This window comes from Sphingomonas antarctica, assembly GCF_965137005.1.
In the GTDB taxonomy this organism is placed as follows: Bacteria; Pseudomonadota; Alphaproteobacteria; order Sphingomonadales; family Sphingomonadaceae; genus Sphingomonas_O; species Sphingomonas_O antarctica.
Genome location: NZ_CBCRXM010000005.1, coordinates 1 through 53,997, shown reverse-complemented (window position 1 = coordinate 53,997; position 53,997 = coordinate 1). Strand labels below are relative to the sequence as shown.

General features: G+C 64.1%; 61 protein-coding genes (1 of these 61 only partly in view). 36 read left to right on the top strand and 25 right to left on the bottom strand.

Annotated elements, in window-relative coordinates:
- On the bottom strand, positions 1–588 hold the 5' portion of the coding sequence (locus ACM9ME_RS07165) for a sigma-70 family RNA polymerase sigma factor (RefSeq protein WP_415642767.1). 60 nt of this gene lie to the left of the window's left edge; only the first 588 of its 648 coding nucleotides appear in the window; the start codon lies at positions 586–588; its stop codon lies off the left edge, out of view.
- 24 nt (positions 589–612) lie between these two features.
- A complete protein-coding gene (locus ACM9ME_RS07160) occupies positions 613–1,404 on the bottom strand; it encodes a response regulator (RefSeq protein WP_415642766.1) in 792 nt (263 codons plus the stop codon).
- Positions 1,405–1,585: 181 nt separating this feature from the next.
- Here ACM9ME_RS07160 and ACM9ME_RS07155 point away from each other — a divergent pair, with 181 nt between their 5' ends.
- The 3 genes from ACM9ME_RS07155 to ACM9ME_RS07145 all read left to right on the top strand — a co-directional run bounded on the left by ACM9ME_RS07155 (position 1,586) and on the right by ACM9ME_RS07145 (position 3,657).
- Positions 1,586–1,762, top strand: coding sequence for a NepR family anti-sigma factor (locus ACM9ME_RS07155; protein WP_415642765.1), 177 nt, complete (start codon positions 1,586–1,588; stop codon positions 1,760–1,762).
- Between the two features lie 2 nt (positions 1,763–1,764).
- Positions 1,765–3,306 carry a sensor histidine kinase gene (locus tag ACM9ME_RS07150; protein ID WP_415642764.1) on the top strand — a complete coding sequence of 514 codons (1,542 nt, stop codon included), beginning with the start codon at positions 1,765–1,767 and terminating at the stop codon, positions 3,304–3,306.
- Positions 3,307–3,528: 222 nt separating this feature from the next.
- Positions 3,529–3,657: an entericidin A/B family lipoprotein gene (locus ACM9ME_RS07145; RefSeq protein ID WP_415642763.1), complete on the top strand. Its 129-nt coding sequence runs from the start codon at positions 3,529–3,531 to the stop codon at positions 3,655–3,657.
- Here the strand turns inward: ACM9ME_RS07145 and tatC are convergent.
- The 9 genes from tatC to argS are packed head-to-tail and all read right to left on the bottom strand — an operon-like array spanning position 3,654 to position 10,392.
- Positions 3,654–4,457, bottom strand: a complete 804-nt coding sequence (gene tatC, locus ACM9ME_RS07140) for a twin-arginine translocase subunit TatC (RefSeq protein ID WP_415642762.1) — start codon at positions 4,455–4,457, stop codon at positions 3,654–3,656. The genes ACM9ME_RS07145 and tatC overlap by 4 nt on opposite strands.
- Positions 4,454–4,831 (bottom strand): Sec-independent protein translocase protein TatB, encoded by a 378-nt coding sequence (gene tatB / locus ACM9ME_RS07135; protein ID WP_415642761.1) that lies wholly within the window; start codon positions 4,829–4,831, stop codon positions 4,454–4,456. The genes tatC and tatB overlap by 4 nt, the downstream gene beginning before the upstream one ends.
- 15 nt (positions 4,832–4,846) lie before the next feature.
- Positions 4,847–5,122 (bottom strand): Sec-independent protein translocase family protein, encoded by a 276-nt coding sequence (locus tag ACM9ME_RS07130; RefSeq protein ID WP_415642760.1) that lies wholly within the window; start codon positions 5,120–5,122, stop codon positions 4,847–4,849.
- Between the two features lie 30 nt (positions 5,123–5,152).
- On the bottom strand, positions 5,153–5,725 hold the full coding sequence (gene scpB, locus ACM9ME_RS07125; RefSeq protein ID WP_415642759.1) for an SMC-Scp complex subunit ScpB: 573 nt from the start codon (positions 5,723–5,725) through the stop codon (positions 5,153–5,155).
- On the bottom strand, positions 5,725–6,450 hold the full coding sequence (locus ACM9ME_RS07120) for a segregation and condensation protein A (RefSeq protein ID WP_415642758.1): 726 nt from the start codon (positions 6,448–6,450) through the stop codon (positions 5,725–5,727). The genes scpB and ACM9ME_RS07120 overlap by 1 nt, the downstream gene beginning before the upstream one ends.
- Complete coding sequence (locus tag ACM9ME_RS07115; protein WP_415642757.1) at positions 6,447–7,019, bottom strand: hypothetical protein; 573 nt, start codon at positions 7,017–7,019, stop codon at positions 6,447–6,449. Before ACM9ME_RS07115 ends, ACM9ME_RS07120 begins: the two co-directional genes overlap by 4 nt.
- 20 nt (positions 7,020–7,039) lie before the next feature.
- Entirely contained in the window at positions 7,040–8,044 is a 1,005-nt protein-coding gene (nagZ, locus tag ACM9ME_RS07110) for a beta-N-acetylhexosaminidase (RefSeq protein ID WP_415642756.1), read from the bottom strand.
- Positions 8,041–8,685, bottom strand: a complete 645-nt coding sequence (locus tag ACM9ME_RS07105) for an SPOR domain-containing protein (protein ID WP_415642755.1) — start codon at positions 8,683–8,685, stop codon at positions 8,041–8,043. Before ACM9ME_RS07105 ends, nagZ begins: the two co-directional genes overlap by 4 nt.
- On the bottom strand, positions 8,686–10,392 hold the full coding sequence (gene argS, locus ACM9ME_RS07100) for an arginine--tRNA ligase (protein WP_415642754.1): 1,707 nt from the start codon (positions 10,390–10,392) through the stop codon (positions 8,686–8,688).
- A 76-nt stretch (positions 10,393–10,468) separates the two neighbouring features.
- Here argS and ACM9ME_RS07095 point away from each other — a divergent pair, with 76 nt between their 5' ends.
- The 7 genes from ACM9ME_RS07095 (at position 10,469) to ACM9ME_RS07065 (ending at position 14,627) form a co-directional block, all read left to right on the top strand.
- Entirely contained in the window at positions 10,469–11,161 is a 693-nt protein-coding gene (locus ACM9ME_RS07095; protein WP_415642753.1) for an endonuclease/exonuclease/phosphatase family protein, read from the top strand.
- 7 nt (positions 11,162–11,168) lie between these two features.
- Positions 11,169–12,059 (top strand): heme o synthase, encoded by an 891-nt coding sequence (gene cyoE, locus ACM9ME_RS07090; RefSeq protein ID WP_415642752.1) that lies wholly within the window; start codon positions 11,169–11,171, stop codon positions 12,057–12,059.
- Positions 12,056–12,178, top strand: a complete 123-nt coding sequence (locus ACM9ME_RS07085) for a hypothetical protein (RefSeq protein WP_415642751.1) — start codon at positions 12,056–12,058, stop codon at positions 12,176–12,178. Before cyoE ends, ACM9ME_RS07085 begins: the two co-directional genes overlap by 4 nt.
- Positions 12,175–12,726, top strand: a complete 552-nt coding sequence (locus ACM9ME_RS07080; RefSeq protein ID WP_415642750.1) for a cytochrome c oxidase assembly protein — start codon at positions 12,175–12,177, stop codon at positions 12,724–12,726. The genes ACM9ME_RS07085 and ACM9ME_RS07080 overlap by 4 nt, the downstream gene beginning before the upstream one ends.
- A 35-nt stretch (positions 12,727–12,761) precedes the next feature.
- On the top strand, positions 12,762–13,598 hold the full coding sequence (locus tag ACM9ME_RS07075) for a cytochrome c oxidase subunit 3 (RefSeq protein ID WP_415642749.1): 837 nt from the start codon (positions 12,762–12,764) through the stop codon (positions 13,596–13,598).
- Between the two features lie 130 nt (positions 13,599–13,728).
- Entirely contained in the window at positions 13,729–14,055 is a 327-nt protein-coding gene (locus tag ACM9ME_RS07070) for a DUF983 domain-containing protein (RefSeq protein WP_415642748.1), read from the top strand.
- A complete protein-coding gene (locus ACM9ME_RS07065) occupies positions 14,052–14,627 on the top strand; it encodes an SURF1 family protein (RefSeq protein ID WP_415642747.1) in 576 nt (191 codons plus the stop codon). Before ACM9ME_RS07070 ends, ACM9ME_RS07065 begins: the two co-directional genes overlap by 4 nt.
- Here ACM9ME_RS07065 and ACM9ME_RS07060 read toward each other — a convergent pair.
- Together ACM9ME_RS07060 and ACM9ME_RS07055 are read right to left on the bottom strand one after the other, a co-directional pair.
- Positions 14,624–14,881 carry a hypothetical protein gene (locus ACM9ME_RS07060; RefSeq protein WP_415642746.1) on the bottom strand — a complete coding sequence of 86 codons (258 nt, stop codon included), beginning with the start codon at positions 14,879–14,881 and terminating at the stop codon, positions 14,624–14,626. The genes ACM9ME_RS07065 and ACM9ME_RS07060 overlap by 4 nt on opposite strands.
- Positions 14,882–14,901: 20 nt before the next feature.
- On the bottom strand, positions 14,902–15,249 hold the full coding sequence (locus ACM9ME_RS07055) for a DUF6481 family protein (protein ID WP_415642745.1): 348 nt from the start codon (positions 15,247–15,249) through the stop codon (positions 14,902–14,904).
- A gap of 104 nt (positions 15,250–15,353) precedes the next feature.
- Here ACM9ME_RS07055 and ACM9ME_RS07050 point away from each other — a divergent pair, with 104 nt between their 5' ends.
- From ACM9ME_RS07050 to ACM9ME_RS07040, 3 genes are all read left to right on the top strand, one after another.
- A complete protein-coding gene (locus ACM9ME_RS07050; protein WP_415642744.1) occupies positions 15,354–15,503 on the top strand; it encodes a DUF2256 domain-containing protein in 150 nt (49 codons plus the stop codon).
- Positions 15,504–15,748: 245 nt separating this feature from the next.
- Positions 15,749–15,982 carry a hypothetical protein gene (locus tag ACM9ME_RS07045; protein WP_415642743.1) on the top strand — a complete coding sequence of 78 codons (234 nt, stop codon included), beginning with the start codon at positions 15,749–15,751 and terminating at the stop codon, positions 15,980–15,982.
- A gap of 117 nt (positions 15,983–16,099) precedes the next feature.
- Positions 16,100–17,368 (top strand): HWE histidine kinase domain-containing protein, encoded by a 1,269-nt coding sequence (locus tag ACM9ME_RS07040; protein ID WP_415642742.1) that lies wholly within the window; start codon positions 16,100–16,102, stop codon positions 17,366–17,368.
- 118 nt (positions 17,369–17,486) lie between these two features.
- Here the strand turns inward: ACM9ME_RS07040 and ACM9ME_RS07035 are convergent, their stop codons facing one another.
- A complete protein-coding gene (locus ACM9ME_RS07035) occupies positions 17,487–18,128 on the bottom strand; it encodes a PEPxxWA-CTERM sorting domain-containing protein (RefSeq protein ID WP_415642741.1) in 642 nt (213 codons plus the stop codon).
- Positions 18,129–18,332: 204 nt separating this feature from the next.
- Here ACM9ME_RS07035 and ACM9ME_RS07030 point away from each other — a divergent pair, with 204 nt between their 5' ends.
- Entirely contained in the window at positions 18,333–18,401 is a 69-nt protein-coding gene (locus tag ACM9ME_RS07030) for a DUF2256 domain-containing protein (RefSeq protein ID WP_415642925.1), read from the top strand.
- Between the two features lie 105 nt (positions 18,402–18,506).
- Here the strand turns inward: ACM9ME_RS07030 and ACM9ME_RS07025 are convergent, their stop codons facing one another.
- Complete coding sequence (locus ACM9ME_RS07025; RefSeq protein ID WP_415642740.1) at positions 18,507–19,076, bottom strand: GNAT family N-acetyltransferase; 570 nt, start codon at positions 19,074–19,076, stop codon at positions 18,507–18,509.
- Between the two features lie 218 nt (positions 19,077–19,294).
- On the opposite strand from ACM9ME_RS07025, the gene ACM9ME_RS07020 reads away from it, so the two are divergent.
- The 3 genes from ACM9ME_RS07020 to ACM9ME_RS07010 all read left to right on the top strand — a co-directional run bounded on the left by ACM9ME_RS07020 (position 19,295) and on the right by ACM9ME_RS07010 (position 24,373).
- Positions 19,295–20,269 carry a L,D-transpeptidase gene (locus ACM9ME_RS07020; protein ID WP_415642739.1) on the top strand — a complete coding sequence of 325 codons (975 nt, stop codon included), beginning with the start codon at positions 19,295–19,297 and terminating at the stop codon, positions 20,267–20,269.
- Positions 20,270–20,377: 108 nt separating this feature from the next.
- Positions 20,378–23,050 carry an aconitate hydratase AcnA gene (gene acnA, locus ACM9ME_RS07015; protein ID WP_415642738.1) on the top strand — a complete coding sequence of 891 codons (2,673 nt, stop codon included), beginning with the start codon at positions 20,378–20,380 and terminating at the stop codon, positions 23,048–23,050.
- Positions 23,051–23,179: 129 nt separating this feature from the next.
- Entirely contained in the window at positions 23,180–24,373 is a 1,194-nt protein-coding gene (locus ACM9ME_RS07010; protein WP_415642737.1) for a trypsin-like serine protease, read from the top strand.
- Positions 24,374–24,428: 55 nt separating this feature from the next.
- On the opposite strand, the gene ACM9ME_RS07005 is transcribed toward ACM9ME_RS07010, so the two are convergent.
- Complete coding sequence (locus ACM9ME_RS07005) at positions 24,429–25,430, bottom strand: ligase-associated DNA damage response exonuclease (protein WP_415642736.1); 1,002 nt, start codon at positions 25,428–25,430, stop codon at positions 24,429–24,431.
- Positions 25,431–25,448: 18 nt separating this feature from the next.
- On the opposite strand from ACM9ME_RS07005, the gene ACM9ME_RS07000 reads away from it, so the two are divergent.
- The 4 genes from ACM9ME_RS07000 (at position 25,449) to ACM9ME_RS06985 (ending at position 31,699) form a co-directional block, all read left to right on the top strand.
- Positions 25,449–27,878, top strand: a complete 2,430-nt coding sequence (locus ACM9ME_RS07000) for a ligase-associated DNA damage response DEXH box helicase (RefSeq protein ID WP_415642735.1) — start codon at positions 25,449–25,451, stop codon at positions 27,876–27,878.
- A 34-nt stretch (positions 27,879–27,912) separates the two neighbouring features.
- Positions 27,913–28,845: an aspartyl protease family protein gene (locus tag ACM9ME_RS06995; RefSeq protein WP_415642734.1), complete on the top strand. Its 933-nt coding sequence runs from the start codon at positions 27,913–27,915 to the stop codon at positions 28,843–28,845.
- Positions 28,846–28,853: 8 nt separating this feature from the next.
- Positions 28,854–29,516 (top strand): ligase-associated DNA damage response endonuclease PdeM, encoded by a 663-nt coding sequence (gene pdeM / locus ACM9ME_RS06990; RefSeq protein WP_415642733.1) that lies wholly within the window; start codon positions 28,854–28,856, stop codon positions 29,514–29,516.
- A gap of 104 nt (positions 29,517–29,620) precedes the next feature.
- Positions 29,621–31,699: a YadA family autotransporter adhesin gene (locus ACM9ME_RS06985; RefSeq protein WP_415642732.1), complete on the top strand. Its 2,079-nt coding sequence runs from the start codon at positions 29,621–29,623 to the stop codon at positions 31,697–31,699.
- On the opposite strand, the gene msrA is transcribed toward ACM9ME_RS06985, so the two are convergent.
- The 3 genes from msrA to pabB form a co-directional block, all read right to left on the bottom strand.
- A complete protein-coding gene (gene msrA / locus ACM9ME_RS06980; RefSeq protein WP_415642731.1) occupies positions 31,696–32,382 on the bottom strand; it encodes a peptide-methionine (S)-S-oxide reductase MsrA in 687 nt (228 codons plus the stop codon). The two genes, ACM9ME_RS06985 and msrA, sit on opposite strands and share 4 nt — an antisense overlap.
- 182 nt (positions 32,383–32,564) lie before the next feature.
- Complete coding sequence (locus tag ACM9ME_RS06975) at positions 32,565–33,767, bottom strand: pyridoxal phosphate-dependent aminotransferase (RefSeq protein ID WP_415642730.1); 1,203 nt, start codon at positions 33,765–33,767, stop codon at positions 32,565–32,567.
- Positions 33,768–33,793: 26 nt separating this feature from the next.
- Positions 33,794–35,527 (bottom strand): aminodeoxychorismate synthase component I, encoded by a 1,734-nt coding sequence (pabB, locus tag ACM9ME_RS06970; protein WP_415642729.1) that lies wholly within the window; start codon positions 35,525–35,527, stop codon positions 33,794–33,796.
- A gap of 140 nt (positions 35,528–35,667) precedes the next feature.
- On the opposite strand from pabB, the gene ACM9ME_RS06965 reads away from it, so the two are divergent.
- Genes ACM9ME_RS06965 through ACM9ME_RS06950 form a run of 4 tightly spaced genes read left to right on the top strand, consistent with a single transcriptional unit; the run spans position 35,668 to position 39,545 of the window.
- Positions 35,668–37,038: an L-serine ammonia-lyase gene (locus tag ACM9ME_RS06965; RefSeq protein WP_415642728.1), complete on the top strand. Its 1,371-nt coding sequence runs from the start codon at positions 35,668–35,670 to the stop codon at positions 37,036–37,038.
- Positions 37,039–37,063: 25 nt separating this feature from the next.
- The gene (locus ACM9ME_RS06960) at positions 37,064–37,933 is read left to right on the top strand and encodes a right-handed parallel beta-helix repeat-containing protein (protein ID WP_415642727.1); all 870 of its coding nucleotides are present in this window, start codon (positions 37,064–37,066) and stop codon (positions 37,931–37,933) included.
- Between the two features lie 22 nt (positions 37,934–37,955).
- Entirely contained in the window at positions 37,956–39,203 is a 1,248-nt protein-coding gene (locus ACM9ME_RS06955; protein WP_415642726.1) for a dipeptidase, read from the top strand.
- A gap of 48 nt (positions 39,204–39,251) precedes the next feature.
- On the top strand, positions 39,252–39,545 hold the full coding sequence (locus ACM9ME_RS06950) for a GIY-YIG nuclease family protein (RefSeq protein ID WP_415642725.1): 294 nt from the start codon (positions 39,252–39,254) through the stop codon (positions 39,543–39,545).
- A 33-nt stretch (positions 39,546–39,578) separates the two neighbouring features.
- Here the strand turns inward: ACM9ME_RS06950 and ACM9ME_RS06945 are convergent, their stop codons facing one another.
- Entirely contained in the window at positions 39,579–40,547 is a 969-nt protein-coding gene (locus tag ACM9ME_RS06945; protein WP_415642724.1) for a glycerophosphodiester phosphodiesterase, read from the bottom strand.
- 45 nt (positions 40,548–40,592) lie between these two features.
- Between ACM9ME_RS06945 and ACM9ME_RS06940 the strand changes: the two genes are divergently transcribed.
- Positions 40,593–41,255 carry an MBL fold metallo-hydrolase gene (locus ACM9ME_RS06940; protein ID WP_415642723.1) on the top strand — a complete coding sequence of 221 codons (663 nt, stop codon included), beginning with the start codon at positions 40,593–40,595 and terminating at the stop codon, positions 41,253–41,255.
- Between the two features lie 60 nt (positions 41,256–41,315).
- Positions 41,316–41,732 carry a low affinity iron permease family protein gene (locus ACM9ME_RS06935; RefSeq protein WP_415642722.1) on the top strand — a complete coding sequence of 139 codons (417 nt, stop codon included), beginning with the start codon at positions 41,316–41,318 and terminating at the stop codon, positions 41,730–41,732.
- Here ACM9ME_RS06935 and ACM9ME_RS06930 read toward each other — a convergent pair.
- Positions 41,729–42,151 carry an MAPEG family protein gene (locus ACM9ME_RS06930; protein WP_415642721.1) on the bottom strand — a complete coding sequence of 141 codons (423 nt, stop codon included), beginning with the start codon at positions 42,149–42,151 and terminating at the stop codon, positions 41,729–41,731. The two genes, ACM9ME_RS06935 and ACM9ME_RS06930, sit on opposite strands and share 4 nt — an antisense overlap.
- 188 nt (positions 42,152–42,339) lie before the next feature.
- Between ACM9ME_RS06930 and rpmF the strand changes: the two genes are divergently transcribed.
- From rpmF to ACM9ME_RS06905, 5 genes are all read left to right on the top strand, one after another.
- The gene (gene rpmF, locus ACM9ME_RS06925; protein WP_415642720.1) at positions 42,340–42,519 is read left to right on the top strand and encodes a 50S ribosomal protein L32; all 180 of its coding nucleotides are present in this window, start codon (positions 42,340–42,342) and stop codon (positions 42,517–42,519) included.
- A gap of 20 nt (positions 42,520–42,539) precedes the next feature.
- Positions 42,540–43,586, top strand: coding sequence for a phosphate acyltransferase PlsX (gene plsX, locus ACM9ME_RS06920; protein ID WP_415642719.1), 1,047 nt, complete (start codon positions 42,540–42,542; stop codon positions 43,584–43,586).
- Positions 43,583–44,539 (top strand): beta-ketoacyl-ACP synthase III, encoded by a 957-nt coding sequence (locus ACM9ME_RS06915; protein WP_415642718.1) that lies wholly within the window; start codon positions 43,583–43,585, stop codon positions 44,537–44,539. The genes plsX and ACM9ME_RS06915 overlap by 4 nt, the downstream gene beginning before the upstream one ends.
- Positions 44,540–44,601: 62 nt before the next feature.
- Positions 44,602–44,901, top strand: a complete 300-nt coding sequence (locus ACM9ME_RS06910) for an integration host factor subunit alpha (RefSeq protein ID WP_415642717.1) — start codon at positions 44,602–44,604, stop codon at positions 44,899–44,901.
- Positions 44,902–44,910: 9 nt separating this feature from the next.
- Positions 44,911–45,246, top strand: coding sequence for a MerR family transcriptional regulator (locus ACM9ME_RS06905; protein WP_415642716.1), 336 nt, complete (start codon positions 44,911–44,913; stop codon positions 45,244–45,246).
- Here ACM9ME_RS06905 and ACM9ME_RS06900 read toward each other — a convergent pair.
- From ACM9ME_RS06900 to ACM9ME_RS06890, 3 genes are read right to left on the bottom strand one after another with little or no spacing between them, the layout of a single operon-like run.
- Positions 45,243–45,758 carry a GNAT family N-acetyltransferase gene (locus tag ACM9ME_RS06900; protein ID WP_415642715.1) on the bottom strand — a complete coding sequence of 172 codons (516 nt, stop codon included), beginning with the start codon at positions 45,756–45,758 and terminating at the stop codon, positions 45,243–45,245. The two genes, ACM9ME_RS06905 and ACM9ME_RS06900, sit on opposite strands and share 4 nt — an antisense overlap.
- A complete protein-coding gene (locus ACM9ME_RS06895; RefSeq protein ID WP_415642714.1) occupies positions 45,755–46,291 on the bottom strand; it encodes a SixA phosphatase family protein in 537 nt (178 codons plus the stop codon). The genes ACM9ME_RS06900 and ACM9ME_RS06895 overlap by 4 nt, the downstream gene beginning before the upstream one ends.
- Positions 46,288–48,996, bottom strand: a complete 2,709-nt coding sequence (locus ACM9ME_RS06890) for an ATP-dependent DNA helicase (RefSeq protein ID WP_415642713.1) — start codon at positions 48,994–48,996, stop codon at positions 46,288–46,290. The genes ACM9ME_RS06895 and ACM9ME_RS06890 overlap by 4 nt, the downstream gene beginning before the upstream one ends.
- Before the next feature lie 302 nt (positions 48,997–49,298).
- On the opposite strand from ACM9ME_RS06890, the gene ACM9ME_RS06885 reads away from it, so the two are divergent.
- Positions 49,299–51,224 (top strand): ribonucleoside-diphosphate reductase subunit alpha, encoded by a 1,926-nt coding sequence (locus ACM9ME_RS06885; RefSeq protein ID WP_415642712.1) that lies wholly within the window; start codon positions 49,299–49,301, stop codon positions 51,222–51,224.
- Positions 51,225–51,259: 35 nt separating this feature from the next.
- Here ACM9ME_RS06885 and ACM9ME_RS06880 read toward each other — a convergent pair whose 3' ends face one another.
- Entirely contained in the window at positions 51,260–51,520 is a 261-nt protein-coding gene (locus tag ACM9ME_RS06880) for a DUF2171 domain-containing protein (protein WP_415642711.1), read from the bottom strand.
- 59 nt (positions 51,521–51,579) lie between these two features.
- Here ACM9ME_RS06880 and ACM9ME_RS06875 point away from each other — a divergent pair, with 59 nt between their 5' ends.
- The 3 genes from ACM9ME_RS06875 to ACM9ME_RS06865 all read left to right on the top strand — a co-directional run bounded on the left by ACM9ME_RS06875 (position 51,580) and on the right by ACM9ME_RS06865 (position 53,894).
- Positions 51,580–51,759: a hypothetical protein gene (locus ACM9ME_RS06875; protein ID WP_415642710.1), complete on the top strand. Its 180-nt coding sequence runs from the start codon at positions 51,580–51,582 to the stop codon at positions 51,757–51,759.
- A gap of 85 nt (positions 51,760–51,844) precedes the next feature.
- Positions 51,845–52,906, top strand: coding sequence for a ribonucleotide-diphosphate reductase subunit beta (locus ACM9ME_RS06870; protein ID WP_415642709.1), 1,062 nt, complete (start codon positions 51,845–51,847; stop codon positions 52,904–52,906).
- Between the two features lie 202 nt (positions 52,907–53,108).
- Complete coding sequence (locus ACM9ME_RS06865; protein WP_415642708.1) at positions 53,109–53,894, top strand: hypothetical protein; 786 nt, start codon at positions 53,109–53,111, stop codon at positions 53,892–53,894.
- Positions 53,895–53,997: the final 103 nt, after the last annotated feature.

The window sequence follows — 53,997 nt, the reverse complement described above, 5'->3', positions numbered from 1 at the left end:
GTTGGTGCCGCTCGGCCCGTCGCGGCGTGACGGCAGGCTGTTGTCGGACATCACAGCTTCCAGCGCGACCCGCCCGCGCGCGACGCGGCTCTTGATCGTTCCCACCGCGACGCCGCAGATTTCGGCGGCTTCCTCATAGGAAAAGCCACCCGCGCCGACGAGAATGAGCGCTTCGCGCTGCGCCTCGGGCAAGGTTTGCAGCCCGCGCTGCACATCCGCCAGTTCGAGCTGGCCCGACTGGTTCGGCCCTGTGACGAGGATGCGATCGGCAACCAGATCGTCCCAATTGCCCGTGAAGCGCGTCCGGCGCATCTGCGACAGATAGATATTGCGCAGGATGATGAAGGTCCACGCGCGCATGTTGGTGCCAGCCTGAAAGCGCAGGCGCGCGCTCCATGCCTTCATCAGCGTTTCCTGGACCAGGTCGTCCGCCGTATCGCGATTGCCCGACAGCGACCGCCCGAAAGCGCGCAGCTGCGGGATGACGAGCGTCAACTCCGCCTTGAAATCGGCATCGTTGAGCGTCTCGATCGCAGGGGGCACGTCGGTACCTGGCGCATCGGTGTCGGGGTCAGAGATATCGGCCATCCTGATTGTTGGCGCTTAACGTGCTTACGCAGGTGCGGTTTGTTTGTCGAAAAACAAGGCCTGGCTGATCGCCGCACGCACGGTTGCGTGCTGGAAAGGCTTGGTGATCAGGAATGTCGGCTCGGGCCGCTCGCCGGTCAGCAGGCGTTCGGGGAAGGCGGTGATGAAGATTACCGGCACGGTGATGTTCTTGAGGATGTCCGCCACCGCATCGATGCCCGACGAGTCATCGGCCAGCTGAATGTCGGCCAGCACCAGCCCGGGGCGGGTTTCCGCTGCCGACGCCACGGCTTCGTCGCGCGTCACCGCCACGCCGGTCACCGAATGGCCCAATTCGCGCACGATCGCTTCGAGGTCCATCGCGATCATCGGTTCGTCTTCGATGATCAGCACCGACGTCCGCGTCTGGCGCTCGATCTCACTCAACGCGTCTTCGACCAGCGATTTCACTTCCTCGGTGGAAACGTCGAGCAGATGCGCCGCGTCCTCGGGCGCGAAGCCTTCCATCGCGGTCAGCAGCAATGCCTGACGCGCCTGCGACTGCAGCGTCTTCAGCCGGGCATTGCCGACATGTTCGTAATCGCTTTGCGCGATTTCATCGTCGGCACCGAGGTCGGTCGAATTGAAAATCGCCTGAAACGTCCGATACAGGCCCAGCCGCGGATCGACGTCGCGCGGAAATTCATCCGGCGCATCGAGGATCGCCTGCAACGCGGCGCGCACATAATTGTCGCCATGCTGCTGGCTGCCGGTCAGCGCGCGCGCATAGCGGCGCAGAAATGGCAGATGCGGCGCCAGCTGTTGTCCCAGACTCAATTCAACGACCCTCCCTTTACCCCTAAACACGTCACCCGCCTTAACGGCGCGCGCGGCGACCGCCAAGCAAAGCGCCGGCATATTTGTCATGGAACCAATGACGACGCATTTGGTTTCACCCTGTTGAACGGTATTTGAATTTCGCGTGAGAATGGCGCGATCGAAACAAGGGATGCGAGCTTTGGGGGGTCAAGACGGGACGAGGCAACAGGGGCGAACCGCCGTTGGCGGACAAGCTCGTGCGCCGCGCAAGAGTGACGAGGGGCGGGTCGGCGGCGCCTTGCGCGAAGCTTATCGCGCCACCGTCGAGGAACCGGTGCCGGACGATCTGCTCGACCTTCTCAACAAATTGAGCTGATCATGGCCGCCACCCCGCGCGAACACGTCGCCCGGGCGTTCGACAGGCTGTCGACCAGCTACAAGCTGTTGATCCTGCTCAGCCTGTCGCTACTGCCGATCATGCTGATCGCGCTATTGGCCTCGGTCCAGGCGTCGCGCAACGCGGTAGAGCAGCACCGCCAGGAATATACCGCACTGGCGCTCGACGAGGCACAAAATCTCGACGCGACCATCGAGGTCGATCGCAAACTGCTGAGCTCGACGATCGCGGCGCTCGATGCCGGTGAGGACGCCGCGCAGATCTGCGCCAACCTCAAGCAGGTGATGCAATTCCGGAAGGTCATGCGACCGTTCGCGCTCTATGGTGTCGCCGAAGCGCCGTTGTGCGCCTCGGCGGATTACAATTTGCAGAGGCCGATCCGCCCGCTGTTCGATCCGGCGCCTTCGGTCACCGTCTCGGCCAAAGGCATGACGCTCGCCGTGTCATCCAAAACGAGCGGCGCGATGGGTGTCATCGGTTACGACCAGAAAGTCATCGGCGAGCTGGACCGCACTTTGGTGCGCGCGCCCGGAGTCTATGATTTGACGGTGGCCAAGGACGATGAAGGGGTCAGCATCGTCGGCCCGCACGTCAGGCCGCTCTCGAGCACAGTGGTCAGCGCCCCCATGCGCAACGGATTTACCCTGCGTTTGACGATCGCGTCACCCGGCACCAATGCCAGCGACTGGTTGCTCGCCCTGCTCCCGGTCCTGATGTGGATCGCCGCGGCGGTGGTGGGCTTTCTGGTCGTCGATCGCGCCCTGCTCCGCCCGCTCGAAGCCTTGCGCGCGGGCATTGTCGAGGCGCGCGGCGGCATTCCGAAAATCCCGCAAATCGTAACTCCGGCGCACGAAATTCGCGCCCTGGCCGAATCGCTATCGGGCTTCGCCGCCGACCGCGGAACGCATGAAAGCGAAATCAGCGCGGCGCTTGAGCGCCAGACCGCGCTGACCCGCGAGGTCCATCACCGCGTGAAGAACAATCTTCAGGTCATTGCCAGCCTGATCAGCCTGCACGCGCGCGCATCGGACGACCCCGGGGCGCTGGGGGCGTTTTCCGCGATCCAGCGGCGCGTCGATGCGCTCGCGATCGTCCACCGCAATCATTACGCGCAAAGCGATCAGCAGGGCGCGCTCGAACTCAAACCGGTGCTCAACGAACTGGTCGCCAATCTGCTGACCAATCTCGGCGGCGCGCGAATTACCGCGCAACTCGTGACCGTGCGGGTGTCGCTCGACACCGCCACTGCGCTTTCGTTCCTGCTGACCGAATTTGTCGAACTGTCGACGCTGGTCGACATCAATGTGCCAATCCTGCTGGTGGTGAAGGTCAACGACGACAATGTCGGCCGACTGACCATCGATGCCAAAACCTTTGTCACAAACGAGACGTTCGATGAGCTGGTCGATCACCGCTACGGCCGGATCATGAACGGGTTGGTCCGCCAACTCCGCACCACCCTCCATCACGACCCGGTGCGAGGCTGCTATGCCGTTGAATTCCCGACGCTTTCGCAAATCTAGAACTTTTTTCAAAAAGTTGGGAACCGCTTTTTGGATTGACCGTTTTACCTTCGAACAGCGACCTTTTGCCCCCCCGCTCTCGCTGTTCGGAACATGGGCCCGAAGCCACGCCACCCCCCCCCGGCGCCGCTTCGGGCCCAACATTTTTCCAAAGCCCATCATTCTCGGAACGTTACGCCTGGCGATGCATTGATCCATCGCAACCATCCGAGGAGAAACATGATGATCCGCAAAATCGCCACCGTCGCCCTGTTGGGCACGATGCTCGCCACCGCCGCGTGCAACACCGTTCGCGGCGCGGGCCGTGACGTTCAATCGGTCGGCAAGACCGTCGAAAAAACCACCAACTAATTGACGACGTCGGGCGCGGGGTTCTTTGCAGCCTCGCGCTCGCGCCTTTTCTGGGTGAACCAGGTGGCGACCAAGGTCAGCTCGTACAGAATGCACAACGGCACCGCGAGCAACAGCATCGACCCAACATCGGGCGGCGTCAGGATCATCGCCACGCCGAACGATCCGACCCACGCATACCGCCGCGCCGCGACCAATTGGTCCCGCGTCACGATCCCGGCCCGCTCCAACAGCATCAGCAGCACCGGCAGCAGAAATGCAAAGCCGAAGCCGAACAGGAATTGCATGACGAAGGTCAGGTAATTGCCGACCGCCGGCATTGCCTCCTGCGTTACCCCGCCCAGATTGCCGCCGAACCCCAACAGATAATGCAGCGCCAGCGGAATCGCGATGAAATAGGCGAGGCTCGCGCCCAGCCCGAACAGGATCGGCGTCGCGAGGAGAAACGGCAGCAGCGCTCGTTTTTCCTTTTTGTACAGCCCCGGCGCGACGAACAACCAGATCTGGTTGGCGATCACCGGAAATGCCAGCATCAGCCCGGCGAAGAACGCCACCTTCAACTCGACGAAAAACGCCTCGAAAATCTGCGTATAGATCAGCCGGTTTTGCCCCGCCGCGACCAGTGGATGGACCAGCACGACAAAGATCGGCTTGGCGAAATACAGGCAGATGCCGAACGTCACGGCCAGCGCGGCGAACGACCATAACAGCCGTTTACGCAGCTCGATCAGATGATCGAGCAACGGCGCCTGGCTGTCGTCCAGCTCGTCGCGATCTTCGAGCAGGCCCTGCAAGCTCATGGCTTGGCCTCGACCGGTGTTTCCACGGCCGGAGCACCCAGCGGCAATTCAGGCTCGGGCGCCGGCACATCGACCGCAGGTGCTTCGATGGCGAGCGGCGGCGCGGGCGCCTCGACATGCGGCGGCGGCAACACCGGATCGGCATATTGCGCCATGATCCGCTCGTTCTCCGCCTTCCACTTGGTTTCCATTTCCTCAAGTTCGGCTTCGCGGATCATTGCGTCGATGCCCGACCGGAAATGGCGCGACATCGCGCGCGCCTTGCCCACGAACCGACCGACGACGCGCATCGCCTTGGGCAAGTCCTTGGGTCCGATGACGACCAGCGCCACGACCGCGAACAGCAGGAATTCCGAACCGTCGATCCCGAACATCGGGACTTGCCCGTGTTAGACGACGGGCGGCGCGGGCGGAACCGGCGTCGCGGCGGCGGCGGCGGCCTTGGCACGCTCATGCTCGGCGATGATATCGGCGGCGGTGCGCCCTTCGATCAATTGCGCCTTGGCGGGGGTGACCGGGGCGATCTCGTCGTCCTCGGTCATGCCCTTTTTGAACTGCTTCACGCCCTTGGCGACATCGCCCATCATGTTCGAAAAACGCCCGCCACCCAGCAGCAGGATCGCGACGACGGCGAAGATCAGGATATGCGGCAGGGACAGGCCCATCGAACGACTCCGTGAATTGTTGATGCCCATCTAGGCGTCTTCGTCGTCGCTTTCCAGTTCGGTCAGCAGATCGTCGGGAACGGGATCGAGCAGACCCGCCGCGCGCAGGTCGTCGATGCCGGGCAAGTCGCGCCGGTCCTGCAGCCCGAAATGCGTCAGGAACGCCGGACTGGTGGCAAAAGTCAGCGGACGTCCGGGTACTTGCCGACGCCCGGCGGGGACGATCCAGCCCGCCTCCATCAACACGTCGAGCGTGCCTTTCGAAATCTGCACGCCGCGCACCGTCTCGATCTCCGCGCGGCTGACGGGTTCGTGATAGGCGATGATCGCCAGTGTCTCGATCGCCGCTCGGCTCAACCGGCGCGGCACCTCGCGCGTTTCGCGGAGGAGATGCGCCAGATCGGGCGCAGTCTGAAAATGCCACCGCCCGCCGCGCTCGACCAGATTGAATCCGCGATCGGCGAAGTCTTGCGCGATGGCATCGAGCGCCCCGCGCAATTCCTTTTCGTCGCGCTCCAGCCGCCGCGCGATCTCCGCGAGTGTCAACGGCTCGTCGCTGGCGAAAATCAACGCCTCGAGCGCGCGTTGCTGTTCGTCGCGCATCACGCCGCCTTGACCAGTATCGGCCCGAACGGCGCATCCTGTCGCAGATCAATGACCCCGCGTCGCGCCAGTTCGAGGCTGCCGACCATCGTCGACGCCAGCGCCGAACGCCGGTAAGCCTCGTCGACCGTCTGCGGCAGAAATTCCACAATCGCGGTCCAGTCGCGCAGCTTGGCGACCCGCGCCTCGATCGCCGCAATCGCCGCTTCGAGCGTGACCAGCGACCGCCGCGCCACCTGATGCAACACCGGCGCCGTCCGCGCCTTGACCATGCCGTACGCCGCCACAAGATCGTAAAGCGACGCTTGCCACAACGCCTTGCGGTCGGTCGCCAGTCCCTCGGGCGCATCGCGCGCGAACACATCGCGGTCGAGCCGGTCGCGCGCCATCAGCCGCGCCCCCGCCTCACGCATCGCCTCCAGCCGCCGCAGCCGCTGTTGCAGGCGCATCGCCAGATCTTCGGGATCGGGGTCCTCGCGCGCGTCGCGCGGCAGCAACAGCCCCGATTTGAGGTAAGCCAGCCACGCCGCCATCACCAGATAATCGGCGGCCTGCTCCAGATGCGCCGACCCCGCGCGCTTCAGATAATCGAGATACTGATCGACCAGCGCCAAAATCGACAGCTGCCGCAAATCGACCTTCTGCGCGCGTGCCAAGGCCAGCAACAGGTCGAGCGGCCCCTCCCACGCCCCCAGATCGACGGTTAGTTCGGCATCGTCGCTCAACGCCCCGGTCCGCTTGCCCGAAACATGTCGAGTTTGAGGTCGAAATAGGGCTTTCCGTCGTGGCGGATCAGCATCCGCTGCGGCCAGATCACGCCATGCGAGCGGAGTTCGCCCGAAAATTCGAATGTCTGCGGCAATGGCGCACCCGCCTCGCTGTCGGGCACGGTGTTCGATCCCGATTGCAGCCGCCCCGCCCGGTCGAAACACAAGGTCGTGTCGGGCGCACCGGCATGGCGCGCAACCACGCAGCGCCCCCGCGCGTGCGTCGTCAGCATCAGCCCGTACAGCGCATATTGCATCCGCTCGTGCCGCACCGTCGCATCGGGCAGCGTGCGGTCCTTGCCCTGGAACGTCACCGTGCCCGTGGTGCCGGTGATGACCATGGTGCGCGCCCGATCCGGCCCTTCGCCGACGATCCAGCTTCGTGAACGCGCGGTGCCGAACGGTTCGACCTGCGTATCGACGACGATGTCGATGGTCCGGTTGCCGTCGAATACCCGCGCCGTGCCGGTCCAGCCGATCGCCGGCAACGGTCGCGCCAGGGCGGGCGACGCGACGAGCGCCAACATCGGCAATATGTGCCGGAGGGTCACGCGACCTGAGCCAGCAAGGCGTCGCGCTTGGCGATGGCTTCCGCGAAGTCGCCCTCAGGCGCACCGGCCGTCGCCATCGCCGCGTCGAGGCGTTCGCGTCCCCGCGTCGTCATCGCGGGCAAGGCCGCGGCAATCGCGACCATCTCGTCCATCCGGCCCCAGCAATTCAGCGCCACATCGCAGCCCGCCGCGACACAGTCCGCCGCGCGGGTCGCAACGCTGCCCGATAGCGCCTTCATGTCGAGATCGTCGCTCATCAGGAACCCGTCAAACCCGATTTGACCACGGATCACATCGCCGATCACCGTCGGCGACAGCGTCGCGGGCCGCTCGGCATCCCACGCCTCGAAGACGATGTGCCCGGTCATCCCCATCGGGGCATCGGCCAAGCGCTGAAACGGGAACAGGTCGCGCGCCAGATCTTCGGCGCTGGCGCTGACCGTCGGCAGATGATGGTGGCTGTCGACCGCCGCGCGGCCTTGTCCGGGCATATGCTTGACCACGCCGACGACGCCGCCTTCGCGCAAGCCGTCGATCGCCGCCCGCCCCAGCGCCGCCACCAGCAACGGGTCGGTCCCGAACGCCCGATCCCCGATCGCGTCATGGGTCTCCGCCGACCGCACATCGAGCAAGGGCAGGCAATCCACATTGATCCCGACTTCGGACAGCATCAGCCCCAATGCGCGCGCATTCGCCCGCACCGCCTCGATTCCCGAAATCGGCGCGAGATCGTACAGCGCCTCGAATGCCCCCGGCGCCGGAAAGGCGGGCCATTCGGGTGGCCGCATCCGCGCGACGCGCCCGCCTTCCTGATCGATCAGGATTGCGACGTCATCGCGGCCTTCAAGCGCGCGCAAACTGTCGGTCAGCGCGCGAACCTGCGCGCGATCGACGATATTGCGCCCGAACAGGATGTAGCCCGCGGGCTTCACGTCCGCAAAGAACGTGCGCTCGTCGGCGGTCAGTTCCGGTCCCGCCAGCCCGAATATGGCCGGTGTCATCCGACGACCAGGCAATTCTCGCTCGCCGCCTTCAACTGGCTGCAGATCGATCCCGCATTCGGACCCGCACTAGCCCGCAGCCGATAGACCGTCCGCCCGATCACCTCGCCGGATTGCACCGCATGGGTCAGCCCCTTGAGATAATCGAAGCGCGAGGACATCGCGCTCCACGCCCGCTCGGCCTTTTCGCGCGTGTCGAACGATCCGAGCTGGACGATGCCGGGGCCGCTCAGCACCGGGCCGGTATCCACGGGCTTGGCGACCACGACGGCAGGCTTTTCGGCCGTCACCGCAACGGGCTTGTCCGGCACGCGCTTGACCGCGATCGGCGTTTCCGGCGCGGCATTCAGATCAATCTGGCCCTGCGGTTCGGCACCCTGGCTGGCGGCAAAGGCGGCATCGCCTTGCCCTTCGATGTCCATGCCGTTCGCGCCATTATCCTTGATTTTGTACGGCCCCGCGGGCGCGGCGATCAGCGCGCCGGTGCCCTCGTCTTCGGCGGCACGGCCCTGCATCAAATACCACGCCCCGCCCGCGATCATCGCAATGACCATCAGCGCGACCAGCACCATCAGCGCGAACGGCGGGCCGGCCTCGGCTTCTTCCAGAAACCCGACACTGTCCTCGTCAATTCGCGCCATTCACATCGACTCCGCCGGGCTCACGCCCAATATCCCCAGACCGTTGGCGATAACCTGCCCAATTTGACGGCTGAGGAAAAGCCGGGCGCGGGTCAAATCATGATCGTCGGCGACCAGCACGCGTGCGCGCGCATCGTCATTGCCGCGATGCCAATACGCGTGGAACGCCGCCGCGAGGTCGTAGAGGTAGAAGGCGATGCGATGCGGCTCACGCGCACCCGCCGCGCTTTCGACGATGCGCGGGAATTGCGCCGCCAGCTTGACCAGTTCGAAGTCTGCATCGCCAAGCAAGCTCAAATCCGGCGCACCCTCGGCCACGCCCAGTTCCGCCGCCTTGCGCCCCAGACTCGCGATCCGCGCATGGGCGTATTGGACGTAAAACACCGGATTGTCCTTGGTCGCCTCGACCACCTTGGCGAAGTCGAAATCCATCTGCGCGTCGGCCTTGCGGCTGAGCATGGTGAAGCGGACGACATCCTTGCCGACCTCCTCGACCACTTCGGCCAGCGTCACGAAATTGCCCGAGCGCTTGGACATTTTGACGGGCTCGCCCGCCCGCAGCAGCCGGACCATCTGGATGATCTTGACGTCGAACGGCTTGCCGCCAGTGAGGGCGGAGACGGCGGCGCGGATGCGCTTGACCGTCCCGGCATGGTCGGCACCCCACACGTCGATCAGTGCGTCGGCATCCGCCGCTTTCTGCCAGTGATACGCCATGTCCGCGCCGAAATAGGTCCAGCTGCCGTCCGATTTGCGGATCGGCCGGTCCTGATCGTCGCCGAACTGCGTGCTGCGGAACAGCGGCAGTTCGACCGGCTCCCAATCCTCCGCGACCTGGCCCTTGGGCGCTTCGAGCAACCCGTCATAGATCAGCCCGTCCGCGCGCAACTTGGCTTCGGCCTGTTCGGGCATGTGCCGCGCCTGCACATCGGCTTCCGACGCAAAGCGGTCATGCTTGATGCCGAGCAGCGCGAGGTCGGCGCGGATCTGCACCAGCATCGCCGCCACCGCCTGCTCGCGGAATATCTTGAGCCACTCGCTCTCGGGCGCGTCGGCAAACTTGTCGCCGAATTCACTGGCGAGCGCCTGTCCGACCGGCACCAGATAATCGCCCGGATACAGCCCTTCGGGAATCGCTCCGATCTGCCGCCCGAGGGCTTCCAGATACCGCAGATGCACCGACCGCGCGAGCGTATCGACCTGCCCGCCCGCGTCGTTTACATAATATTCGCGGATCACCGTATGCCCGGCGAATTCGAGCAGCCCCGACAGTGCATCGCCGACCACCGCCCCACGGCAATGGCCCATGTGCATCGGCCCGGTCGGGTTGGCGGAGACGTATTCGACATTGACCGTCTTACCCGCGCCGACGGTCGAGCGGCCGTAATCCCCACTCTCGCCGACAATCGCGTCGAGTTCCTCGCGCCATACCGCGTCGTTCAACCGCAGGTTGATGAACCCCGGCCCGGCAATCTCGACCCCCGCGACATAGGGCAAGGCCTCGAGCTGCGGCTGCAATTGTTCGGCCAGCGCGCGCGGGTTGGTACCCGCCGCCTTGGACAACACCATCGCCGCATTGGTCGCCAGATCGCCATGGCTCGCATCGCGCGGCGGCTCGACGGTCACCGCCCCACGGTTCGAATCGGGCAGCAATGCGTTGAGGAGCGCGTCGAGGTCGGCGGCGAAACGGGTGTAAAGGCTTGGCAATTCAAATTCCGGTGACAGTTTCGACGCGCTTAGCGGCAATGGCGGTGATCGTGAACTCTGCTACGACGCCCCCCGCATGATCAAGGTCGCCAGCTACAATATGCGCAAAGGCGTCGGCACCGATCGCCTGCGCCGTCCCGAACGCATCCTCGACGTGCTCAACGAAATCGATGCCGATGTGATCGCCTTGCAGGAGGCCGACCGCCGCTTCGGCGCAAAGGAAGCCGCGCTGCCGCCCGAACTGATCGCGCGCTGCACCCCATATCGGCACGTGCCGCTCAGCCCCCGCGATGGCGGCATCGGCTGGCACGGCAATGCCATCCTCGTCCGGCGCGACATCGAGATTACCGCACATGCGCATATCGATTTGCCGACCATCGAACCGCGCGGCGCGGTCATCGCCGATCTCGAAATCGCCGGTGCGCCGTTCCGCGTCGTCGGCATGCACCTCGATCTGTCGGGCCTGCAGCGGCGGCGTCAGGCGCGCGCGATCATCGATGCCGTCGATACGCGCGACAAAATGCCCGTGGTGCTGATGGGCGACCTCAACGAATGGACTCAGACCGGCGGCTGCCTCCGCGATTTCGCACACAGCTATCGCATGGCGGCGACCGGCCCCAGCTTTCACGCGCGCCGCCCGATGGCGCGACTCGACCGGATCATGGTCGGCGGCGGACTGAAAGTAACACAGGCGGGCGTGCATCACAGCCTCAAGACCCGCCACGCCAGCGACCACCTTCCGATCTGGGCAGTGGTCGAGCCGGACTAAAGCCTCTATGGGCGCGGGCGTGAGCACCCTCGCCACTCCAGCCCTCCCCGCCGATTGGCGCGATTTCCTCGCGCTGACCAAGCCGCGCGTGATGACGCTCGTCGTGTTTACCGCGATTTGCGGCCTGCTGGTCGCGCCGGTGCATCTGCCCTTCGCGCTTGCCTTCACTGCGATCCTCACCATCGCGCTGGCTGCCGGCGCGTCGGGCGCGCTCAACATGTGGTGGGAAGCCGATCTCGACGCCAAGATGAAACGCACCGCCAAACGGCCGTTGCCCGGCGGGCGGATGGAACGGCAGGCCGCGCTGCATTTCGGCGTCGGCCTCGGCAGCTTCGCCGTGCTGACCATGGGCCTTGCGCTCAATTGGCTGGCGGCGGCGATTCTGGCGTTTTCGATCTTTTTCTACGCGGTGGTCTACACCATCTGGCTCAAACCGCGCACGCCGCAGAACATCGTTATCGGCGGAGCCGCCGGCGCCTTCCCGCCGTTGATCGGCTGGGTCGCGGCGACGGGCCAGGTCAGCATGCTGCCGGTCATCCTGTTCCTGCTGATCTTCTTCTGGACGCCGCCGCATTTCTGGGCGCTGGCGCTGTTCATGGAGGCCGATTACGAAGCGGCGGGCATTCCGATGCTGCCCAATGTCGCGGGCGAAGTCGCGACGCGGCGGCAGATCGTGCTGTACACTATTCCTATGGCCGTCTGCGCGCTGATCCCGCCGGTGATCGGGATGGCCGGGGCGCTGTATGCCGGCATTGCGGTTGTCCTCACATCCGCCTTTTTCCTGCTTTCGGTGCGGGTGTGGCGCCGGGTGCCACGGGCCGATCGCGGGCTGTTCAAATATTCGATCATCTATCTTTTCGCGCTGTTCGCGGCGCTCGTCGTGGACAAATTCGTATGACTGACCCCGAGTTCAACCGCCGCCGCAAGGGACGCTCGATCGCCACGGCCATCGCCCTGATCGCGATGTGCGCCTTATTCTATTTCATCACTCTGGCGCGGATCGGGCATCCGGGATGAACGTGCTGGCGCGCGATCCCAAACAGCGCACGGCGATGATGCTGGCGGCGATCGCGCTGGCGATGGTCGGCCTCGGTTTTGCCAGCGTCCCGCTCTATCGCCTGTTCTGTCAGGCGACGGGGCTCAACGGCACCACTCAGCGCGGGCTTCGTGCCCCCGGCGCAGTGACCGGCCGGACGATGACGATCCGCTTCGACGCCAATCACGCCCCCGGCATCCCCTGGTCGTTCAAGCCCGAGGAAGAGACTCAGGGCGTGACCATCGGTGAGCGCGAACAGGCGATCTTCATCGCGCACAACAACGGTTCGCGACCCGTCACCGGCACCGCGACGTTCAACGTCACCCCGGTTCAGGCGGGCAAATATTTCACCAAGATCCAGTGTTTCTGCTTCACCCAGCAAACGCTGGCGCCCGGTGAAACCGCGCGGATGCCGGTGATCTATTACGTCGATCCCAAGATTCTGGACGATCCCGACGCCAACGACGTGTCGGAAATCACGCTCAGCTACACCTTCTATCCCGTTGCCGACCAACCCAAGGCTGGTTAGGGCGGACTCAACAAACGCAACTACAGGGTAAGACCATGTCCGGCGCCAAGAACCACGATTACCACATCCTCGCTCCCGATCCGATGCCGATCATCGGCGCATTTTCTGCGCTGACGATGGCGGCGGGCGGCATCATGTGGATGCATGGCGGGCATGTCGGCCATCCGAATGGCGGCGGCTGGGTCTTTTTCATCGGCCTCGCCGCGGTGCTGTACACCATGCTGCAGTGGTGGACCAACGTGGTTCGCGAAGCCAAATCGGGCGACCATACGCCGGTCGTCCAGCTGCATCTGCGCTATGGCATGATCCTGTTCATCGCGTCCGAAGTGATGTTCTTCGTCGGCTGGTTCTGGGCGTGGTTCGATTTCTCGCTCTTCCCCTCGACGGTCGATGTCGTCGGCGGACATTGGCCGCCCAAGGGCGTCGAAGTGCTCGATCCGTTCGCCTTCCCCTTGCTCAACACGCTGATCCTGCTGTGCTCGGGCACCACGGTGACGTACGCGCATCACGCACTGATTCACGGCAATCGTCAGGGGCTGAAGGCCGGCCTGTGGTGGACCATCGGCCTCGGCGCATTGTTCAGCTGCATTCAGGCGTGGGAATATGCCCATGCGCCATTCGCGTTCAAAGGGCTGAACTACGGCGCAGCGTTCTTCATGGCGACCGGCTTCCACGGCTTCCACGTCCTCGTCGGCACCATCTTCCTCGCCGTCTGCCTCAAGCGCACGTACAATGGCGACTTCACCCCGCGCCAGCATTTCGGTTTCGAAGCCGCCGCCTGGTACTGGCATTTCGTCGATGTGGTGTGGCTGTTCCTGTTCATCAGCATCTATGTCTGGGGCGGCTGGGGCGCGCCGATCCACGGCGGCTGACACGCTATTCCGTTCGCCCTGAGGAGCCATTGAGCTTGTCGAAATGGCGTCTCGAAGGGCCGGAGCTGCACTGGTGCTTCGAGACGGGTCTTCGACAGGCCCAGCCCCTCCTCAGCACGAACGGTGGATCGTGAGCGGCAACTGCCCGCGCTGCGGCGCCAAGACCCTGTTCAAAGGGCTGATCGCATTCGCCGAAAGCTGCAGCGCGTGCGGCCTGGACTTCACCGCTTTCAACGTCGGTGACGGCCCCGCCGCATTCCTCACGTTGATCATCGGCACGGCGATCGTCGTCGGCGCGATTGCGCTTGAACTGGCGGCAAGCCCGCCCTGGTGGGTTCACGCGCTGATCTGGCCCGCGCTGTCGCTGGCGCTGGTCGTCTGGGGTCTGCGCATCGCCAAGTCTGCACTGATTGCCAGCGAATATCGCAACGCCGCGCGCGAAGGGCGGATCAAGTGAAACGCCTGCCGCTGATCCCGACGATCGTTGTCGCGCTCGCCGCCGCCGGGATGATCTGGCTCGGCCTATGGCAGTTGCACCGCGCACGGTGGAAGGAAGGGCTGCTGGCGACTTACGCGGCCAACACCAACCTCCCCGCAATCGCGCTGCCCAATGTTCCCGACGCGAAGAACCCGCCGCTGTTCCGCCGGGCCAGCGGCTATTGCCTGCGCGTCACCGGCTGGGAGGCCAAGGCCGGGCGCAACACCGCCGATCAAGCCGGCTGGAGCCACATCGCGCGCTGCGCCACCGGTGCCGAAGGGCCGGGCCTGTCGGTCGATGCCGGATGGTCACGCGATGCCAAAAATCCAGTGTGGAGCGGTGGCCCGGTCGAAGGGCGTCTCGCCCCCGACACCAAGCACGTCTATCGCCTCGTCGCGACCACCCCGGCGCCGGGCCTGAAGCCCAGCGCACCGCCGTCGCTCGACGAAATCCCCAACAATCACCGCGCTTATGCGGTGCAGTGGTTCATCTTCGCTGCGCTGGCGGTCGGGACCTATCTGCTCGCCCTGCGCCGCCGGAAGGCGGCCTAAAGCCCCGCCTCCGCGATCGCCGCCAGCAATTCGGCGCTCACCGCCGGATCGTCCTTGGGCGACAATCGATTGAGTACGGTCTGCACCCGCGTCTGCGCCACCTGCAGCGCCTTGTGCCTGACCTGGCGCGTATAATTGGTGCGGCCCGACCGGCTGTCGCCGAGCAGCGCCGCCCATTTGGCTTCTTCCGCCGCCAGCACCGCCAGCGCCAGCCGCAATCCGTCGCGGCGGCCATGTTCGTAAGCGTCAGGCATAGCGGCCGCTGGCGGCCAAGTTATTTCCGCGCCTGGCGTGCCGCATAGCGGGCATCGCGCGCCGCCTTCATCTCCGCCGCGCTCGGCGGCTTCAACCGCGCCGCCTTCAGCTCGGCCGCAGCCGCCGCTTCGGCAATCTCCTTGGCCTTGGCAGCCGCCTTTTCGGCCTTGGCGGCGGCGGTCGCCGCGGCCTTGACCGCGCGTTCCTCGGCCAGCGCGGCCTGACGCTGCTCCCACGCCGCGCGCTGCTGCGCCGCCAGCGCCTCGTCGACGGGCGGCTTGGCCTTCAACCGGTCGAGCGCCTTTTGCTTGGCCTTGGCGGCTGCGTCGGTACGGTCTTGAAACGTGGGGACTTTGAACGAGGCCAATGGTAATCCTTGGGATGTGATCGATTTCGGGAAGCCCGCAATTTATGGCCGCGCCGCCCCGATGACAAGTTGCCGCGATGTCACGCCCGGCGCGTTGGCGGCAAATGGCGCATAAAAAACCGAATCTGCCGACCAGGATCTGCGTCGCATGTCAGCGTCCATTCGCCTGGCGCAAGAAATGGCAACGCGATTGGGACCAGGTAAAATATTGTTCCGACCGGTGCCGCGGACAGGGCGGCAGGGATGGCGGCTGACGACCTCCCCACATCCTGTCAAAGACGCCAGCGATGTGCTACATGGCCATATCGCAGCATCCCGTCGGGTAAGCGTCTGCGCCTGAGAGACCGTTGCGCTCCCGCTTACATCTCGGGATCGAACGCATGGACCTCAATAACCTCTCGGCCCGCCATCGGTTCGCCATGGTCGCCAGCCGCACGGCTGCCGGCCTCGCGACGCTCCTGATCGCCTGCTCATGACCTGGCGTCAGTCGGAAAGCGCTATGCGTAACGAGGTGCCGTCATCCCGCGCCATCAACATCCAGGGCACCGAGGCCGACGTGCGTGCCGAATGCGACAAGCTGTCGCTGCCGATCAGTGCGATCGAGACGCTGCTGTCGGGCGGCACCCGCGTCGTAATGACCACCGGCGCGGCTGCCGATCGCGTCCGGAAAGCCTTTAAGGGCCGTCTGATCACCGGCGACGTCCGTCGCTTGGCGTGGAGCGCGCACCGTTAGTCGATCAATGACGGGGGGCGGCCGGCGCGGGGGCACGTCACACGTCGCGCTTTCGCCGCCGACGGTTACTTGTCACAAAGCGAAGCTGACAAACCTGCGCGGTCGAAGGAATCACGAATGACGACACCTGAACTTTCCCCGATCGTTTTGGTGGTCGAGGATGAAATGCTGCTGCGGATGCGCGCGGTCGACATTGTCGAAGACGCCGGGTTCGTGCCGCTCGAAGCCGTCAGCGCAGATGAAGCGATCGAGATTCTGGAATCGCGCGACGATGTGTCGTTGCTGTTTACCGACATCCAGATGCCGGGAACGATGGATGGGCTGAAGCTGGCGCATGCGGTGCACAACCGCTGGCCGCACATCAAGATCATCCTGGTGTCGGGCCAGGTCCGGCCGACCGAGTCCGACAAGCCAGCCGACAGCCGCTTTTTCGCCAAGCCCGTCGAGGCTGGCCATATGGTCGCACAGCTGCAGGATATGGTCGGTGCCGGGGTGTTGCAGGTGGTGCCGTCGCTCCAATCGGCGGACATTTCGCTGACCGAACAGAATCGCGATCTGCGCGATCAACTGCAACAGGCGGGCATCGATGCGCAGGCGCTGCATCTGGAAACGGTCAACAACACCGAAAAACAACAGCTGATCATCGACGAGAACCAGCCGCTCCAGGACGCGTTGACGACCGAGAACGACAGCCTCAAACTCGCGCTCGAACAGGCCGGGATCGATGCCAAGGCGCTGCTCGTCCAGGCCGGTATCGACGCCGAAGAACGCGAAGCCGCCGACAAGCTTCAGGATCTGATCCACGCCGAATTGCATCATCGGATCAAGAATACGCTGGCCACCGTCAGCGCGATCGCCAATCAGAGCATCCGGACCGCGACCAGCCTGGCGCACGCCAATGCCGCCATCGACGGACGGCTCGCAGCCCTTGGCCGCGCGCACGACCTGCTGATCCAGGTCAGCTGGTCCAACGCGACGATCGAAAGCACCGTGCGCAGCGCCATCGAACCGTTCGATCAGGGCAGCGGCCGGTTCGTCATCACCGGCGACACCATTCCGATTTCGTCCAACTCCGTGATCGCCTTTGCGATGACCCTCAACGAGCTGTGCACCAACACCACCAAGTTCGGCGCGCTGTCGGTGCCGGAAGGCCAGGTCCACATCGCCTGGCAACAGCATGACGGTCGTCTTCGCTTTCTATGGACCGAAACCGGCGGCCCGCGCGTCAACGAACCGACGCGGCGAAGTTTCGGAACGCGGATGATGTCGTCGCTGGGTCAACAGCTAAAGGGTGCCGTGCAGCTCGATTATAACCCCGCCGGGTTCATCTACACGCTCGAAGTGCCGGTCGACGCGATCAGCCCGAAGCCCATAAACACCGCCTGAGCACCGCACCCGTCGACGGCGACACTCGATCCTTCGCACGAGGGTTGCTCGACGCCCGACATGAAAAAGGCGCCGCCGGAACCAACCGGCGACGCCTTTCGGTCAGAATAGGGAATGCTCAGGCGTAGGTTGCCACCGCCCGAACGCGACGGCGCGTCGCGGCGCCGATCAGGCCGAACCCGCCCAGCATCATCGCCCAGCTCGCCGGCTCGGGAACCGACGCCACCGAGGCGCTGAGCAGCGTGCTGTCGTTATTATAGCCGTTGCCGCCATTGCCGACCGCGAAATCGATCGTCGTGCCGGCGGCGAAATACTGCTTCAGGCTGAAGTTCGAAGACGAACCGCCACCGTTGATCGCGCCGCTGAACAGCGACGCCCCGTTGGCGAGAACGTGCACGTCGGTGCTGGCATTGTCGCCGTTACCGTAGCCGCCATTGATGGTGTACGTGCTGCCCGCGCCCAGCGTGATGCGCAGGATCGAATATTGTCCCGACTGCCCCGGATGCTGCAGGATCGACGTCGCCGGGTTGTAGACGCCCAGATACTGATCGACCGCAGGCGAGGTCCAGGTCTGCGACTGGCCGTTCGCCGCGCCGCCGTTGGTGAACAGCGTCAACGCCCCGCCCAGACTGGTCTCATAGCCATAGCTATAAGCACCGTTCGGATTGGCCGCGGTCGAGAAATCGGCATGCGGATCGTATGTGACCGCAGCGGCAGGGGTTGCGATCACGGCAGCCAGGAAAAACACGCCAAGTTTCATCGAAACACCCCTAAAAACCTTCTTGCCAAGGGCTTAACACGTTCAAATCGATTCGAACATGGGCCGCTCGGCCGCATTGCGCGACCCATCGTCTCGATATGAACCATTTTGACCCACATGGAGATCGACGACCGCCGTTATTGCGCCAGCAGGCTGCGGAGCGCCGCGGCGGGCAGCGGACGGCCAAGCAAATAGCCTTGGCCGATCAAGATTTGCATCGCACGCCAGCGTCCGTTCGCCTGGCGCAAGAACTGGCAACGCGACTGGGACTAGGTGAAATATTGCTCCAACCAATGCCGCGGAGAGGGTCTCCGGAGTGTCCGCTAACGCCCCAATAGCGGAGGTTCGTGCTCTCTTGGTGAACTCTCTTTGAGGCGCTCATCCAAGCTGCTTTTCGATAACCACGAGTGAGGCGTCGCCGGGATAGGGACGGGAAGAGAACCCCATCTCCCGCTGAAGCTGGATCGCATCATGATTGTCATAGCTCTCGATCGACTCGACTACTGCGATGCCCTTTGCCTTCGCCCAGGCGACGGCGTGTTCGAGCATTACCCAGCCGATACCCTTCCCTCTAAATTTGTTGTGGATCGCAATTGCGACTTCCGCACGAGATCGGTCGGCATCTAACCCCTTGGTCGCGGTCGCGATCATCGCCGTCGCGATCATCATGCCATCGTGAAAGGCAAAGAAATCTTCGGTGTTTTCGTGATCGACGGCTGTCATGCGTGAAAGCGTTTGAGGCGGAATGTTCCTCACGGCGGTGAGAAACCTGAACCGCCGGTCTTCGTCGCTGATGTTTGCCAACAGTTCTCCCAAGTCCTCAGCATCAGCCGGGCAAGCCGACCTGACGTAAAACTCGAAGCCGGTGCGGGTTTTCAGCCTGGTGTGGGAATACGGGGCCGAGGGCCCATCCAATCTGCCCTCAATTACGCTGTAGTCGGCGGTCATGCCTTTGCTCCCTGTAAGCAAGCGGGAGCGCAAAACGTCTCTCGGTCACGGGATGCTTGCGGGCAATTCAGGTGATGTGTCTGCAATAACACGCTATGTTGTAACGGCCTAACGCTGCCGCCAATCGCTTTTGCAGTCGAAGCCGAGTAGGCAGCCCTATCGCTGACCATTTTGACAGCGACTGAGAGACACGTTGTGCTCCCGCGAAGGGACCCGATGTGTTCAAACTATCACTTCTGGCTCTTGCGTTGGTCCTCGTCGCTGCCGGGGTACCGCCGCAGGTTGATCCGCCTGCGATCGCGGATGGCGTCATCGAGCAGCTCAAGCCGGGCCAATATCTTTGGGCGCCCGACATCGCTCCCGAAGGTCCTGTCACGGTAATCGTTAGCGTCGCTACACAGCGTGCTTACGCCTATCGCAATGGCGTTCCGATCGGCGTCTCCACGGTTTCTACCGGGAAGAAGGGGCATCTGACGCCCACGGGCATTTTTACGATCTTGCAGAAAGCGGTCGAACACAAATCGAACCTCTACAGCGACGCCCCAATGCCCTTCATGCAACGGCTGACTTGGGACGGCATTGCGCTCCACGCCGGCCCGCTACCGGGCTATCCTGCCTCGCACGGTTGCATCCGCTTGCCGCTTGCTTTCGCAAAATTGCTCTACGCTGCGACCACAACTGGCGTGACAGTCGTTGTCACTCAAAATGCTACTGTCCCCGAGATTGCCCCAACCCCCACACTGTTGTCCGCCAATCCAAAAGGTTCGAGTACGCCCAACGCAGCGTATTGGTGGCAACCGCAGCTTTCGCCGACCGGCCCGGTGTCGATCGTGGTTAGTGGAAGGGATCGCAGGATCGTGGTGTTGCGAAATGGCATCCTGATCGGAGCAAGTGATCTGGGAATAGACGGAGCCGTAATCGAAACGGCCGCGTTCACACTGAGCAGCATCGGCCCGCACGGGTATAATTGGCTGCGGCTGACCTTGCCCGGTCCGCACGGCATCGCGTCACAAAGCATGACAGCGGATGAGCGAGCAAGGGCTCGTGTGCCGGAGCAATTCCGCCTTTTACTGGACGGCATTCTTACGCCGGGAGCAACGCTACTGGTAACGCGGGATACTCTAAACAGCTCTGGCACGGGCAAGCGACTGACCATAATCTCAACGGACAATCGTCCGTCCAGAACCCGCTAATCGGCTCGTCGGCTTCCCACCAATAGCTGACGTCCCGATGCCCGCCCTTGCCCCATCCGCGTCGCTTGCTAAGGCATTTTGCACACGCACAATCGGGGAATTCGCATCATGACCGCCGTTGGACAGGACACCCTTGAAACGCGCACCACCCTGACGTGCGGCGGACGGACGGTGAGCTATTACTCGTTGCCCAAGGCGGCGGAGCAGTTGGGGAATATCGACCGGCTGCCCTTCTCGATGAAGGTGCTGCTCGAAAACCTGCTGCGTTTCGAAGACGGCGTGACCGTCACGATCGACGATCTGAAGGCGATGGTCGCGTGGCAGGACGATCCCCGCGCCACGCGCGAAATTCAGTATCGCCCGGCGCGCGTGTTGATGCAGGATTTCACCGGCGTGCCCTGCGTCGTCGATCTGGCAGCGATGCGTGACGCGATGACCGCGCTCGGCTCCGATCCCGCCAAGATCAACCCGCTCGTCCCCGTCCATCTCGTCATCGACCATAGCGTGATGGTCGACGAATTCGGCACCCCCCAGGCGTTCGGACAGAACGTTGAACTCGAATATGCCCGCAATGGCGAACGCTATGAATTCCTCAAATGGGGCTCGAAGGCGCTCGACAATTTCAAGGTCGTGCCACCCGGCACCGGCATCTGTCATCAGGTCAATCTGGAACATATCGCGCAGGCGGTGTGGGTGTCCGACGGCGTAGACGGTTGCCCGGTCGCCTATCCCGATACCTGTGTCGGCACCGACAGCCACACGACGATGATCAACGGGCTGGGCGTGCTCGGCTGGGGCGTTGGCGGCATCGAGGCGGAGGCCGCGATGCTCGGCCAGCCGGTGTCGATGCTGATCCCCGAAGTGGTCGGCTTCAAGCTGACCGGCAGCCTCAACGAAGGCATCACCGCGACCGATCTGGTGCTGACCGTGACGCAGCTGCTGCGCGCCAAGGGCGTCGTCGGGCGCTTTGTCGAATTTTACGGCCCCGGCCTCAACGCGCTGTCGCTCGCCGATCGCGCGACGATCGCCAACATGGCGCCCGAATATGGCGCGACGTGCGGCTTCTTCCCGATCGACGATAAGACCACCGACTATATGCGCCTGACCGGGCGTGGCGAAGCGGACATCGCGCTGACCGAAGCCTATTGCCGGGCGCAGGGGCTGTGGCGTGAAATGAGCGCCGAGGACCCGGTGTTCACCGACACGCTCGAACTCGACATGTCGGGCGTCGAACCCTCGCTCGCCGGTCCCAAGCGCCCGCAGGACAAGGTGTTCCTCACCGACGTGGATGAGGAATTCAACGCCGACCTTATCGCCACCTATAAGCATGACACGCCCAAGCGTGTGCCGGTCGCGGGCGCCGATCACGACATTGGCGATGGCGACGTGGTCATCGCGGCGATCACCAGCTGCACCAACACCTCGAACCCCAGCGTGCTGGTCGCGGCCGGTCTCGTTGCGCGCAAGGCGCGCGCGTTCGGCCTCAAGCCCAAGCCGTGGGTCAAGACCAGCCTCGCCCCCGGATCGCAGGTCGTCACCGATTATCTGACCAAGGCGGGGCTGACCGCGGACCTCGACGCGATGGGCTTCAACCTCGTCGGCTATGGCTGCACCACCTGTATCGGCAATTCCGGCCCGCTCGCCGAACCGATCTCCGACGCGATCAACGCGGGCGATATCGTCGCCGCCTCGGTCCTCTCGGGCAACCGCAATTTCGAAGGCCGCGTCTCGCCCGACGTCCGCGCCAACTTCCTCGCGAGTCCACCGCTGGTTGTCGCCTACGCCCTGCGCGGCACCGTCACCACCGACATGGTCACCACCCCCCTGGGCGAGGACCAGCACGGCGACCCCGTCTTCCTCCGCGACATCTGGCCCTCGAACGCCGAAATACGCGAAGTTATGGAAGCCAATGTCGACCGCGGCATGTTCATGTCGCGCTACGCCCACGTCTTCGCCGGCGACGAACGCTGGCAGGCAATCGAGATCGAGGGCAGCGACACCTACGCGTGGCGCGCAGGCAGTACTTATGTCGCCAACCCGCCTTATTTCGAAGGCATGTCGATGACCCCGGCGCCGGTCGCCGACATCGTCGAGGCGCGCACACTGTCGATCTTCGGCGACTCGATCACCACCGACCACATTTCGCCCGCTGGCTCGATCAAGGCGGATTCGCCCGCCGGCCAGTGGCTGCAGGAACGCCAGGTCACCCGCGCCGATTTCAACTCGTATGGCGCGCGGCGTGGCAATCACGAGGTGATGATGCGCGGCACCTTCGCCAACATCCGCATCAAGAACGAGATGATCCCCGGCATCGAAGGCGGCATGACAATTTATAATGGCGAGGTCATGCCGATCTATGACGCGGCAATGCGCCACAAGGCCGACGGCACCCCCCTGATCGTCATCGCGGGTAAGGAATATGGCACGGGGTCGTCACGCGATTGGGCAGCGAAGGGCACGACGTTGCTCGGCGTGCGCGCCGTCATCGCCGAGTCGTTCGAGCGTATCCACCGGTCGAACCTCGTCGGCATGGGCGTGGTCCCGTTGCAATTTGCCGACGGCACCGACCGCAAGACGCTGTCGCTCGATGGTACTGAATCGTTCACGATCATGGACGTCGCCAAGCTGCGCCCGCGCCAGGATGTCGAGGTTACGCTTACCCGCGAGGATGGCACGATCGAGACGTTCATGACCCGCTGCCGCATCGATACCGTCAACGAGCTCGAATACTTCCTCAACGGCGGTATTTTGCCCTATGTTTTGCGGAAGTTGGCCGCCTGATCGCCAAGGCAAACTGTCCCACCACGAAGCGTTTTCGATCCGCGATTTTTTGGTTGACGAGAGATTAACGAATAAGCACACTTCCAAGATTAGTCGGCGGTGGGGCCGGCCAGGGGTTTGGGGATTGATATGAAAATGAATGTTTTGGCGGCAACGGCCGTCGCGCTCGTTATTTCGAGCGCCGCGGGGGCCAAGACGGTTTCCGGCACGTCCAACGGCCTGACCTGGACCGCGCAGAACAACATCATCGGTCAGACCTCGACCGCGACTCAGGCTCCGCCGACACCGCCGGGCATGATGGGCAACCCGATCTATTGGGCTCACTCGCCAGTTCCGGGCTATGACAACAGCAAATATAGCGGTGTGGTCGCGCTCATCCTCGACGAAGGTGCAGCTGGTAAATTCATCTGTTCGGGCTCGCTGCTCGCTGACCGTATCCACGTTCTCACCGCCGGCCACTGCGTCAGCAGCGGCCACGGCGCGATCACGCCGATCTCGGCGACGGCGACCTTTTACGGCGGCACCGATCCCGAAGCCGTCATCGGCACGACCGGCACGCCTGCTGCAGGGGCCGTTCGCATCAACGTCGCGGCATTCAGCGTCAATCCGCTGTACACCGGCGACGTCATCGATTCGCATGACATCGCGATCGTGACGCTGGCGCAGGCCGCTCCCGCCTTTGCGACCGGCTACCGGCTCGACACGACAAGCAATTTGGTCGGTGCCAACTACAACATCGCGGGTTATGGTGGTCGTTCGGATCAGGGCGGCAGCGTAGGCGTGAACCTCGGCACGGGCCGTCTGCGTCAGGGCGATAACCGTTACGACACCCGGCTGGGCGATTCGGTCTTCCAGGGCGTTCTCGACGCCTCGTTTTTCGGCGGCACGACGGGTGAGACTGCTCACTCGTACATCTCGGATTTCGACAACGGCTTGGCTCAGAACGACTCGACCTGTTTGCTCGTCACGCAAGGTTTTGGCGGCCCCGCGAGCCCGAAATATTGCAACACCGGTCGCGGCGCGAGCGAAGTCAGCAGCGCGGGCGGCGATTCGGGTGGCCCGCAATTTTTGAACGGCAAAATCTCGTCGGTGACGTCCTACGGGCTGACCTTTGGGCTGCAGCCCTATAGCGGTGATATCGACAACAAGCTGAACGACACGTTCGGGGAGCTGAACGGCTTCGCTCCGGTGCAGTTCAACGCGAACTACATCAACTCGGTCACCAATCTGCCCGAACCGGCGGAATGGGCGCTGATGCTCGGCGGGTTCGGCTTGCTCGGCGGCGCGGCGCGCCGCCGCCGGACGACTGTCAGCTTCGCCTAAGCGTTTCTGCGTGAATTGAAGGGCTCGTCAGGAAACTGACGAGCCCTTTTTCATGTCAGTCGTCCTCGTCGTCGAACCCGAGCAGATCCAGCGCCCGCGCCTTGATCTGGCGCAGCTGGCACCAGTGGATCAATGCGTCCTCACGACCGTGCGTGACCCACACTTCCTTAGGTCGCAATTCCTCGATCGTCGCGGTCAGTTCGTCCCAATCGGCATGGTCGCTGACGATCAGCGGTAGCTCGACGCCCTTTTGCACCGCGCGCTGGCGGACACGCATCCAGCCTGATGCCATCGCGGTAATCGGATCGGGCAAGCGGCGCGTCCAGCGGTCCTGCAGCGCGGATGGCGGCGCGACGATGATGTGGCCTGCCATCTCCGCTTTGGTCGCGCCCGTCGCGGGTCTTAGCTCGCCGAGATCGACGCCGAATGTTTGGTATAAATCGCACAGCCGCTGCATCGCGCCGTGAATGTAGATCGGATCGGCATGCCCCATCGCACGCAACTCGGCGATCAGCCGTTGCGCCTTGCCAAGCGCATAGGCCCCGATCAGCACACAGCGTTCCGGCTCCTCACGCAGTGCCAGCAACGCCTTGTCGAGTTCGTCGGTGACTTCGGGATGACGAAACACCGGCAAGCCGAACGTCGCCTCGGTGATGAAGATGTCGCACGGCGTCGGCTTGAACGGCACGCAGGTCGGGTCGCTGCGACGCTTGTAATCGCCGGATACGATCACGCGCTCACCGGCATATTCGAGCAGGATCTGCGCCGAACCGAGGACATGCCCCGCGGGCAGGAACGTCACATCGACCTCCCCCACCCGTTGCGGCTCGCCATAGTCGACCGCGCACGGATCGGCCTGTTCCCCGTAACGCGTGTCCATGATCGCCAGCGTGGCGGGCGTCGCCCAGACCTTGCCATGCCCACCACGCGCGTGATCGGCATGGCCGTGCGTGACCAGCGCACGATCGACCGGCCGCGATGGATCGACCCACGCATCGGCGGGCGGAATGTAAATGCCGTGCGGATGCGGCTCGATCCAATGGCCTAAGCGGGGCATGCCCCCCATATGGGAGAGATGGCGCCCGATTCCCACCTGCCTCAAGCACTTGCCGACTGGTTCGCAGGCAAGGGCTGGACACCGCGCCGCCACCAGCTCGAAATGCTCGATGCCGCGCGGGCGGGTGAAAGCGCATTGCTTGTCGCCACCACGGGAGCGGGAAAGACGCTGGCGGGGTTCTTGCCGACGTTATCCGAACTGACCCTTCGACAAGCTCAGGGCGATCGGTTTGACGGGCTTCACACGCTCTACGTTTCCCCACTCAAGGCGCTCGCCGTCGATGTACGCCGCAACCTCCTTGCGCCGATCGAAGACGCCGGCCTCCCCATAACCGTCGAAGCGCGCACCGGGGACACGCCGTCGGACCGTCGCAAGCGTCAGCGCGAACGCCCGCCCAACATCCTGCTGACCACGCCAGAGTCCTTGTCGATCCTGCTCAGTTATCCCGACAGCCTGATGATGTTCGCGGGGCTGAAAACGCTGATCATCGACGAGGTTCACGCGTTCGCGCCGACCAAGCGCGGCGACCTGCTCGCCTTGTGCATGGCGCGGCTCGAAGCGCTCGCCCCCGGCCTGCGCCGCGTCGCGCTGTCGGCCACCGTCGCCGACCCCGACGTCTACCGCGCGTGGCTCGCGCCGCACGGCGACATCGACAGCGTTCGCCTGGTGCTGGGCGAGAATGGCGCGCCGCCCGACATCTCGATCCTGTTGCCGCAGGATCGTGTCCCCTGGGCCGGACATTCGGGGCGTTACGCCGCCGCGCAGGTGATGGCGGAGATCGAGACGCATAAGACGACCTTGGTGTTCTGCAACACCCGCAGCCTTGCCGAGCTCATCTTTCAGGATTTGTGGAAGGCGAACGACCTGCAACTGCCGATCGGCATCCATCATGGCAGCCTGGCGTTGGAGGCGCGACGCAAGGTCGAAAATGCGATGGCCGACGGGCGCCTGCGCGGCCTCGTCGCCACCGCCAGCCTCGATCTCGGGGTCGATTGGGGGGACGTCGATTGTGTGATCCAGATGGGCGCGCCCAAAGGGTCGTCGCGTTTGCTCCAGCGGATCGGTCGCGCCAATCACCGGCTCGACGAAAGTTCGGAAGCGGTCATCGTCCCTGGCAACCGGTTCGAATATCTGGAGGCGCGCGCGGCGTTGGATGCGGTGGAAGCCGGCGCGCTGGATGAGGATATCTTCCGCCCTGGCGCGCTCGACGTTCTGGCGCAACACATCATGGCCTGCGCCTGCGCCGCGCCGTTTGAGGAAGCGACGATGCTCGCCGAACTGCAGGGCGCGCTGCCTTATTCGGGGCTGGATGCGACGGCGTTTCGCAACGTCCTCGATTACATTGCTACCGGCGGTTATGCACTCAAGGCGTATGAACGCTTCAAGCGGCTGACCGAACAGGACGGGATGTGGCGCGTCAGTCATCCCAAATTCGTGACGCAACACCGCCTCAACGCCGGGATCATCGTCGAGGCGACAATGCTCAATGTCCGTTTCAAGAATGGGCGAAAGCTGGGCAAGGTCGAGGAAGCATTCGCTGCGACGCTGAGCCACAAGGACACGTTCTTCTTCGCGGGCATGAGCCTCGAAGTCGAAAAGATCGACACCGAAGATCTGATCGTCCGCGCCACCGCCCGCCCCGCGCGCATCCCGACCTATGGCGGCGCGCGGATGCCGCTCAGCACCAATTTGGCCGAACGCGTCCGCGCGTTCCTCGATACGCCAAGCGAATGGGCGCGTTTCCCCGACGATGTTCGCGAATGGCTCGAAGTCCAGTCGCGCCGTTCGCAACTTCCCGGACCCGGCCAACTCCTCGTCGAAACCTTCCCGCGCGAGGGGCGGCATTACATGGTTGCCTACAGCTTCGAAGGCTGGAACGCGCACCAATCGCTCGGCATGCTGGTGACGCAAAGGATGGACCGGCTGGGGCTCAAACCGCTCGGCTTCGTCGCTAATGATTATGCCATTGCAACCTATGGGTTGGAGAAGATCACCGACCCCGCGTCGCTATTCTCGGCCGACATCCTCGACACCGAGTTCGTCGATTGGGTAGAACGCTCGCATCTCCTCAAACGCGCGTTCCGTGAGGTTGCGGTGATCGGCGGGCTGGTCGAGCGTCAGCATCCGGGCAAACGCAAGACGGGCAAGCAGGTCACGTTTTCGACCGACCTGATCTACGATGTGCTGCGCCGCTACGAGCCCGACCACTTGCTGATGAAAGCCGCATGGCATGACGCGCGCGGAAGAATGACCGACATCGGACGTCTGGGCAATTTGCTCGACCGTGCGGCAGACACGATGCTGCATGTCGATTTGCCGCGTGTCACACCCTTGGCCGTTCCGGTTCTCACGCTGATCGGGCGCGAACGGGTGGCCACCGGTCTCGCCGACGACCAATTGCTGATCGAGGCGGAAGCCTTGGCTGAGGAAGCGATGCGCGAGGATTGATTGCGCTTTCGTCACGATCTGTCATGCCCGTCACATGAGCTTTGGGAGAGGCCTTTCGATCGCTGTCGCCGGTGTGCTGAGCCTAGCGGCTGCGCCACCCGAAACGGCGCCGGTTGAACATACTGCTCAGGTCGCCACCGCCAATGACGACGCGATGCGCATGACCGTGCCGGTGACGATTTCGGGCCAGGGTCCCTATCACTTCGTCGTCGATACCGGCGCAGACCGCACCGTCGTGTCGCACGAAGTCGCCGACCGGTTGGGCCTGAAAACCGGCAGCCGTGCGATCCTCCACTCGATGTCGGGGGTCTCCGAAATATCGACGGTGCGCGTGCCGACGATCCGCATCGCCGGACATGACACTGACGAGGTGGACGCCGCGGCGCTCGACCAGACCAATATCGGCGCACAAGGACTGCTCGGGGTCGACACTCTCAAGGGCCGCCGGATCGTCATGGATTTCCGCAAGCGGACGATGACTGTTCTCGCGGCGGGCGAAAAAGAGCATTTCGACGATGACACGATCGTCGTCACGGCGCGCTCGCGCTACGGTCAACTGGTCCTGGTCGATGCCGATGTCGATGGAACGCCGGTCACCGTGATCATCGATTCCGGGGCGCAGAATACGATCGGCAATGGCCCGCTTCGCAAATTGCTCGCGAAGCGCAACGGTCGGATGGCGTTCTTCAACACCGAACTGGTCGACGTGACCGGCGGGCGGTTGGCGGCACAAGTGGCGGCTGTCGGACGCGTGCGGATCGGCGGGATCAATGTTCAGAACGTCGTCATCGCCTTTGCCGACGCGCACCCGTTCAAGCGCTTTGGCCTGACCCAAAAACCCGCAATGTTACTGGGGATGGACACGCTGCGCGGGTTTCGGCGCGTGTCGGTCGATTTCGCGGAAAAGAAGGTTCGCTTCCTGCCCCCCGCAGTTTGCAAGTTGCAGGTGCGCTGCCTGACCGAATAAGGGGAGGCATGGTTCGCTTTCCGTTCGCGCATGTCGAGTTCGCCGCGTTGGCGCAGGGCGCACTCTATTGGCCGGCGCAGCGCGCGCTGATCGTCGCCGATCTGCACCTCGAAAAAGCGAGCTGGTTCGCCAAATTCGGACAGATGTTGCCGCCCTACGACAGTGAGGCGACGTTGAGTGAGGTGGCCGATCTGCTGGCCATCACCCGCGCCGAAACGCTGTACTGCCTTGGCGACAGCTTTCACGACAAGAAGGGCTGCGAGCGGCTCAGCCCCGCTGCGCAATTGCAATTACGCGCGATGACCGCAGTCACCGACTGGGTGTGGATCGCGGGCAATCACGATGCCGGGATGACCGATCATTGCGGCGGTCGGGTTGTCGATGAGGCGAGGGTCGACGGCGTGATCCTGCGCCACGAAGCCGAGCCCGACGACCCGCGCCCCGAACTGTCCGGCCATTTCCACCCGAAATTGCGCGTCACTGCCCGTGGCCGTCGCGTCGCGCGCCGTTGTTTCGTGATGAGTGCGACAAAGCTCATCCTGCCCGCTTTTGGCGCGCTGACCGGGGGGCTCGATGCCCACCATCCCGAAATCATCCGCGCAGTGGGTAGCCGGGCACGCGCACTGGTGCCGGTGCAGGACCGACTGTTGAGCTTTCCACTCGCGGCATAGAAACGCGCAGCGTAGGGCGCACATTTTACGACGATGTTAACCTTATTCCTTTGTGATAACCTCGACACAGGCGCCATTTGACGCGTCGCGATTGGGGACCGGGCATGAACTTCCGCAAGCATCTGATCTTGACGTCGACCGCCTTGTGCGCGCTCGCCGCCTCACCGGCGCGCGCCGACGGCACGGCGCCCTGCAATGACGGCGTAAATACGCGTTCGACCGAATGCGGTACCAACTCTACCGCGACGACGGCCAATGCTACGGCGGTGGGGGGCGAAGCGGCTGCAACGGGTAATGCGGCAACGGCGCTGGGCGCAACCGCACAGGCAAGCGGAGCCCAGGCGACCGCACTCGGCAACGCCACGCGCGCAACCGGCGCGAACAGTGTCGCAATTGGCGGGGACTCAGGGGACGGCGACGCGCTTGGCGCGGTGGCGTCGGGGGCGAACAGCACCGCGCTGGGCAGCGATGCGCGCGCAACGGTCGATTCCTCGACCGCGATTGGCGGCACCTCCAGTGCTCTCGGGACCTTGTCGACGGCAATCGGCCATGGCGCGACGGCGACGGGCGCGAACAGCCTAGCGGCGGGGTCACAGTCCCAGGCCCAAGCGGACGGGGCGACGGCGATCGGTTATACGGCGCAGGCGTCGGGCAACGGAACGGCCACCGGATTCAATTCCTCGGCCGGACAATTCGCGGTCGCCAACGGCTTTCTTGCATTTGCGACGGGTGATTATGCCGTCGCGGTAGGTACGACCGCGTCCAGCGACACCAACGGTGTCGCCGTCGGCGCGGGTGCTTCGGCCACCACCTCGGCCGTGGCAATCGGCGTGGGCGCGGCGTCGGATGGCGATGCCAGCGTTTCATTCGGTTCCGGCGCGGGCGCGTCCGGCGACAGTGCGGTCGCGTTGGGCACGTTCAGTGGCGCAACCGCGCAGGACGCCATCGCGGTCGGCCATGGCGCCAATGCCGCGGCCATCAACGGCACCGCCATCGGCACCGATTCACAAGCGCTCACCGCCGGCGCGACGGCCATCGGCGGCGCCGCGCGCGCATCCGGGGCGCGCAGCGTCGCACTGGGCACCGACGGCGGCGATGTCGGCGTCATCGGCGCCAACGCGACCGGCGCGGACAGCATCGCCATCGGCACCGATGCGCTGGCCAGCAATGCCAACAGCGTCGCGATCGGCACGACCAACGTCGCCACCGGCGGGATCGGCGCGACGTCGATCGGCAACCGCTCGACCGCGAACGGTCAGGGCGCGGTCGCGATCGGCGATGCCGATCAGGCAGTCGGATTTGGCGCGGTCGCGCTGGGGTATTTCAGCCAGGCGACCGCGTCGAACGCGCTGGCGTTGGGCAGTTCGTCGAACGCGTCGGGATCCGCCGCAGTCTCACTGGGCAATGGTGCCAACGCCACGACGCTGGGCAGCCTGGGCCTCGGTTCGTCGGCGCAGGCGACAGGCCTGGTCGCGACCTCGATCGGTTACCTCAGCCAGGCGACGGGGACGTTCGCGACGGCCATCGGCGCGGGTGCGGTCGCGACCAATGTGCAGACGACCGCGATCGGCGGCAAGAGCACGGCATCGGCGATGAACACGTCGGCGATCGGTTATATGGCGACTGCCAGCTTTGCCGGTTCGACCGCCATCGGTGCCAACGCCGCGACGACCGCCGCCAATCAGGTCAAATTGGGCGGATCGGGCACGTCGGTGCAATTGGGCGACATCGCCGCGTCGGATGCCGCGCAGACCGGCACCGAATTCTATGTCACGGTCGATGCCAACGGCACCCTCGGCAAGGGCGGGCAGTCGGGAGCATCGCTGGTGGCCATGCAGCAGAACGCGCAGATCGAGAGCTTGCAGACCAGCCAGGCGGCGATCGACGATACCGTTGCGGCGCAGGGCCGTTCGATCAACCAGCTGTTCGACCTGGCAGCCTATGACCGGCGCGAAAGCCGGCGCGGCATTGCCGCCGCAATGGCGTTATCGACCCCGAGCATGCCGTCGGGTGCCGGCAAGACGACCTATGAGTCCAATGCGGCGGTATTCCGCGGAGAAGTGGCGTTCAGTGCCAGCCTGGCGCACCGTTTTGGCGACGCGCCCTTCTCGGTTCATGCCGGTGTCAGTCACGCCGGCGGCAAGAACACCGGCGCGAAAGTGGGGATCGGCGGCGAGTTTTAAGCCGCCCAGGCGGGCGTATAGAGCTGCGGCAAAGTGTGCTGGAACGCCGTCAGTTTCGGCGCATCCCACATGCGGATATAACCGTGCTGCGGGTTCAGGCGCGCAAAATTCTGGTGATACGCCTCGGCGGGGAAGAAGCCGCCGCTTTCGACCTTGGTCGCGAGCGGGCCGCCCCAGCTGTGTGCGGCGTTCAGCTGCGCGATATACGCACGCGCCACGCGCGCCTGATCGGGCGATTGCGGGAAGATCGCGCTGCGATAGCTGGTTCCCGAATCCGGACCCTGCCGGTTCAGCTCGGTCGGATTGTGGGCAACGGAGAAATACACCCGCAGCAACGTGGCATAGCTGACCTGGCGGGGGTCGTAGGTGATCCGCACCGCCTCCGCATGATGCGTGGTTTCGGTGGAAACCGTCTCGTAATTGGCGGTCTGCGCGGTGCCGCCGGCATAGCCGGACACGACCTGGCGAACGCCCTTCACATGGCTGAACACCGCTTCCATGCCCCAGAAGCACCCGCCCGCCAGCACGGCGGTGGCGGTGTTACCCCGGGCGGCGACGTCGGTCTTGGCGACGGGCACCAGCACGGTGCGCTCAGCCGCCTGCGCCAATGGCGCAAGCGTCGCGACGCCGAGCGCGGCGGCGGCAACGGCCGCACCGGTCAGCAGGCGTCGCAGCGCGCTCACAGGATACCTGGCTGGGTCAACACCGCCATCACGGCGGCGGTCAGCGCGAACCCCGCGGCGAAGCGCTGCGTAAAGTCATTCTTCAACAGTGCGAGCATCTCGCGTCTCCCGTATATGCATCGATATACGTAAGATGCGCGCCTCCGGTTTCACCGGAGTTGAACAACAAGATTATCTTTTGTTCAGGATAGTGCCTCGCAAGCCGCGCGAATGCGGCGGCAGGCCTCGGTCAAGATCGCTTCCGATGTCGCGTAACTTACGCGAAACGCAGGACTAACCCCGAAAGCGACGCCCGGAACCGCCGCCACTTGCGCGTGATCGAGAAAATAATCGATCAGATCGCTGTCGTTTTCGATGATTTTTCCATCGGGCGTGCGCTTGCCGATACAGCCGGTCGCATCGGGATAGACGTAGAAGGCACCTTCGGGCGTCGGGCAATGCAGTCCCGGCGCGGCGTTGAGCCCAGCCACGACCAGATCGCGACGACGGCGGAACGCGGCATTGCGTTCCTTCAGGAACGATTGATCGCCGGTCAGCGCGCCGAGCACCGCCGCCTGGCTGATCGACGATGGGTTGGACGTCGACTGCGATTGCAATTTGGCCATCGCCTTGATCAGCCATGCGGGGCCGCCGGCATAGCCGATCCGCCAGCCGGTCATCGCATAGGCTTTCGACGCGCCATTGACCGTCAGCGTGCGGTCGTAGAGCCCGGGACAGACCTGGGCGATCGTCGCGAACGGCTTGTCGGCGTACCAGATATGCTCGTACATATCGTCGGTCAGGACCATGACGTGCGGGTGGCGCAACAGCACGTCGCCCAAGCCCCGCAATTCGTCCGCCGAATAGGCCGCGCCGGTCGGATTGGACGGCGAATTGAGCAGCACCCATTTGGTCCGGGGCGTAATCGCCGCCTCGAGCTGTTCGGGCAAAATCTTGTACAGTTGGTTGGCACCCGCGACGAGGAACACCGGGGTGCCGCCGGCGAATTGGACGATGTCGGGATAGCTGACCCAATAAGGCGCGGGGATGATCACCTCGTCGCCCGCCTGAACCGTCGCCACGAACGCGTTGAACAGGGTGTGCTTGCCGCCCGAATTCACGCTGATCTGATCGAGCCCGTAGGTCAGGTCGTTGTCGCGCAGGAATTTGTCGGCGATCGCTTGCTTCAGCGCGACGGTGCCGTCGACATCGGTATATTTGGTCTGGCCCGCGCGGATCGCGTCGATCGCCGCTTCCTTGACGAAATCGGGCGTGTCGAAGTCGGGTTCGCCCGCGCTGAGCCCGATCACATCGACACCCGCGCGTTTGAGCGCGCCGACGCGTGCGGTCATCGCCAGCGTTTGCGACGGAGAAATGCGATTGATGGCGTCGGACAGCTGCGGCACGTTGGTCCCCCGTGTTGCGCAGGCGGCTATAGGCGAAGGAGGCGCGCGGGCAACAGGCCACGCAGCGAATTGCCGACGAAGAAAGTGTTTTGCAGGTCGGAGGCGGTCAATTCGGCTTCATATGCCCGCCCATCGGCTAAAAGATCGGCGCGGAGGATGCCGGGCAGCAGACCATGTGCCAGCGGCGGCGTCCGCAAACGACCCGTGGCATCGGCAACGAACAAACTGGTGAAGCTGCCTTCGGTCAGGAAGCCGTCGGCATCGGTCATGACGATCTCGAACGCGCCATCCGGACGTCGTGGATAAATCCGCCGGTCGGTCGTCTTGTGGATCAGCCGGATATCGCGCGCATGGGTCGGACGCGCGACGATCGCGACCGGCACCGGGCCTTCGGGAATATCGGGCAGCGGCGTGACCTGGATCGACGTAGCACCGGTGCGCGACAGGATCAGGCGCACCCGAACCGGTTCGCGCAAGCGAAACGTCGCGGCCTGAAGGTCGTTGCGAACCCCGTGGCGATCGAATTTGAATCCAAAGACGGCGGCGGAGGATGCCAACCGTTCCATATGCGCCTTGATGTGGACGATCCCGTCGAGCGGATCGAACGCCATGGTTTCGATCAGGTCGAACGCCGGGGGCGAGGCGACGAACGCGCCCTTGGCGAGGCATTCGGCCCATTCGTCGGGCGCGGACGAGTCGGCGACGATCCCCGAACCGAGACCGAGGGTCGCGGTCTCGCCAACGACATGCAGCGTGCGGATCGCGACGTTGAATGCAGCCCCCGTCCCACCCGCGTCGATCCGCCCGATGCTGCCGCAATAGGCCCCGCGCGGTTCGTCCTCGACTTCGGCGATCACCTCCATCGCGCGGATTTTGGGCGCGCCGGTGATCGAGCCGCAGGGGAACAGCGCGGCGATGACATCGACGGCGTCACGTTCGGGGGCGAGCGTGGCGGTGACGGTCGAGGTCATCTGATGGACCGTCGGATAGCTTTCGATCTCGAACAGGCGCGGCACCGCGACGCTCCCCGGCACGGCGACGCGCGACAGATCGTTGCGGAGGAGATCGACGATCATCAGGTTTTCGGCGCGCTGTTTCTCGTCGGTCGCAAGGCGCGCGGCGGCGGCGCGGTCGCGCGCGGTGCCCTTCATCGGCTTGGCCCTGAGCGCGCCGTCTTCGAGCGTGAAGAACAGTTCGGGGGACGCGGACAGGAGCATGTCCGCCCCCGTCCAGACGATCCCGCCATAGCCCGCACGGGACCGCTCACGGAGCCCGGCATAAAGCGCCAGCGGATCGCCGACGAACGGAACGTCGGCGCGGAACGTCAGATTCGCCTGATAAATATCCCCCGCCGCGATCAATTCGAGAATGCGCGCGAGTTTCTGGTCGTAATCCGCGTAGGTAATGCGCGGTTGCGGCCGGCCGAGCCACGCGCTGGCCGGATCGGGGAGGAGTGCAGGGACGGCCTCGGCGGCGATTTCCTCATAGGTGTCGAAGACGCCGAACCATAACAGCGGCAGGCCCGCTATGGGCGGCACGCCAAGGCTGGGCTCGAAGACATACCCTGCTTCGTAGGTGAGAAACCCCGCCGCATGCCGACCAGTTTTCGTCGCCTCACGGATGCGCTCGAGGCAGTCGCGCACCTTCGCAACATCGCGCGTGGCGATGACCTCCACCGGCGCTTGATACAGCCGCGCGGGCGACGCACCTCGTTCCCGCGCATCGTCAAGCAGAACAAAGGGGGCGGCGGTGTCGAGCATCACGCTGTGGAAGAAGAAGCGGGACCCCGGGTCAAGCCCGGGGCGACGAGTATCTGGCTGGAATGCCCATTTACGTCACCCCGGCCTCCGAGCCGGGGTCCCGCTTCTTCTTTCGGGCCGAGGCTCGTAAGGGCTTATCAATGCCCGCCTCCACCTTCGACCTGTTCAAGATCGGCGTCGGGCCGTCGTCGTCGCACACCATGGGGCCGATGACCGCGGCGGCGGAGTTTGCCGCGCGCGTGCAGGACGACGCGCGCGTCGCGCGGGTCGAAGTGCGTCTGTTCGGCAGCCTTGCGCTGACGGGCAAGGGCCATGCGACCGATCGCGCGATCATCCTCGGCCTGTCGGGTGAGCGACCCGCGACGATTTGTCCCGACACGCTGGCCAGAGTGGTCGACGAGGTGCGCGGATCGGGGCGGCTGGTGCTGGGCGGGACGCGCGCCATCGCGTTCGACGAGGCGCGCGACATGTTGTTCCTGCAAAAGGAAAAGCTGCCGTTTCATTCGAATGCGATGACCTTTGCGGCGTTCGATGCCGACGGCCAAACGATCAACGACTGGACCGCTTATTCGGTGGGCGGCGGCGCGGTGATCGGCGAGGCGGAGACGGGCCGCAACGCGCCGAGCGAAGGCGGCTGGGACGTGCCGTTCGCGTTCAAATCGGGCGACGAACTGGTCGCCATGACCGCGCGCGAGGGCAAGACCATCGCCGAACTGATGCGCGTCAACGAAGAGGCATCGATGCCCCCCGAGGAGGTCGTCGCGCGGATCAAGGCGATCCGCGACGCGATGTCCGACTGTATCGATCGCGGCGTCGCGGCGTCGGGGATCTTGCCGGGCGGGCTGAACGTAAAGCGCCGCGCGCCGGACATGTTTCGCAAGCTGCTCGAGCGGCAGGAGCGCGCGCTGGCGGATCCCCTGACCGTCATCGACTGGGTCAATTTGTGGGCGCTGGCGGTGAATGAGGAAAATGCCGCAGGCGGGCGCGTCGTCACCGCGCCGACCAACGGCGCGGCGGGCATCGTGCCCGCTGTCATGCGCTATTACGAACGCTTTGCCCCCGCATCGTGCGCGGGCGGGGTCGAGACGTACCTGCTGACCGCCGCCGCGATCGGCGCGTTGTTCAAGGAAAATGCCTCGATCTCCGGTGCCGAAGTGGGATGCCAGGGCGAGGTCGGCGTCGCCTGTTCGATGGCCGCGGCGGGCCTCGCCGCAGCATTGGGCGGCACCCCGGCGCAGGTCGAAAACGCCGCCGAGATCGGCATGGAGCATAATCTGGGCCTGACCTGCGATCCCGTCGGCGGGTTGGTGCAGGTGCCGTGCATCGAGCGCAACGCGGTCGGCAGCATCAAGGCGATCGAGGCGGCGCGGCTCGCGCTGCTAGGCGATGGCACGCACCGCGTCTCGCTCGACCAAGTGATCGAGACCATGCGCAAGACGGGACTCGACATGAGCGAGCGCTACAAGGAAACCTCGCTCGGCGGCCTCGCGGTCAACGTCGTCGCGTGTTGAGATGGGCGTGTTGAGAGGAAAAGCGATGCGGTCGATGATATTGGTGATGCTGACGCTGTCCGCGTGCGGCAATGCATCGGGCAAGATCGACGGCGCAAAACCCGGTGCGACGGTCAAGCTGTCGGGCGATCAGGGCGTGCTGACGCTGCGCAACAAAAGCTGGTCGCCCGCGATCACGCTCGACGCATCGAACGCGACGTTCACCGGCATTGCGCTCGACGGGGTGACCGGCCTGCACATCCGCGGCGGCACGGTGATCGGTCCGGGCGGCAAGAGTTACGGCGTCGGGGTCCAGCGGTCGCGCGACATCGCGATCGACGGCATGACGATCACCGGCGCGTATCGCGGCGTGGTGATCAACAAGTCGCAGGATATCGCCGTGCGCAACACCGAGCTCACCGGGCTGATTTCGGACGGGATCGACATGGCTTCGGCGCAACGTGTGGCGATCGAGCATAATGTCTGCAGCCATTTCACGCCGAAACTGGCGACGTTCGATGCCGCGGGTGTAAAGACCGATGGCGATCACCCCGATTGTATCCAGGGCTGGTCGGTGCTGGGCCAACCGCCGACATCGGACATCAGCGTCATCGGCAACCGCGCCGACGGGATGATGCAGGGGGTGTTCTTTCGCGGCACGATCAACGGCGGATTCGACCGGCTGGTGATCCGCGACAACGTCATCCATGTCGGCATGGGCAACGCCATCGCCGTGGACGGTGCACGCGGCGCGATCATCCAGAACAACCGGGTCAGCGCGGTGCGCGGGGCGCTCACCCTGCGCGGCGGCAACCAGATCAAGGCGAATATCGTGATCAACGCGAGCGATGCGGTGGCATGCGGCAACGACGTACCCGATGTGCGCGCGCACCCGGCATCGGTGCCTTGCCGATAGGAGAATACGAATGCGGATGCGGTTGAGCACATATCTGGGGACCATCATCCTCTCGGGCTGGGCCTCGGTCGCGGTGGCGCAAGCCGCGCCGATCCCCCCGGCGGTCAAGGCGCGGATCGACCGTATCCTCAAAGCCACGCCGCTGATCGACGGGCATAACGACCTGCCCGAACAGCTGCGCGATTGTTGCGACAGCAAGGTCGAGGGACTGGCGCGCGACAGCGACAAGCGGCCCAAGCCGTTGATGACCGACATGGCCCGGCTGCACGCGGGCGGCATGGGCGGGCAATTCTGGTCGGTCTATATCCCGTCCGAAGTCACCGGCGACATGGCGATCCGTGAAACGCTGGAACAGATCGACCTGGTCCACCGCCTGTGCGCCGCCTATCCGCGCGATCTGGCGATGGCTGTGACCGCCGACGATGTCGTGCGCGTACACAAATCGGGGCGCGTCGCCTGCCTGATCGGCATCGAGGGCGGGCATCAGATCGCCAACAACCTCGCCGCGATCCGTCAATTCCGCGCGCTGGGTGCCGGCTATATGACGCTGACGCATTTCAAGAATAACGACTGGGCGGATTCGGCGACCGACGATCCGGTGCATCACGGGCTGACCGATTTCGGGCGGACGGTGATCGCGGAGATGAACCGCGTCGGCATGCTGGTCGATCTGAGCCATGTCAGCCCTGATACGATGCGCGCGGCGCTCGCTGCGACCAAGGCGCCGGTGATCTTCTCGCATTCTGGCGCACGCGGGGTGAACGATCATCCGCGCAACGTGCCCGACGATGTGCTGAAACTGCTGCCCGCCAATGGCGGCGTGGTGATGGTCAATTTCTATCCCGGGCATTTGTCCGCCGATTACGGCCGCTGGTCGTCCGAACGCGACGCGGAGGAAGCACGCGGGAAATCCTTGTGGCAGGGCCAGCCCGAACGCCGCGCGGCGGCGATGAAGAACTGGGACGCGGGGCATCCGATGCCGAAGACCCCGGTGAGTCTGGTGGCGGATCATATCGAATGGGTGGTGAAGCTGGCCGGGCACGACCATGTCGGGCTGGGCGGCGATCTCGACGGGATTCCCGTCGCGGTCGAGGGGTTGGGCGGGGTCGATGGCTATCCGCTGGTATTCGCCGAACTGATCCGGCGCGGGTGGAGCGATGCCGATTTGGGTAAGCTCGCCGGCGGTAATGTGTTGCGGGTGATGCGGGCGGCGGAGGCGGTGGCGCGAGGGAGCGTCGCCCCGGCGCAGGCCGGGGCCGCTGGACATTGAAGTGCTTGAACGCCAGCGGTCCCGGCCTGCGCCGGGACGACGCGTGATGTGACAAGGGGTGGCTACACCTACATTCTGACGAACAAGCCGATGGGTATATTGTACGTCGGTGTGACTGCCGATCTCTCCGCCCGCCTCGAACAACATCGGCTGGGTCTTGGCTCGAAGTTCGTCAAGAAATGGCAGTTGCGCCGACTGGTTCACGTCGAGACTCACGACACCATCGAAGAAGCGATTGCGCGGGAAAAGGCGCTCAAAGAATGGCAGCGCCTATGGAAACTGCGGATGATCAGCGAAGCCAATCCGAACTGGGACGACCTTGCGGAGTCGTTTGTTCCCTGAACGCCAGCGGCCCCGGCCTGCGCCGGGGCGACGTCATTTGATGCGCGCCTTCACGGCAATCCCCGGAAAGTCGCTGAACACGCCATCCAATCCGGTCGCGTAAGCAGCGCGGAGTTCGGCGGTGAGGTCGCCGTGCGCTTTCGGATCGTCGCCGGTGCGGTCGGCGGCGGGCAGGAAGAAATTCTCGGCGCGATAGGTCCAGGCGTGGACTTTTAGCCCGGCGGCATGCGCGGCCGAGACGAGATCGGTCGAGACCAAAGATTTATTGATGCCGATGGCGTCCGCGCGCCTGGCGGTTGCGGCCAGTCCTGCAGGCGTAAGCATCGCCGCATAGGTTTCGGAAGGCAGGTCGGCGGGCGTGCCCTTGTCGTCGATCAACTGAACCAGGCGGATCTTGGTGTGTGCCTTCAGCCAGACGAGATTGCCGACCTCGAACGACTGGATGAACACCGGATCGCTCGCCCGCGTCAGATGGTGTTTCGCGAGGATCGCGAGCAGCGGGCGCTCCATCGCCATGCCGATGCCGGTGAAATAAGTGCCATGCTTGATTTCGGGATAGACGCCGACGGTCGGATGTTTTTCGCGCAATGCGAGGATTTCCTCGAAAGTCGGCACTTCGAACTGGCCGTCATAGGCGGCATTGGCGGGACGCAGTTGGGGCAGGCGTTCGCGCGCGCGCAGCGTTTTCAGTTCGGCGAGCGTGAAGTCTTCGGTGAACCAGCCGGTGACGTGTTGGCCGTCGATCGTCCTGGTCGCCTTGCGGACGGCAAATTCGGGATGCGCGGCCACGTCGGTCGTGCCCGAAATCTCGTTCTCGTGCCGCGCGACGAGGACGTGATCCTTGGTCATGACCAGATCGGGTTCGATGAAATCCGCGCCGTCCTCGATCGCGCGCTCATATGACGCGAGTGTATGTTCGGGCCGCTCACCCGACGCGCCGCGATGGCCGATGACGATAGGATGAGCGAGCGCCGCGGCGGCCATAAGCAATACTCCGATCATGCATCACCCTTGTCACGTTCGTCTTGCGGCCCCAAGTCGCTCGCCATGAGCAACCCGCCGCTGAACGCCACGATCATACCGGTGACTCCATTACAGCAGAATTGCACTCTGTTGTGGTGCACCGCGACGATGCGCGGGGCGTTCGTCGATCCGGGCGGCGATCTGCCGCGGTTGCGGGCGGCGGCGGCGCAGCATGGTGTGACGATCGAAAAGATCCTCATCACGCACGGCCATATCGACCATTGCGGCGAGGCGGGGACGTTCGCCAAGGAATTGGGCGTGCCCATCGAGGGGCCGCACGAAGCGGACCGGTTCTGGATCAGCCGGCTGGAAGACGATGGCCGCAAATACGGCGTCGACGGGCGCGTGTTCGAACCCGACCGCTGGCTGATCAATGGCGATCAGGTGACCGTCGGCGACCTGATTTTCGACGTGTATCATTGTCCCGGGCACACGCCGGGCCATGTCGTATTCCATCACGCACCGTCGCAACTGGCGATCGTCGGCGACGTTTTGTTTCAGGGATCGATCGGGCGCACCGATTTTCCGATGGGCAATCATCAGGATCTGCTCGACGCGATCGTCAAGCGGCTGTGGCCGCTGGGTGGCGAGACCGCGTTCGTGCCGGGACACGGGCCGATGTCGACCTTCGCGCACGAACGGCGCACCAACGGCTTTGTCGCCGATGCGGTACTTGCCGCAGGTTGATTGCCGTTCAGCAAAGCGCGGTTATGCGGGGCCGACCTTCACGCAACCAAGGCCACCGGCATGCTCAAGAAACTCGACGATCTGTTCACGCGCATCGCCAGCGCGATCGCCAATGCCAGCGGACAGCCGGCGACCTTCGTCCTCGCGCTCGGCACGGTCATCGTCTGGGCCGTCTCCGGTCCGGCATTCAAATATTCGGAAAACTGGCAGTTGGTGATCAACACCGGTACCACCATCGTCACGTTCCTGATGGTGTTCTTGATCCAGAATTCGCAGAATCGCGACACCGCGTCGATGCAGGCCAAGCTGGATGAACTCCTCTACGCGCTGGACGGCGCGCGCGAGGAATTCATCGGCATCGAGCATCTGTCGGTGCGCGAAGTCGAACACATCCGTTCCGAACTCGAAAAGGAAGTGTGCAACGACAAGGGCCGCAAGGCCAATGCCTCGGTGGCCAAACTGATCGCGCGGCTTTAGCCTTCGTTGACGATCACCGCATGCGGCGCATCGAGGTGCGGCAGCGTGATCGCATAGATCCCGAGACCGGCCAGCGTCAGCAGCGTGACCACCGTCCCGACCAACCGCAGTTTCAGCGGATTGTCGGTGGTCATCCCCAGCGCGTGCGCCACGCGTCCGACCAGGTAAACGATCGCCACCAGCCACAGCCACCACGGACTGCCCGCCGCCATTTCGATCAGCCCGAGCAGCACCAGCACGAACGGCGTATATTCGACGTAATTGGAATGCGCGCGCATCGCCGCGATCAGACGCGTGTTGCCGCCATCGCCGATGGACACCTTTTCCTGACCGCGGACGCGCCCGACGCGATTCGCAATCCAGATGTTCAGCAGCGCAGCGAGACCCGCCGCGGTCAGTGTGACCGGCAAGATTATCATTATTTTCCCCTTATCCCCTTTGAAATCGCTGCCAAAGTTTTCGCCATCTTGCAAGCGCGGCGCATTTGGCTATAGGCGCGCCCACGCCAAGCGGGTGACGATTGCCTGCCCGGCCGCCCTATGGGCGCCGGGTAGAGCGGCTGTTTCCCGCCCTTTTTGTTTGTTCAAACGTCGAGTAAGGTGCCGCAATGGCCGTCCCCAAAAGAAAAACTTCGCCTTCGCGGCGCAACATGCGTCGCAGCCACGACTCGCTGACGCCTGCGCCCTTTCAGGAATGCCCGAATTGCGGCGAGTTGAAGCGTCCCCACCATTTGTGCGCCGCCTGCGGCCACTATAACGGTCGCGAGATCGTTTCCGTCGAAGCCTGAGGGCGCTGGGAGACGCGGGCGTGACATCAGGCCCGAGGCTCGCGATCGACGCAATGGGTGGCGACGGCGGCGCGAGCGTAATGCTCGCGGGTGCCGCACTGGCGCGCGCGCAATGGCCGAATTTGAGCTTCTCGCTGGTCGGCGACGAAGCGGTGCTGCATGCCGAGCTGACCAAGCATCCCGGCCTGACCGGATGCAGCGACGTGATCCACGCACCCGATACGATCAAGGGCGAGGAAAAACCGAGCCAGGCGATCCGCCGCGCCAAGACCACCAGCATGGGCATCGCCATCGACCTGGTGAAACAGGGCACCGCCGGTGCCGCGCTGAGCGCGGGCAATACCGGCGCGATGATGGCGATGGCCAAGCTGTCGCTGCGCACGTTGAAGGGGATCGACCGTCCGGCCCTCGCGGCGTTGCTGCCGACGCTCGGAAATAACGATGTGGTGATGCTCGACCTCGGTGCGAACACCGAGTGCGATCCGCGCAACCTGGTCGAGTTCGCAGTGATGGGTGCGGCCTATTCGCGCATCGCGCTGGGCGTCGAGCGGCCGCGCGTCGGCTTGCTCAACATCGGCAGCGAGGAATTGAAAGGCACCGACGAGATTCGCGATGCCGCGGCGATCTTGCGCGAGGCGCATCTGCAGCTGAATTTCACCGGCTTCATCGAAGGCGACAAATTATCGCGCGGCGATGTCGACGTCATCGTGTGCGACGGGTTTTCGGGCAATATCGCGCTCAAGACGATCGAGGGTACCGCGCGGTTCGTGGCGGATTTGCTGCGGCGCGGGTTTACCAGCTCGTTCCGCTCGAAGATCGGTTTTCTGATTTCACGCCCGGCGACGGAGTTGCTCAAGCACCACCTCGATCCGAACAATCATAACGGCGCGGTTTTCCTCGGGCTCAACGGCATCGTCGTGAAGAGCCACGGGTCGGCCAGCCCCAAGGGCGTGGCCAATGCCATCGGTGTCGCGGCCAAACTCGCGGCGCAGGATATCACGCGGCGGATTACCGAGGACCTTGACCAGTTTCCCGGTCATCTGACCGCGCGGGCCAACGCCGCATGAGGCGTGCTGCGGTCCTCGGCACCGGTTCGGCGCTGCCCAAGCGGCGCGTGTCGAATGCCGAGCTGGCGGAGACCGTCGACACCACCGACGAATGGATCGTCGCGCGCACCGGCATCAAGTTTCGCCATATCGCCGGGGACGACGAGACCACCGCAACGCTCGGCACCGCTGCGGCGCGCGCGGCGCTCGACGCGGCAGGACTCGATGCCAGCGAGATCGACCTGATCGTGCTGGCGACGGCAACGCCCGACCAGACGTTTCCGGCGACCGCGACCAAGGTTCAGGCGGCACTGGGCATCAACGATTGCGTCGCGTTCGACGTCGCGGCGGTGTGTTCGGGTTTCCTTTACGCGGTCTCGGTCGCCGAAAGCATGATCCGCGCCGGCAGCGCGACCAACGCGCTGGTCATCGGGTCGGAGACGTTCAGCCGCATCCTCGACTGGGAAGATCGCGGGACCTGTGTGCTGTTCGGCGATGGCGCGGGCGCAATCGTGCTCGGCGCGACCGATGACGGGCGTGGCGTGCTGTCGGCCAAGCTCCACGCCGACGGGCGGCACAATCAATTGCTCTATGTCGATGGCGGCGTGTCCACCACCGGCACGGTCGGCAAGCTGCGCATGAAGGGGCCGGAGGTGTTCAAGCACGCCGTGACCAATCTGGCGGCGGTGCTGGGCGAAACGCTGGCGGCGGCGGACTTGTCGATCGCGGATGTCGACTGGGTCGTACCGCATCAAGCGAATGCGCGTATCCTCGACGCGACGGCGCGCAAGCTGGGCCTCAGCCCCGATAAAGTCGTCGTGACAGTCGATCAGCATGCCAACACGTCGGCTGCATCGGTGCCGCTCGCGCTCGATGTCGCGGTCAAGGACGGACGGATCAAGACCGGCGACTTGGTCGTGCTGGAGGCAATGGGCGGCGGATTCACGTGGGGCGCCGCAGCGATCCGCTGGTAGATATTTGACGAGGCGGGCGGTTTCGGTAAATGCCGGACAACCTCCGGGGGGATGGCAAGGCAATGGCAGACGACGGCACTCTCACTCGCGCGGACCTCGCAGACATCTTGCATCGCGAGATCGGTCTGTCGCGCGCCGACTCGGCCGATCAGGTCGAGGGCATTTTGCGCCACATGTGCGAAGCCCTGTCGCACGGGCATAACGTCAAGATTTCGGGTTTTGGCAGTTTCATCCTGCGCGACAAGGGCGAGCGCATCGGCCGCAATCCCAAGACCGGTGTCGAAGTGCCGATCGCGCCGCGCCGCGTGCTGACCTTCCGCCCCAGCCAGACGATGCGCGACCGCATTGCGAAAGCGGGCTAAGCGGTCCTCATGAAAACGCCGGGCGCGCTCAGGACGATCGGCGAAGTCAGTGCCGAACTGGGCGTGGCGCAGCATATTTTGCGCTATTGGGAAAGCCGTTTTCCGCAGTTGAAGCCGCTGACGCGCGCGGGCAACCGGCGTTACTATCGGCCCGAGGATTTGGTGCTGCTCAAGCGCATCGACCAGGCGCTCAATCGCGACGGTTACACCGTGAAGGGCGTGCAGCAATTGCTGGCCGGGGGCAGCAAGGTGGCCGAGCCGGGCGCGATGGCGATTCCCGCCAATGACATAACCGGCGCGCTGATCGCGGTGCGCGACCAGTTGCGGGCCGCGCTCGCCGCTTAAAGTGGCTTGGCGTAGATAAAGTCTTCGCTCGCGTCGGTTTGCTCGAAGCCGGCAAATTCCCAGCGCCCGATCTGACCGAAGCCGCGCTTTGCGTAGAATTTTTGCGCGTTGTGGTTGTGGACATAAACGCTGAGCACCAGTCGCTTGGCGCCGCGCGCGCGCGCTTCGTCCTCGATCGCCTGATAGAGTTTCGCGCCCCAGCCGCCGCCATGCCATTTGGACAGGACGTAGATGCGCTTCAGCTCGACATCGGTGGCGGCGTCGGTTTCGGGAAGATTGGCCGGTTGCAACACGGCATAGCCGACCGGCGCGCCGACCGCTTCTTCGACCAGCCAGGTGCGGCAAGCGGGGTCGGCGAGAATTTTGGCGTAATAAGCCGTGGAGTGCGTCTCATCGACGAACTTGACGACCGCGTCGCCGTCATGATCGTTGGCAAAGCTTTCGAGAAAGCTCGCACTGCCGACCAGCGCCAGCTTGCCTTCGTCCCCCGGGACCGCGCGACGCAGCTTCACCGTTCGGGACCGAGGTCCGGATCGAGATCGCGCGGCCGGACGAAGCGCGTCAGCCGCGCGGATTTGCTGTGCAGGTCGGCCCAAGCGCCGTCGAATTCGAGTTCGGCGAAACTGGCAGTGGGAAATTTTTCCTCGACATCGTCGCGCAGACCAGCGTCGGCGGTGTCGGGGACCAGCATCAAAGTGAGGTCTTCGAGGCCGGGATTATGGCCGCACATCAGCAGCGATTGCACATCGTCGGGCGTGTCGTGGATCACGTCGAGCAGGGTTACGCCCGAGGCGAGGTAAATCCGCCGGTCCCATTGCGGGTGCAGCGTGCGACCGAAACCTTCCCACAGCCCGTCGAGCGTATCGATGCAGCGCACCGCGGGCGATGCGACCACCGCATCGAACTCCAGCCCCAGCGTGCGCATATGGGCGCCGACGGTCGCCGCCCCCTTCTTGCCGCGATCGTTGAGCGCACGATCGAAATCACGCGCGGCGGGATCGTCCCAACCGGACTTGGCATGGCGGAGGAGCGTGAGGCGCTTCATCGGTGAACCGTCCCTGCCGGTTCTCCCGCGAAAGGCAAGGGCTGTCGTGGCGCATTGAACGCGGCAATCGCGGCTGCGGCTTCGTCGAGCGTGACGCGGCGGATCGGGGTTCCGGGCGGGAAAGCTTCGAGCAGGCGCGAGGGGACGGCGGCGCTGAGGATAACAAAACTCCCCCGGTCATCGGCGCGGCGGATCAGGCGGCCGAAAGCCTGTGCGAGGCGCGCGCGGATCTGGATATCGTCATAGGCGGTGCCGCCGGCTGCTGCACGGCGCGCGGCGTGAAGCACCGTGGGTTTGGGCCACGGCACGCCTTCGAGGATGACGGTGCGCAACGAATGGCCCGGGACGTCGACGCCGTCGCGAAGGGCATCGGTGCCGAGCAGGCTGGCATGCGGATCGTCGCGGAAGATATCGACCAGCGTGCCGGTGTCGATCGGATCGACATGCTGGGCGTAAAGCGGCAGGCCGTCGCGGGCGAGGCGATCGGCGATGCGCGCATGGACCGCGCGGAGGCGGCGGATCGCGGTAAACAGGCCGAGCGTGCCGCCTTCCGACGCCGCGATCAGCCGCGCATAGGCATTGGCCAAAGCGGGTGCGTCGCCGCGTTTCACATCGGTGACGATCAGGATTTGGGCGTTGGCGGCGTAATCGAACGGGCTGGCGGCGTTGAAATAGGTCGCTGGCGTGTCGAGCTTGTTGGCGCCGGTGCGCGCTTCGGCGGCGGCGGGATCGCCGAGTGTCGCGGAGGTGACAAGGACGCCGTGCGCGGGTTTGAGCACGGCGTCGGCGAACGGCCGCATCGGATCGAGCCAGCGGCGGTGGAGGCCGATATCGAATTCGCGCCCATCGCCGCGCGCGACTTCGAGCCAGTCGACGAAATCGGGATCGAGCGGGCCGCCCAGCCGTCCGAGCATCGCCAGCCAGGCGAATACCGCGTCGCGCCGCCAGCCGAGACTGGCAACGGCACCTTCGACGCGCGCACGCGCCTGTCCGTCGAGCCAGTCGGGACCTTCGTCGAGCAGGGCTTCGAGGCGGCGACCGAGCGCGGTGAGCGGTTGGAGAAGGGCTTGCAATGCGGCGGCGGCGCGGGCGGCGGCTTCGATCAGCGGCCCGTCGAGTTCGGCGGCTTCGGTTTCGAGGCCGTAGCCCGCGTCCTCGCCGGTCGCGCGGGCATAGACGGTGTTGCGGATCGCGCCGAGCAATTCTTCAACCGGGCCGAACGGGTCACCTTCGGCGATGCGGCCGAGCCAGCCGTCGCCAGGCAGCGCCATCGCTGCTTCGCGCGCATCCTGCACCGCAACCGCGCCTTCATCGTCATAGCTGACGACATCACCGAGGCGCGCAGCCAAGCCACGACGGCGGCCCTTGGCCTTGCTTTCGGGGCCGATGACCCAGCGGCGCAGTTCGATCGCCTCCGCCCCGGTCAGCGCAGCCGCGAAGGTCGAATCCGCCGCGTCGAACAGATGATGGCCTTCGTCGAACACGATGCGCGTCGGGCGGTTGGCGGCGTCGCGCCCGCGCGCGGCGTTGACCATGACCAGCGCGTGATTGGCGACGACCAGTTTCGCGCCGACGCTGGCACGCGTGGCGCGTTCGATGAAGCAGCGGCGGTAATGCGGGCAACCGGCGTAGATGCACTCGCCGCGCCGGTCGGTCAGCGCGGTTGTGCCGTTGCGGCGGAACAGCGACGGCAGCCAGCCGGGCAGATCGCCGCCGACCATATCGCCGTCGCGCGTGTAGGCCGCCCAGCGTCCGGCGAGTTGCGCGAGGATTGCAGCACGCCCGGCGAAGCCGCCCTGCATCGCGTCCTCGAGGTTGAGCAGGCAGAGATAGTTTTCGCGGCCCTTGCGGATGACCACCGCTTCGCGCCGCATCTCCGCATCGGGATAGGCACGCGCGGTTTCGGCATCGAGCTGGCGTTGCAGCGCTTTGGTGTAGGTCGACAGCCACACCGTGCCGCCTGCCTCGTCCGCCCACAAAGTCGCGGGGGCGAGATAGCCGAGCGTCTTGCCGATCCCGGTTCCCGCTTGCGCGAGTGTCATGATCGGCGCGTCGCGGCGTTCGCGCGGCGCAAAGATGTGCGCGGCGGCCTGGGCATAATCGCGCTGGCCCTGGCGCGGTTCGGCGCGGCTACCGGTCAGGGCAGCAAGGCGGTCCTGCACTGCGCCTGCGCCCAGCGCGATGGTGCGCGGCGGCGGCGGCGGTGGTTGGTCCTCCCATTCGGGCAGGCGCTGGAACAGCCCGGCTTCACGCGCCTCGCTGTCGGTCATCGCGGTGCGGGCCAGCGAGAACCACGGCCACCGCGCGCGGCCCAAGGCGCGCAGAGAGTCCGCCGCGCCGGCGCGCTCCACCCAATCGGGTTGCGCCAATGTGTGTAGCAGTTTTGAGGCGATGACCCGCAATGCTGGCGCGATCTCCGCCTCGCTCACAGGCGCTGACAAAGACAATGCGTCGCACAGCCCCTTGGCCGTCGGCACCGCGAAACGCGCCGGATGCACGAACGCGAACAGCTCCAGCAAATCGAGCCCCGAGATTTCGGCATAGCCCAGCCGCTGTCCCACCAAGGGCGCGTTGAGCAGGATCAGCGGCTCCCCCGCCGCGCGGCTGAGCGCCTCGCGCCGGTCGACCCCGCGCGGACCATCGTCGCGCGCGATCCACAGTCCGGCATGGCTGGCGTGAAGCGCGGCATGGGGCAGTGTGTCCATTGGGTCGCGCTACCGACTTTTTTCGTGTTTTAGAATATTTTTTGTTCCCCCGGCGTTCCCTTGCGAGGGTCGAAACCCGCGCATTTCCGGCGCGCCGCTGCAGTGCAGCAGAGTTACCCACAGAAATCGTGACTCTTGCGTTGCTTAACAGATTTTGCACTATTGGTGGTTCGCGGGGGCGAGGCACACACTATATGTAGTTGTGAGATGCCCTGCCCGTGCGACCGACACGGGCTGGATGGCACCTGCCGCCCTTCGCGTTCGGTGAGAACGGACTTAGAACAGGGTGAGGGAGCGATTCGATGGACTTCCGGGGCAGTGCAGAAGGCGACGGACAGATGGCGACGATCCTCGAAACTATGGCGGCGAGTGTAACGGCGACGGCGAGCGCATCCGCGCCCCCGCTGGAACGCCTCGATTCCAAGGCGGTCCACGCCCCCCGCTTCACGGTCGAGGTCGACCATTCGCGTGACGCGTTGCTCACCGATTTCGGCAAGGACACGCTGACCGATCGCTATCTGTTGCCCGGCGAAAGCTATCAGGACCTGTTCGTCCGCGTGGCATCCGCTTATGCCGACGACGCCGCGCATGCCCAGCGGCTGTACGATTATATCTCGAAGCTGTGGTTCATGCCCTCGACGCCGGTGCTGTCGAACGGCGGCACCGGCCGCGGGTTGCCGATCAGCTGCTATCTCAATTCGGTACCCGACAGCCTGGAAGGTATTGTCGAGACGTGGAACGAGAATGTCTGGCTGGCGTCGCGCGGCGGCGGCATCGGGACCTATTGGGGCAATGTCCGCGGGATCGGCGAACCGGTCGGCCTCAACGGCAAGACCAGCGGCATCATCCCGTTCGTCCGCGTGATGGATTCGCTGACACTGGCGATTTCGCAAGGGTCGCTGCGGCGCGGCTCGGCGGCATGCTATCTCGACGTGTCGCACCCGGAAATCGAGGAGTTCCTCGAAATCCGCAAGCCGTCGGGAGATTTCAACCGCAAGGCGCTGAACCTCCACCACGGCGTGCTGATCACCGACGCGTTCATGGAAGCGGTGCGCGCCGGCGACGAATGGGTGCTGACGAGCCCCAAGGACGGGTCCGAGCGCGCGCGTGTCGATGCGCGGTCATTGTTCCAGAAGCTGGTCGAAACGCGACTGGCAACCGGCGAGCCATATATCGTGTTCGCCGACACGGTGAACCGCGCGATGCCGCGTCATCACCGCGAACTGGGCCTCAAGGTCTCGACGTCGAACCTGTGCAGCGAAATCACCCTGCCGACGGGGCGCGACCATCTGGGCAACGACCGCACGGCGGTGTGCTGCCTGTCGTCGCTCAATTTCGAGACGTGGGACGAGTGGCACGACGACAAGATGTTCATCGAGGACGTCATGCGGTTCCTCGACAACGTCCTGCAGGACTATATCGATCGCGCCGAACCGGGCATGGAACGTGCGGCTTATTCCGCGGGGCGCGAGCGGTCGGTCGGGCTGGGCGTGATGGGCTTTCACAGCTTCCTGCAGGCGCGCGGCATTCCGTTTGAAAGCGCACCGGCGAAGAGCTGGAACTTCAAGATGTTCAAGCGCATTTCGGCGGCGGTCAACGAAGCGTCGATGCTGCTGGCGGTCGAGCGCGGGCCGTGTCCCGATGCCGAGGAACGCGGCGTGATGGAGCGGTTCAGCTGCAAGACCGCGATTGCGCCGACGGCGTCGATTTCGATCATCTGCGGTGGGACCAGCGCGTGCATCGAGCCGATCCCGGCGAACATTTATACGCACAAGACGCTGTCGGGCAGCTTCTCGATCAAGAACCCGTATCTCGAGAAACTGTTGATCGAAAAGGCGAAGAATTCCGACGCGGTGTGGAATTCGATTCTGGAACAGGGCGGCAGCGTCCAGCATCTCGATTTCCTGAGCCAGGACGAGAAGGACACCTACAAGACCAGCTTCGAAATCGACCAGCGCTGGCTGATCGAACTCGCCGCGGACCGCACGCCCTATATCGATCAGGCGCAGTCGCTGAACCTGTTCATTCCGGCGGATGTGGAAAAATGGGATTTGCTGATGCTCCATTTCCGCGCGTGGGAATTGGGCATCAAGAGCCTGTATTATCTCCGCTCGAAATCGATCCAGCGCGCGGGCTTTGCCGGCGGAGTGGAAGCGGACAACACCATCGATCTGCGCCAGATCGAGGTCGAGGCGAAGGATTACGACGAATGCCTGGCTTGCCAATAGCAAGCCAGGCATCGGTTTCGGCGGATGCGAAAGGCTTAGGCTTCTTCTTCCATCGTGACGGCGTTGGCGCCGGTCGCGCTGAGGCGGACCTTGTCGCCTTCGACACCGGCGACGAGGCCGCCCGAGATGTAATGGTGATGCCCTTCGTGGCTGCCCGAACCTTCGGAGACCTGAGCGCCCGAATCCTTCTTGGTCAGCTTGATGCGGTCGCCATCGACATGGTCGACGGTGCCGACATGCACGCCGTCGGCGCCGATAACTTCCATATGTTCCTTGATTTGCGACAGGTCGGCCATGGGGATGCTCCTTGGTTGGGGGTTCGGGTTTCTGAACGCGCCTCGGCGGAATTGGTCGCATGAGCGCGGCGCTGGTCATGATGCTGGTCGCGGCGGCCTTGGCAGTGGGGGCGATCGTAAGCGCGGTTTCGCTCAAAAACGCCTATGCCAGGCGGATCGTCGCGACGATGCTGGGGTCCGGCGCGATCCTGCTCGGCGCCTATGCGTTTGCCCTGCACGGCTGGGACTCCGGCCAATGAGTTTCTATCTTCCCCTCACCCCGCTCGCCACTGGCGAGTCGACCCTCTCCCGCAAGGGGAGAGGGGTTTTGCACGGAGCCTGACCATGTCCCTCACCGAAGCCCGCGCCACGTACAAGCCGTTCGAATACCCTTGGGCGTATGAATTCTGGAAGCGCCAGCAACAGATCCACTGGATGCCCGAGGAAGTGCCGCTGGGCGAGGATTGCCGCGACTGGGCGCAGAAGCTGACCGAGCATGAGCGCAACTTGCTGACGCAGATTTTCCGCTTTTTCACCCAGGCCGATATCGAGGTGCAGGACTGCTACCACGACAAATATGGCCGCGTGTTCAAACCGGTCGAGGTCAAGATGATGCTCGCCGCGTTCTCCAACATGGAGACGGTGCACATCGCCGCATACAGCCATTTGCTCGACACGATCGGCATGCCCGAAAGCGAGTACGGCATGTTCCTTCAGTACAAGGAAATGAAGGACAAGCACGATTACCTAGCCACGTTCGGCGTCGACAGCGATCAGGATATCGCGCGCACGCTGGCGATGTTCGGCGGCTTCACCGAAGGGCTGCAGCTGTTCGCCAGCTTCGCGATGCTGATGAATTTCCCGCGCTTCAACAAGATGAAGGGCATGGGCCAGATCGTCAGCTGGTCGGTGCGCGACGAAAGCCTGCATTGCGAAGGCATCACCCGCCTGTTCCACGCATTTTGCAAGGAACGCGACTGCCTGACCCCCGGGGTGATCCGCGACATTCGCGACGCGTGCCACACCACGGTGACGCTGGAGGACGCGTTCATCGACCTGGCGTTCGATTCGGGCGCGGTGACCGGCATGACCCCCAAGGAGATCAAGAAGTACATCCGCTACATCGCCGACTGGCGCCTGAGCCAGCTGGGCATGAAGCCGATGTTCATGATCGACGAACACCCCCTGCCGTGGCTCGCGCCGCTGCTCAACGGGGTGGAACACGCCAACTTCTTCGAAACCCGCGCGACCGAATATTCGAAAGCGGCGACGCGCGGCGACTGGAACCAGGTGTGGGGTTCGTTCGACAAGCGCCAGCAAGCCAAAGGCGCGGTCGCGGCGGCGAACGAGGATGCGGCGAGCGAGGGTGAGGATATGTTCGCGCGGGCGGGTGTCGCCGCTGAATAACGATCGGCCGACCAACGTATCCGGTCGAGGTTCGTCAGACTGAAGATACGCGACTTGGCTACAGGTCCAATGGATTTACGGCGATGCTGACAAAGCCGAATCCTCGTTTTTCAAAATAAATACACAGGGATCGATCCTAGACCCAACCGAAGGCAGAATCTTACAGAATCGAAGAAAAGCGCCAGCTCTAGCAGCGCGTTCCGTGGTTCGTGCAGCAACGGGGCATAAGTACTGGTCGAAGTTTACTGACGATATGCAGGCGTCGATTACGAAAAAGTCCGAATCGATCCACCTATCGCTTTTCGCGCCAGAGGTGAAAACGCCGATCAAGACGATTGACTTGCCCCTTGGTGGATCATCATCAGTTACTGATGCTCTCGATCTTCTTATGAGTCTTTCAGAAATGGTGGATCCAGAAAAACGGCCCATAGAGAAGTATGTTGACGACACCGATGGTTCACAAACTTTAAAGCTTTTAACAAACCTTGAGAAAGTGACGGCTAGTCTGATAGGAAACCAAAGTAAGAGTTTAGGGCTTCATCCCTTTGTATACTTTTACACATCCAAAGGTCGTCATTATCCACCGCTGATGATGGGCATGTTTTCATTGGTGGCTGATAAAATCCGAAGCAACGATCGTGAATGGTTTAAGGTTTTTGCCACCCCAACTCGGCGCCTAATAGAAGAAACATTAATTGAACATAAAACGATAATCACTCTGCTAATTTCTGCGTTGGGTAGTCGGGCGCGAATTGAAGGCGGTCGAACCATGATCAACCTTATCATCGATTCGGCTAAGAGTGGTACGGCGATAACGCCCGACGCTATTGCTGGTGCGCTTAAACTTGAAAGTCGGCCGTATTCGATACAGAGTAAGCCAGGTGCCGAGTTTTCGGACGACGCGAAAAGCTCGGCTTTTTTACGAGATGCTTTGAGACAGGCACTGCGTTGTCCTCTCTGTGAGGGATACCTAGTGGTTCTCGCCTGACGGTTGAGTCCAATTAGGGATTCCCAGTGGCGTGTGGCCGTGCGAGTGAGCGCGGATGCGCAGTGGCATAGTCATCGACCTCACGTCCGCGGACCGAGAGCGT

What these genes read in the sequence shown, in the direction of transcription:
- ACM9ME_RS07040 (WP_415642742.1), top strand. Translation starts at nt 16,100, where the DNA reads ATGACGACACCTGAACTTTCCCCGATCGTTTTGGTGGTCGAGGATGAA.
- ACM9ME_RS07080 (WP_415642750.1), top strand. Translation starts at nt 12,175, where the DNA reads ATGAACGTGCTGGCGCGCGATCCCAAACAGCGCACGGCGATGATGCTG.
- ACM9ME_RS07025 (WP_415642740.1), bottom strand. Translation starts at nt 19,076, where the DNA reads ATGACCGCCGACTACAGCGTAATTGAGGGCAGATTGGATGGGCCCTCG.
- ACM9ME_RS07060 (WP_415642746.1), bottom strand. Translation starts at nt 14,881, where the DNA reads ATGCCTGACGCTTACGAACATGGCCGCCGCGACGGATTGCGGCTGGCG.
- ACM9ME_RS07050 (WP_415642744.1), top strand. Translation starts at nt 15,354, where the DNA reads ATGGCGCATAAAAAACCGAATCTGCCGACCAGGATCTGCGTCGCATGT.
- ACM9ME_RS06930 (WP_415642721.1), bottom strand. Translation starts at nt 42,151, where the DNA reads ATGATAATCTTGCCGGTCACACTGACCGCGGCGGGTCTCGCTGCGCTG.
- ACM9ME_RS07150 (WP_415642764.1), top strand. Translation starts at nt 1,765, where the DNA reads ATGGCCGCCACCCCGCGCGAACACGTCGCCCGGGCGTTCGACAGGCTG.
- ACM9ME_RS07115 (WP_415642757.1), bottom strand. Translation starts at nt 7,019, where the DNA reads ATGTTGGCGCTCGTCGCGTCGCCCGCCCTGGCGCGACCGTTGCCGGCG.
- ACM9ME_RS07130 (WP_415642760.1), bottom strand. Translation starts at nt 5,122, where the DNA reads ATGGGCCTGTCCCTGCCGCATATCCTGATCTTCGCCGTCGTCGCGATC.
- ACM9ME_RS07085 (WP_415642751.1), top strand. Translation starts at nt 12,056, where the DNA reads ATGACTGACCCCGAGTTCAACCGCCGCCGCAAGGGACGCTCGATCGCC.
- acnA (WP_415642738.1), top strand. Translation starts at nt 20,378, where the DNA reads ATGACCGCCGTTGGACAGGACACCCTTGAAACGCGCACCACCCTGACG.
- ACM9ME_RS06905 (WP_415642716.1), top strand. Translation starts at nt 44,911, where the DNA reads ATGAAAACGCCGGGCGCGCTCAGGACGATCGGCGAAGTCAGTGCCGAA.
- ACM9ME_RS06885 (WP_415642712.1), top strand. Translation starts at nt 49,299, where the DNA reads ATGGACTTCCGGGGCAGTGCAGAAGGCGACGGACAGATGGCGACGATC.
- ACM9ME_RS07095 (WP_415642753.1), top strand. Translation starts at nt 10,469, where the DNA reads ATGATCAAGGTCGCCAGCTACAATATGCGCAAAGGCGTCGGCACCGAT.
- ACM9ME_RS07010 (WP_415642737.1), top strand. Translation starts at nt 23,180, where the DNA reads ATGAAAATGAATGTTTTGGCGGCAACGGCCGTCGCGCTCGTTATTTCG.
- ACM9ME_RS06985 (WP_415642732.1), top strand. Translation starts at nt 29,621, where the DNA reads ATGAACTTCCGCAAGCATCTGATCTTGACGTCGACCGCCTTGTGCGCG.
- rpmF (WP_415642720.1), top strand. Translation starts at nt 42,340, where the DNA reads ATGGCCGTCCCCAAAAGAAAAACTTCGCCTTCGCGGCGCAACATGCGT.
- ACM9ME_RS06895 (WP_415642714.1), bottom strand. Translation starts at nt 46,291, where the DNA reads ATGAAGCGCCTCACGCTCCTCCGCCATGCCAAGTCCGGTTGGGACGAT.
- ACM9ME_RS06940 (WP_415642723.1), top strand. Translation starts at nt 40,593, where the DNA reads ATGAGCAACCCGCCGCTGAACGCCACGATCATACCGGTGACTCCATTA.
- ACM9ME_RS06995 (WP_415642734.1), top strand. Translation starts at nt 27,913, where the DNA reads ATGAGCTTTGGGAGAGGCCTTTCGATCGCTGTCGCCGGTGTGCTGAGC.
- scpB (WP_415642759.1), bottom strand. Translation starts at nt 5,725, where the DNA reads ATGCGCGACGAACAGCAACGCGCGCTCGAGGCGTTGATTTTCGCCAGC.
- ACM9ME_RS07000 (WP_415642735.1), top strand. Translation starts at nt 25,449, where the DNA reads ATGGCGCCCGATTCCCACCTGCCTCAAGCACTTGCCGACTGGTTCGCA.
- tatC (WP_415642762.1), bottom strand. Translation starts at nt 4,457, where the DNA reads ATGAGCTTGCAGGGCCTGCTCGAAGATCGCGACGAGCTGGACGACAGC.
- ACM9ME_RS06875 (WP_415642710.1), top strand. Translation starts at nt 51,580, where the DNA reads ATGAGCGCGGCGCTGGTCATGATGCTGGTCGCGGCGGCCTTGGCAGTG.
- ACM9ME_RS07005 (WP_415642736.1), bottom strand. Translation starts at nt 25,430, where the DNA reads ATGCCCCGCTTAGGCCATTGGATCGAGCCGCATCCGCACGGCATTTAC.
- ACM9ME_RS06965 (WP_415642728.1), top strand. Translation starts at nt 35,668, where the DNA reads ATGCCCGCCTCCACCTTCGACCTGTTCAAGATCGGCGTCGGGCCGTCG.
- ACM9ME_RS06960 (WP_415642727.1), top strand. Translation starts at nt 37,064, where the DNA reads ATGCGGTCGATGATATTGGTGATGCTGACGCTGTCCGCGTGCGGCAAT.
- pdeM (WP_415642733.1), top strand. Translation starts at nt 28,854, where the DNA reads ATGGTTCGCTTTCCGTTCGCGCATGTCGAGTTCGCCGCGTTGGCGCAG.
- ACM9ME_RS06910 (WP_415642717.1), top strand. Translation starts at nt 44,602, where the DNA reads ATGGCAGACGACGGCACTCTCACTCGCGCGGACCTCGCAGACATCTTG.
- ACM9ME_RS06945 (WP_415642724.1), bottom strand. Translation starts at nt 40,547, where the DNA reads ATGATCGGAGTATTGCTTATGGCCGCCGCGGCGCTCGCTCATCCTATC.
- ACM9ME_RS07075 (WP_415642749.1), top strand. Translation starts at nt 12,762, where the DNA reads ATGTCCGGCGCCAAGAACCACGATTACCACATCCTCGCTCCCGATCCG.
- ACM9ME_RS06915 (WP_415642718.1), top strand. Translation starts at nt 43,583, where the DNA reads ATGAGGCGTGCTGCGGTCCTCGGCACCGGTTCGGCGCTGCCCAAGCGG.
- ACM9ME_RS06870 (WP_415642709.1), top strand. Translation starts at nt 51,845, where the DNA reads ATGTCCCTCACCGAAGCCCGCGCCACGTACAAGCCGTTCGAATACCCT.
- cyoE (WP_415642752.1), top strand. Translation starts at nt 11,169, where the DNA reads ATGGGCGCGGGCGTGAGCACCCTCGCCACTCCAGCCCTCCCCGCCGAT.
- pabB (WP_415642729.1), bottom strand. Translation starts at nt 35,527, where the DNA reads ATGCTCGACACCGCCGCCCCCTTTGTTCTGCTTGACGATGCGCGGGAA.
- ACM9ME_RS06890 (WP_415642713.1), bottom strand. Translation starts at nt 48,996, where the DNA reads ATGGACACACTGCCCCATGCCGCGCTTCACGCCAGCCATGCCGGACTG.
- ACM9ME_RS06935 (WP_415642722.1), top strand. Translation starts at nt 41,316, where the DNA reads ATGCTCAAGAAACTCGACGATCTGTTCACGCGCATCGCCAGCGCGATC.
- ACM9ME_RS07145 (WP_415642763.1), top strand. Translation starts at nt 3,529, where the DNA reads ATGATCCGCAAAATCGCCACCGTCGCCCTGTTGGGCACGATGCTCGCC.
- ACM9ME_RS07105 (WP_415642755.1), bottom strand. Translation starts at nt 8,685, where the DNA reads ATGGCGCGAATTGACGAGGACAGTGTCGGGTTTCTGGAAGAAGCCGAG.
- tatB (WP_415642761.1), bottom strand. Translation starts at nt 4,831, where the DNA reads ATGTTCGGGATCGACGGTTCGGAATTCCTGCTGTTCGCGGTCGTGGCG.
- ACM9ME_RS07035 (WP_415642741.1), bottom strand. Translation starts at nt 18,128, where the DNA reads ATGAAACTTGGCGTGTTTTTCCTGGCTGCCGTGATCGCAACCCCTGCC.
- ACM9ME_RS06880 (WP_415642711.1), bottom strand. Translation starts at nt 51,520, where the DNA reads ATGGCCGACCTGTCGCAAATCAAGGAACATATGGAAGTTATCGGCGCC.
- ACM9ME_RS07045 (WP_415642743.1), top strand. Translation starts at nt 15,749, where the DNA reads ATGCGTAACGAGGTGCCGTCATCCCGCGCCATCAACATCCAGGGCACC.
- nagZ (WP_415642756.1), bottom strand. Translation starts at nt 8,044, where the DNA reads ATGACACCGGCCATATTCGGGCTGGCGGGACCGGAACTGACCGCCGAC.